We start from the raw sequence: 56,878 nt of genomic DNA, 5'->3' as shown, positions 1-56,878 counted from the left end.
CCGAGAGCCGCTCCCGGGGCACCCCCAGGTCGGTGCGTACCCACCGGCGCAGGCCGCGCACGCACGCCGCCTCACCGTGCAGGAAGACCTGGGGTGCGCCGGCCGGCAGGTCTCCCGCGGCGTGCGCCGCGCGCACGGTAGCGGCCAGGTCGCCCCCGTCCTGGCGGTGCACCCAGGTGACGAGCACGTCACCGTGCGTCGTGAGCTCCTGGCGCTCCGCGGCGTCGGCCACCTCGACGAACGCACGGGCCACCGCGCCGCCGGGGAGGGCCTCGAGCGCTGCGGCGACGGCGGGGAGCGCCGACTCGTCGCCCATGAGCAGGTGCCAGGGGGCGTCCGCCCCGGGGGCGTAGTCGCCGCCCGGGCCCAGGAAGGTGACCTCGTCGCCCGGCCGGGCACCAGCGGCCCACGGCCCGCCCACTCCCTCGAGCGCGCCGTCCGTGCCGTGCACCACCACGTCGACGTCCCACTCCACGGCCTCGCCGGTGCCGCGCACAGCGCGGACCGTGTACGTCCGCAGGAGCGGCCGCCCGTCCTCGAGCTCGCCGAGCACGAGCTTGACGTAGCGGTCGGTGAACGGGAGCGGATCGAGCACCGCCAGAGCAGGGCCGCCGAGCGTCACCCGGATCATGTGCGGCGTCACGTGACGTGCGCGCCGGACCGTGGCGGTGGTGGGTACGCCCTTGCGGCGCCGGGCCTCTCCTGCCGGGTTCTCTGTCATGGTGAGGTAAGCCTAACCGGCCGGATCACAGGCCGAGCGCCGCCCGGAGGTCGTCCTTGATGCGCGCCAGCTTGCGGCCGGCGTCCGCGCGGGCCTCGGCCAGGGCGTCCGTCGTCGCGTCGGACGGCACCGCGGTCACCACCTCGAGGTAGCACTTCACCTTGGGCTCGGTGCCGCTGGGGCGGACGATGACCCGGGTGTCGTCGGCGCCGAGCAGCATCACGCCGTCGGTGGGCGGGAGCCCGTCCGAGCCCGACGCGAGGTCAACGACCCGGGCGACGCCCACGCCCGCGAGCGTGCGGGGCGGGGTCGCGCGGAGGCGGGTCATGGTGCCCGTGATGTCGTCCAGGGAGTCGAAGCGCGCGGACAGCTGGTCCGTCACGTACAGGCCGCAGGCTCGCGCGATGTCGTCCAGGGCGTCGAGCAGCGTGCGGCCCTGGGACTTGAGGCGGTCGGCGAGGAGGGCGACGGTGACCGCAGCGGACAGGCCGTCCTTGTCACGCACGTGGGCGGGGTCGAGGCAGTAGCCCAGCGCCTCCTCGTAGCCGAACGCCAGCCCGGGCGTGCGGGAGATCCACTTGAAACCGGTCAGGGTGGTGGCGTGCCGCAGGCCGTGGTGCGCCGCGATCGTGCCGAGGAGGCGCGAGGAGACGACGGAGCTCGCGAGCACGCCGGCCTCGGTGCCCGGGCCACCGGCCCGGACCCGGGCCGCCTCGAACGTGGCTGTCTCCCAGCCGAGCAGCGCGCCCACCTCGTCGCCGTGCAGCATGCGCCAGCCCTGCGACCGCGCCGTCTCCGGGCCGCGGTACGCGCCCACGGCGGGGTCGAGGACCGCGACCGCGCACCGGTCCGCGTCGGGGTCGTTGGCGAGCACGACGTCGGCGGCGCAGTCCTGCGCCACGGCCAGCGCCATGTCGATCGCCCCCGGCTCCTCGGGGTTGGGGAACACGACGGTGGGGAAGCGTGGGTCCGGGTCGAGCTGCTCCTCCACCGGGACCACGTGGCGGAAGCCGGCGTCGGACAGCACGCGCCCCAGGAGGACGCCGCCCACGCCGTGCAGCGACGTGGTGACGATGCGCAGCGAGCGGGCCGAGCCCGTCGGGATCCCGTCGGACCGGGCCGTGAGCGCGGCGACGGACGCGAGGTACGCCTCCGCGACGTCCCGGCCCAGGACGGTCCAGCCGGACCCCGCCCGCGCCACGTCGGCGGCGGGCGGCGCGGCGGCGATCGCCGCGGCGATCCCCGCGTCGTACGGCGGGACGATCTGGGCGCCCTGCCCGGCGTCGGTCACGACGCGTCCGCCGAGGTAGACCTTGTAGCCGTTGTCGCCGGCCGGGTTGTGGCTCGCCGTGACCATCACGCCGGCGTCGGCGTCCAGGTGCCGCACCGCGAACGCGAGGACCGGGGTGGGCAGCGGGCGCGGCAGCAGGAGCACCTCGGCCCCGGCGGCGGTGAGGACGGCCGCGGTGTCCTCCGCGAACTGGGCGGAGCGGTGCCGGGCGTCGTAGCCCACGACGACGCGGGGCGCGTCGTCCTCGCCGTCGAGGGCGGAGGACAGGTAGGTGCCCAGACCCGCCGCGGCCCGGATCACCACGGCGCGGTTCATCCGGTTGGGCCCGGCCGCCATGGCGCCGCGCAGCCCTGCGGTGCCGAACTGCAGCGACCCCGCGAACCGGTCGCGCAGCTCGGCCAGCGCGACGGCGCGCACCCGGGCGGGCCGGGGGTCGCGCAGCGCCGGGTTCGCCGCGGCGTCGGCGTTGCGGACCGACGGCGGCGTGTGCGTCACCCGGTCCAGGAGCGCCCGCAGCTCCGCGCGGTCCACCTCGTCGACGTCGGACCGCGCCCACGCCTCCGCGCGGTCCAGCAGGTCCTGGACGTCGCTGCCCGGGTCGGAGCCGGGCTCGTCGGTGTCGAGCGGGATGATGGACGTCATACGGTCCGACCTCCTCGGCGAGGCGAGATCACAGCTGCTTGACGATGCGCGCGAGCAGGTCGCTGATCCGGGGACCGGCCGCCGCGCCGGCCTCCAGGACCTCCCCGTGCGAGAGCGGCGTGGGGCTGATGCCCGCCGCCAGGTTGGTGACGAGCGAGATGCCGAGCACGTCGAGGCCGCACTGCCGGGCCGCGACGGCCTCCAGGCCCGTCGACATGCCGACGAGGTCGGCGCCCAGGACGCCCGCCATGCGCACCTCGGCCGGCGTCTCGTACTGCGGCCCGCGGAACTGGGCGTACACGCCCTCCGGCAGGTCGGCGTCGATCGTCCGCGCGAGATCGCGCAGGCGGGGCGTGTAGACGTCCGTCATGTCCACGAACGTGGCGCCCTCGAGGGGGGACTGCCCCGTGAGGTTCAGGTGGTCCCGGATCAGCACGGGCTGGCCCGGCCGCCACGCCATGTGCAGCCCGCCGCACCCGTTGGTGAGGACGATCGTGGTGACCCCGGTGGCGGCGGCGGTGCGCACGCCGTGCACGACCCGGCGCAGGCCGTGCCCCTCGTAGAGGTGCGTGCGCGAGCCGAGGACCAGCGCGTAGCGGGTCGAGCCGTCAGCACGCTCCACGCGGATCGAGCGCGTCACGGGGAGGTGCCCGCTCACCGTCGGCTTGGTGAAGCCCGGGATCTCCGCCGTGGGGATCTCCGCCACCACGTCACCGAGCAGCTCCGCCGCGCCGCCCCAGCCCGAGCCCAGCACGAGCGCGACGTCGTGGCCGGGCACGCCCGTCTTCGCGGCGATGAACTCTGCGGCCTCGTGCGCCACGTCGAACGGGTCCGTCATGGGGTCGTCGAGGGAAGGTGCGGTGGTCATGCTCCGAGGTTATCCGCATCACGGCGGCGGCGCTGCCCTCCGGCGGCCTGACAGAATGGGGTCCGTGAGCGCCGAGAACACCGAGACCCCCACGCACGTCGTCGTCGTCGGAGGGGGGCCCGGCGGCTACGAGGCCGCGCTCGTGGCCCGCAGCCTCGGGGCTCGCGTCACGCTCGTGGAACGCCAGGGCATGGGCGGCGCCGCGGTCCTCACGGACGTGGTGCCCTCCAAGACGCTGATCGCCACCGCCGAGTGGATGACCATCGCCGACCGCGCCCCCGAGCTCGGCATCCGCGTGCCCGACCAGCTCGACCTCACCGGGGACGTCTCCGTGAGCCTCGCCACAGGCAACATCCCCGTGGTCAGCCCGTACCTGGCGGCGTCGCCCACGCCCGGGGCGGCGGGCACGCCCGAGGCGACCCGGCCGGCGTCGGACCTCAAGCACTTCGTGGACCTGCGCGCCGTCAACGCGCGCGTCCTGGCGCTCGCGGGGGCGCAGAGCGCCGACATCCGGGGGCGGCTCGAGCGCGAGGGCGTGGAGATCGTGACCGGCACCGGGCGGCTCGACGGCCCCGGCCGCGTGGTCGTGGACGTGCCCGGGGGTGGCACCCGGAGCCTGGAGGCCGACGCCGTCCTGCTCGCCCTGGGCGCGACCCCGCGGACCCTGCCCACCGCCGTGCCCGACGGCGACCGGATCCTCACCTGGACCCAGGTGTACAACCTCACGGAGCTGCCCGAGCGGCTGATCGTCGTGGGGTCGGGAGTGACGGGCGCCGAGTTCGCGGGCGCGTACAACGCGCTGGGGGCCGACGTCGTCCTGGTGTCGAGCCGCGACCGCGTCCTGCCCGGCGAGGACGAGGACGCCGCCGAGCTGCTCGAGGGCGTGTTCCGCTCCCGCGGGATGACCGTCATGTCGCGCTCCCGGGCCGAGTCGGCCGTGCGCACGGACGACGGCGTGGCGGTGACGCTCGCGGACGGCCGGGTCGTCCACGGCTCGCACGTCCTGATCGCCGTGGGTGCCGTGCCGTCCACCGAGGGGCTGGGCCTCGAGGAGGCGGGGGTGCGCCTGTCGGCGTCGGGCCACGTCGTGGTGGACAAGGTGTCCCGGACCTCCGTGCGCGGCGTCTACGCCGCCGGCGACTGCACCGGCGTGCTGCCGCTCGCCTCCGTGGCGGCCATGCAGGGGCGCATCGCGATGCACCACGCGCTGGGCGGGGGAGTGTCGCCGCTCGCACTCGGCACCGTGGCCGCCAACATCTTCACCGCGCCCGAGATCGCGACGGTCGGGTACAGCGAGGAGCGCCTCAAGGCGCAGGGCTCGCGCTACATCACGACGACGCTGCCCCTCGCGCGCAACCCGCGCGCCAAGATGCTGGGCATGCGGGACGGGTTCGTGAAGCTGTTCGCGCACCCCGAGGCGGGAGTGGTGCTGGGTGGCGTGGTGGTGGCTCCGCGGGCGTCCGAGCTGATCTTCCCCGTGACGCTCGCGGTGCAGCACCGCCTCACGGTCGACGACGTCGCGTCGGCGTTCACCATCTACCCGTCGCTGTCGGGGTCGATCGCCGAGGCGGCGCGCGTGCTGGACGCACGGGTCACGCCGCACTGAGCGACGTCGTCAGGAGACGGTGCCGTCCACCAGGATCTGCCCGTCCTGGACCCGCAGGGAGCTGACCGTGAGGCCTGGCATCCTGGCGTCGAGCAGGCGCTCCACGTCCACCGCGATGCGCGCGTCCGGCTGGACGTCCACGACGCCCGGCGGCAGGCCCTGCTGGGCCACCGCCTGCTCGATCGGAGCGGCCGCGAGGCTGAGCAGCTTGTGGGCGGGGAGGCCGGCCGCGTTGGCCTCGACGGCGAGGGTGGCGACGCCGCGGGCGAAGGACTCCACGCGCACGTCGGCACGCACGATGGGGGCGATCTTCACCGCGAGTCGCAGCGGCCCGGGCAGGGAGTCCAGGCGCCGGAGATCGAGGACGACCCGCAGCACGTCACCGTCCCCTGCGACCGAGCTGATCACGGGGGGCAGCGCCTGGCCGCTGAGCTTCGCGAGGCCCAGGGCCTCGACGGGAGTGAGCCGGATATGCACTGCTCGACCCTAACCCGCCGCGGACCCGGGTGGCTCGTCCCGCGCCGCGGCCGCGCCGTGGTCCAGCAGCGACAGGAGGCGCGGCAGCGCGTCCGCGAAGGCGGGCAGGAGCGGCAGCGTGGCGAGCTCGTCCAGGGAGACCCAGCGCACCTCGAGGCTCTCGGGGTCTGCGGGGGCCGGACGGACCGTCGCGCCCGGCGCCTCCTCCGCGACGACGGTCGTGTACCGCCACGCCGGGTGCTGCAGGGTGGACGTGCCGACGACCCGCACGTCGGCGGGGTGCACGGCGGCCTCCTCCAGGGCCTCGCGGAGCGCGCCGGCGAGCGGCTCCTCGCCCGGCGCCAGGGCGCCGCCCGGGATGCCCCAGGTGCCGCCGAGGTCCGACCAGAGAGCCCGGTGCTGGAGCACCACGTCGCGGACGTCGCCCGACGCGTCGCGCCGGGCGACGAGCAGGCCCGCCGCGCCGAACAGGCCCCAGTGCCGGTGGTCCTCGCACGCCACCCAGCCGTCCCCGGCGTGCCGGTGGAGGCCGGGGGGCGGGGTGGGCGGCGAGGCGTCGTCGGGCACGGGACGAGCCTACGGGTCAGGCCTCGATGATGACCTGGCCGCCTACTCGGAGACGATCTCGCAGATGGGAGCCCCGGCGGTGACGCCCGCCCCCGTCGCGGCGACCAGGGACCGGACGACCCCCGACCGGTGCGCCACCAGGGGCTGCTCCATCTTCATGGCCTCCAGGACGACGACGAGGTCGCCCTCGGTCACCTGCGCCCCCTCCTCGACCGCCACCTTGACGATGGTGCCCTGCATGGGCGACGTGAGGGTGGTGCCGCTCGCCGTGGCGGCCTTGGGCCCGCTGCGGCGCGCCGGACGGCGGGCTGCGTTGGCGGACCGCGCCCGGCCCGCGGCGACGCCCAGGCCGATCGGCAGGACGACCTCCAGCCGACGGCCGCCCACCTCGACGACGACACGCTCGGCCAGGACCTCGGGCTCGTCGTCGACGGCCGGGGCCTGGGCAGGGGCGAGACCCTTGACCGTGTCCGCGAACTCCGTCTCGATCCAGCGGGTGTGCACGCGGAAGGGGCCGCCGTCGGTCGGGACGAACGCGGGCGACTCCAGCACGGCCTTGTGGAACGGCACCACCGTGGGGATGCCCTGGACCTCGAGCTCGCGCAGGGCGCGGCGGGCGCGCTGCACCGCCTGCTCGCGTGTGGCACCCGTGACGATGAGCTTGGCGATCATCGAGTCGAACGCGCCCGAGACCGTGTCGCCCTCGACCACGCCGGTGTCAACGCGCACGCCCGGTCCGGAGGGGAAGCGCAGGGTGGTGATGCGGCCCGGCGCCGGGAGGAAGCCGGCGGCCGGGTCCTCGCCGTTGATGCGGAACTCCAGGGAGTGGCCGCGGACCGTGGTCGAGTGGTAGCCCAGCTTCTCGCCCGCGGCGATGCGGAGCTGCTCACGGACCAGGTCGATCCCCGTGACCTCCTCGGTGACGGGGTGCTCCACCTGGAGTCGCGTGTTCACCTCGAGGAACGAGATGGTGCCGTCCATGCCCACGAGGAACTCGCAGGTGCCCGCGCCCACGTAGCCGGCCTCCCGGAGGATCGCCTCCGACGCCGTGTACAGGGACTTCTCCTGCTCGGCCGTGAGGAACGGGGCCGGGGCCTCCTCCACGAGCTTCTGGTGCCGGCGCTGGAGCGAGCAGTCGCGGGTGGAGACGACGACGACGTTGCCGTGCTGGTCGGCGAGGCACTGCGTCTCGACGTGCCGCGGCTTGTCGAGGTAGCGCTCGACGAAGCACTCGCCCCGGCCGAACGCCGCCGTGGCCTCGCGCACCGCCGAGTCGAAGAGCTCGTCGATCTCGTCGAACGTCCGGGCGACCTTGAGGCCGCGCCCGCCGCCGCCGAAGGCCGCCTTGATCGCGATCGGCAGGCCGTGCTCCTCGGCGAACGCGCGCACCTCGGCGCCGTCGGCCACGGGGTTCGCGGTGCCGGGCACCAGAGGCGCGCCGGCACGCTGCGCGATGTGACGGGCGCTCACCTTGTCGCCCAGCGCGTCGATGGCGCTCGGCGGCGGGCCGATCCAGATCATCCCCGCGTCGATCACGGCCTGGGCGAACTGCGCGTTCTCGGAGAGGAAGCCGTACCCGGGGTGCACGGCGTCCGCGCCGGACCGCCGGGCGACATCGAGCAGCTTGCCCATGTCCAGGTACGTCTCGGCCGCGCGGGCCCCGCCGAGCGCGAACGCCTCGTCGGCGAGACGCACGTGGAGGGCTTCGCGGTCCTGGTCCGCGTAGACGGCGACCGACGCGATGCCGGCGTCGGCGCACGCACGCGCGACGCGGACGGCGATCTCCCCGCGGTTCGCGACGAGAACCTTGGTGATCCTTGAACTGAGCACGGCTCACGGTAACGCGTCTCGGTACGCCCGTCGGTCCTCCGGCGCAACCTCACCACGAAGATTGGAAAAGGGGCCAACCGCGTCTGGGGACGTTTGGAGGGTTCCACCATGGCCGGACCTGTCAGGACGGGTCCCGGCGCCGGGCGCCTGTCGGAACCCGACAGGCACCCGGCGCGGCTACGCAGCCCGCAGGGCGCGCCAGGGGATGCCGATCTCGGCGAGCAGCTCGCGCAGGAGCGGCAGGCTGAGGCCGACGACGCCGTGGTGGTCACCCTCGATCCGCTCCACGTAGGGCCCGCCGAGCCCGTCGATCGTGAACGCGCCCGCAACCTCGAGCGGCTCGCCCGTGGCGACGTACGCGTCGATCTCCTCGTCGTCGAGGTCCGCGAACCAGATGGTCGTCGAGCTGGTGGAGCCGATCGTGGCGCCCGTGCCGCCCGACTCGTCGTCCCGCAGGTCCACGATCCAGTGCCCCGTGTGCAGCACACCGCGGCCGCCGCGCATCGCCCGCCAGCGCTCGCGCGCCTCGTCGGGCCCGGCGGGCTTGCCGTAGATCTCGCCGTCGATCTCCAGCATGGAGTCGCAGCCGACGACGATCTCGTCGCCCTCCACAGCGAGCATCTCGTGCTCGCCCGACTCCAGCGTGGACGCGACGTCCTCCGCCTTGGCCTGGGCCAGGATCAGCACCGCGTCGACGGGGTCGAGGTCGCCGAACCGGGTGGCGGCGTCGGACAGGACGCGTTCCTCGTCGACGCCGGAGACCAGGACGTCCGGGCGGACGCCGGCGGCCTTCAGCGTCGCGAGGCGGGCGGGGGAGCGGGAGGCGAGGACCATACGGGGCACGCGCGCCAGAGTACTGACGATCGGACCCGAGGGGTCCTGGAATGCGTGATCCGTGGTGATCATCACGCGGTCCACCTGAGTCCGCTTCGAGAACGCCATCAGGTGCTCTTCCGGGGCGAGGAGCAGTACCTCATGACGTTCTCGAACCGGACCGCGGGCGCTGCCGGGCCTCGGGGAGGTCGATCTTCAGACCGCGCGTCACCTGTTGACCGGAAATCCAGCCCAGACGGGCCAGGTGCTGGGCCACGACGGCGCCGATCCCACCGGGTCGGGCGTTCTCGGCGGGCCGGAACCGGAGAAGGATGATCCGGTCGGTACCGAGCAGGCCGTTCTGCCGCAGGGAGTCCTTGACCAGGGCCTCCGGCCGCCCGTGCGGTCCGAGCCCGTCGATCTCCACGACGAGCCAGCGCCCGTCAGGCAGCAACCACGCCAGGTCGACACGAGCGAGGAAGCGGCCCCGCAGGGTGAACACCACCTGGGTGTCGTCCGGCGGGACGCCGTTGTCGATGCACGAGAGCCTGGCGGAGGACTCGGCCGGCGACTCGTCGCCGACCTCGGCGAGATCGAACCAGCCATGGACGGACTCTGCCCCACGGCACCCGCGGAGCAAGGTGTGGACCTGGCTGAGCTGGGCGGCGTCGAGCAGCGACCGGTTCAGCGTGCTGCTGAGGACTGCCACCCCCTGCTCACGAGACATCCCGGGTAGTGCCTGGGCCAGCGCGTGGTCGATCCTGGCCACCAGCCGCGGTCCGATCCGGCTGGTGGGAAAGGTGCGGTACTGGCGCACGAGGATGCCGTCGCGGCCCCGGCGGTGGGCCCCGCCCGGGAGCGCGACCTCAGGAACGAGGACCTGAGGCAGCCCCTGGACCCGGTGGAGGGCGAGGGAGCAGGCGCCGACGGCGATCGCCCCTGTGAACGCGAGCAGCCCGACCCACGCGGTTCGCCGACGGAGGTGGTCGTGGAAGTCGTCACGACGGCGCTGGTGCGGCAGGACGCCGTCGGTGTCGTAGACGCCCGACGTGGCCCGCCGCCACCTCCGCTGCTCGATCAGCCTGGCGACGCGCTGCCTGCTCAGCCCGGCGGCGTCACACTGCGCCTTCGAGACGAGCCCCTCCTGGTGGTGGGCGAGGGTGACGATGTCGGGCGGGATCGGAAGGAGCGGTCGCATGCACCCAGCGGACCAGTTCTCGCGGCCTGGCGGAGGAGCCTCTGCGCGGTTCTGTGCAGCGGCTCCCGGGAGGGACGTCTGTGGTCGGGCTCAGGGCCAGGCAGCACGGTCGTCATGGCTGGCTCGAGTCCGTTTCGAGAACGCCATCAGGTGAGGCGCGGAGGTGAGAAGCATGACCTGATGGCGTTCTCGAAGCGGACAGGGCCGACAGCCCCGGCACGGTCAGGCGATCGCGTCCTTCAGGACGTCGAGGCCCACGGAGCCCAGGCTCAGGGCGCGGGCGTGGAAGACCTTGGCGTCGAACGCCTCGCCCTTCGCCGCCGCCGCGGCCTTGGCCTCGTCGCGCGCCTGCTCCCAGAGGCGCTGGCCCACCTTGTACGACGGCGCCTGGCCCGGCCAGCCGAGGTACCGGTTGTACTCGAAGCGGACGAAGCCCTCCGCCATGTTGACGTTGGCCTTGAGGAACGGCCACGCCTTCTCGGCGTCCCACGTGCCGCCGCCCCACTCCTCGGGCGCGGGCAGGCCGAGGTGGACGCCGATGTCGAACACCACGCGCGCCGCACGCATGCGCTGCGCGTCGAGCATGCCGAGGCGGTCGCCCGGGTCGTCCATGTAGCCGAGGTCGGCCATGAGCCGCTCGGCGTACAGGGCCCAGCCCTCGCCGTGGCCGGACACCCAGCAGGCGAGCCGGCGCCACGTGTTCAGGGTCTCGCGCGCGAAGACGGCCTGGCCGCACTGCAGGTGGTGGCCGGGGACGCCCTCGTGGAAGACGGTGGTCTTCTCGCGCCACGTGCTGAACTCCGTGACCTCCGGAGGCACGGACCACCACATGCGTCCGGGACGGGTCCAGTCGTCGCTCGGCGGGGTGTAGTAGATGCCGCCGTTCTGCGTGGGCGCGATCATGCACTCGAGGGTCAGCACCGGTTCCGGGATGTCGAAGTGCGTCCCGTTCAGCGCCACGATCGCCGCGTCGGACGTCTCCTGCATCCACGCCTTGAGGGCGTCCGAGCCGATCAGCCTGCGCGAGGGGTCCTTGTCGAGCAGTCGCACCGCGTCCTCGACGGTGGCACCCGGCCCGGCGATCTGGCGGGCCACCTGCTCCTGCTCCGCAACGACCCGGGCCAGCTCCTCCAGGCCCCAGCGGTAGGTCTCGTCGAGGTCCACGGTGGCGCCGAGGAACGTGCGGGAGAACAGCGCGTACCGGTCCCGGCCCACGGCGTCCTGCTCCGGGGCCTGGGGTGCGAGCTCGTTCTCGAGGAAGTCGGCGAGCGTGCCGTAAGCCTCCCGCGCGGCGGTGACGCCGTGCTCGAGCTCCTTGCGGACCAGGCTGCACGCCGCCGAGTCGTCGAGCACCCGCGCGGCCGCCTCGCCGTCGACGAGGGAGCGGAAGATCGACTCCGGCCCAGCGAGCTCGCGGGCCTGGCTCACGACCTCGCGCACCTGGCGGATCGCCGCCACGTTGCCGCGCTCGGCCGCGGCCCGGAGCGACTCGGTGTAGCCGCCGAGGGCGCCCGGGAGCGCGCCGAGGCGCGCGGCGATGTTCTCCCACGCCTCGACGGTGCCCGTCGGCATCACGTCGAAGACGTCGCGCAGGAGCTGGACCGGGGAGGCGATGTTGTTGAGGCTGGCGAGCGGCTCGCCCGCCTCGTACAGCTCCAGGTCGAGTCCCACGCGCTCGCGCATCGCGGCGAGGGTCACGCGGTCGACGTCGTCCGCGGGCTCCAGGCCGTCCAGCTCGCGCAGCACCGCGCGGTTGGCCTCGGCCAGTGCCTCGTGCCCGGCGGGGGAGAGGTCGGTCATCAGGTGGTCGTAGCCCGCGAGGCCCATGGACGTGGCTGAGAGCGGGTCGATCGTGGCGGTCCGGGTCACGAACGCGTCGGCGACGGCGTCGATCGCCGTGGGGGTGCGGGTAGGCACAGGGCCATCAGGTGTGGTCACCCGCCGAGCCTACGACGGCTCCGCTCAGCCCCGGGAGCGGGCCGCCTCCGCCAGCGGGACCAGCCGCGCGGCGAAAGCGTGCTGCTCCGGCGTGGACCGCGGGGTCCACCACGCGTCGGGCACGGGCACGGTCTCCACGTCGACGCCCCGGTGCCCGAGGATGGTGGTGAGGACCACCGCCGTCGTCGACGGGAGCGACCTCACGCGCTGTCCGGGCTTCATGCCCGACAGGCGCAGCTCCAGCGCTGCCCCCGCGTCGGCCACGGTGACGCCCGGGGTGCGGGCGAGCACCCTCGCCACCGCCGGGTTCTCGCGCCGGAAGGGCAGGTACAGGAGCGGCCCCTCAGCGGCCATCGACAGGACCCACCCCAGGTAGTCGTCCTCGTCGACCAGACCGGTGGCGACCAGCTCGGAGCCCAGCACCACCGTCGGCTCCGGCGGGGTCTCGTCCATCGGCTGGGTGGAGAGCCACGTGAAGTCGTTCCGGACCACGTTCACGCCCACGGCGACGAGCCGCTCCGCGATGTCGGACGCCACGGGGAGCGCGGTGAAGACCGTGAGGCGGCCACGGTGGGCCAGGCCGCGCAGGCGTGCGGCGGCGAGCCGGCCGAGGATGCGGCGTCCGGCGCCGAGGCGGAGGCCGGGCCGGATCAGGGCGGCGTCCGACGACGCGAGGATGCGGGCCAGGTCGAGCGCGGCCAGCCCGTCGTCGACCAGCACGATCGAGCGCACCGGCCGGGTCAGGAGGGCCAGCTGGAAGAGGCCGGAGAACGCCTCGCCCACGATCCGGCCCGGTTCGAACGACGTCAGGGCCGCCCCGGGGCCGCGGACGTCCAGCGTCACGCCGTCGGGCAGCACGGACGCGGCGACGGTGTCGCGGACCTGTTCGAGGGAGGGCACGTCCGATCGGACGTGCACCCGCGTGGGCGTGCCGCCCAGCCCGGCGGCGTGCGCCTCGATGGTGCAGATCAGCTGCAAGGGGGACTCGACGAGCGCCCCGACGGCCCCGCGGGTCATGACCGGAGGCTCCAGCGCCACGCGTCCGCGTTGTGGCGGCCGGCCCGGCCGCCGAAGCTCCTCGCCGTGGCCCCCGCACCGTTGCCGCGCAGGCTGCGTGCGTGGTTGGTCCACTCGTCCACCGGCGCCACGTCGTCGGGCTCGACGGCGGCCGCTACGGCCGCCAGGCCGGCCACGAGCGCGGCGACCTCGAGGTCGTCGGGCTCGCCGCGGACCACGCGTACCTCGGAGGTCATCGTCCGTGCCCCTCCTCGTCACCGAGCGGGTCGTTGCCGAAGCCGGGGGCCTCGCCGCGCGACGCCGCCCACTCGACCACGTCGTACCCGCCCTCGTGGAGCTGCTCCGCGACGCCCTCGCCGGCGGCGTCGAGCAGGTCGATCACCCCGTCGATAGTCGCGTCGGCCCCGCTCGCCGTCACGAGGAAGCCCAGGTAGAACGCCTCGGCGTCGGTCGGGTGGGTGTGGTCGTCCAGGTCCACCGCCTCGCCGCCCTCCGGCTCCCACACCGACGACGTGAGGTCCGGGTGCATACCCAGCGCGTCGTGGAGCGTGTCGAACAGCGACGCGTTGAGCCGCCCGATGCGGTCCTCCAGCGCGAGGATGCGCGGGTCCTCGTCCGCCTCGGACGCGCCGAACTCCGCCCGCACGCCCACCGCGGCCTTGACGTACTCGTGCAGCGTCGAGGCCAGCGCGTCCACCGCGCGGTGCATCGGTTCGGGATCGACGGCGCCCATCGGTGCGGGACCGTGTGTGGCGTCCTCGTGACTCATGTGTGCCTCCGTGCAGTCGGTGCCCGACGTTCGGACGTCCCATTGTCGCGCGCCCGTCCGGTGCGGGCTGCTGGGCGGAGGTGACTCGCCCTTCGTCGCCTCAGAGCGGGATGTTGCCGTGCTTCTTGGGCGGCATGCTCGCACGCTTGGTGCGCAGCGCCCGCAGGGCGCGGACCACCTGGATCCGGGTCTCGGACGGGCGGATCACCGCGTCGACGTAGCCGCGCTCGGCCGCGTCCCACGGGTTGACGATCGCCTCCTCGTACTCCGCGGTCAGCCGCCGGCGCTCCGCCTCGACGTCCCCGCCCGCCTCGGCGACGGCCTTGAGCGCCCCGCGCTGCAGGATGTTCACGGCGCCGCCAGCCCCCATGACCGCGATCTGCGCCGTCGGCCACGCGAGGTTCACGTCCGCGCCGAGCTGCTTCGAGCCCATCACGATGTACGCGCCGCCGTAGGCCTTGCGCGTGATCACCGTGACCAGCGGGACCGTGGCCTCCGCGTACGCGTAGATCAGCTTGGCGCCGCGGCGGATGATGCCCTGGTGCTCCTGGCCCACGCCCGGCAGGAAGCCCGGCACGTCCACGAAGGTCAGCACCGGGATGTTGAACGCGTCGCAGGTGCGGACGAACCGGGCGGCCTTCTCTGCCGCGTCGATGTCCAGCGTGCCCGCCATGGACAGCGGCTGGTTCGCCACGATGCCGACCGACTGGCCCTCCACGTGCCCGAACCCGATCAGCACGTTCTGCGCGAACAGCGGCTGCACCTCGAGGAACGCCCCCTCGTCGAGGACCGCCTCGAAGACACCGCGCATGTCGTACGGCTGGGAGTCGCTGTCGGGGATCAGCGCGTCGAGCGCCTCGTCCTCGGCGGTGACCTCCAGCGGGAGGTCGTCCGGCGGGAAGGCCGGCGCGTCGCTGAGGTTGTTCTGCGGCAGGTAGGCGAGCAGGTGGCGCACGTAGTCGATCGCGTCGTCCTCGTCGGCGCCCATGTAGTGCGCCACGCCCGACGTCGCGTTGTGCGTGCGCGCGCCGCCGAGCGTCTCGAAGTCGACGTCCTCGCCCGTGACCGCCCGGATCACGTCGGGACCGGTGATGAACATGTTCGACGTGCCGTCGGCCATCACGATGAAGTCGGTCAGCGCGGGGGAGTACACCGCACCGCCCGCGCTCGGGCCCAGGATCAGGGAGATCTGCGGGATCACGCCCGACGCCGCGACGTTGCGCCGGAACATCTCCGCGAACTGCGTCAGCGCCGCCACACCCTCCTGGATGCGGGCGCCGCCGCCGTCGCTGATGCCGATCAGCGGCACGCCGGTGCGCAGCGCCAGGTCCTGCACCTTGGTGATCTTCTGGCCGTGGACCTCGCCCAGGCTCCCGCCGAACGCGGTGAAGTCCTGGCTGTACACGCAGACCTGCCGGCCGTCGACGGTGCCGTAGCCCGTCACGACGCCGTCGCCGGCGATCCGCTTCTTCTCCAGCCCGAAGTTGCGGCTGCGGTGCATCGCGAGGGCGTCCAGCTCGACGAAGCTGCCCGGGTCGAGCAGGGCCTCGACGCGCTCGCGGGCCGTCTTCTTCCCGCGCTTGTGCTGCTTCTCGCGGGCCGTCTCCTCCGGGGCGTCGATGGCCTCGGCGCGGCGGCGGTCCAGGTCGGCCAGCTTGGCCTGTGTCCCGGAGAGCGTGGTGGTGGCGTCGTTCACGAGGCCGAGCCTAGTTGGCGGCTGCCGCCAACTCGATGGGTGAGGTTCCAGTGGGTCTGCGTGTCCTGTTGTGGGAACCCTCCAAGCGGTCGGCGCCCGCGCGAGGGAAGATGGACACGTGACGCACCTCCTGGACCGCCCTCCGCTCGACACGGGCCGCCTCGCACCGCTCGCCGGACCGGCGGGGTTCCTCGCCCGCCTGGAGGTGGTGGACACCTCGTCCTCCACCAACGCCGAGCTGGCGCGCCTGGCGTCGTCGTGGCCCGCGCCGGCGGCGCTCGTCGCGGAGCACCAGACGGCGGGCCGCGGTCGCGCGGGCCGCACCTGGGAGACGCCGGCCCGCGCCGCGCTCACCGTGTCCGTCCTCCTGCGGCCCGACGTCCCGGCCGCCTCGCTCGGCTGGCTCCCGCTCCTGGCGGGGCTCGCCGTCGTGCGGGCGCTGGAGGGTGAGGGCGCGGGCGGCGCGCGCGTCAAGTGGCCCAACGACGTGCTCCTGCCGTCGGACCTTCCCGCGGCCGGGCTCGGCCTGTTCCGCAAGGTGTCGGGGATCCTCGCGGAGGTGGTGCCCGACGCGGGGGGCCCGACGGCGGTCGTGGTCGGCATCGGCCTCAACGTCACCCAGGGTGAGTCGGAGCTGCCCGTCGGGTCGGCGACGTCGCTCGCGCTCGCCGGGGCGACCGGGCCGGGCGGGACCGCGCCCGACCGGACCGGGCTCCTGGTGCGGCTGCTGGGAGAGGTGAGCTCCGTCGTCGGACGCTGGGAGGCCGCGGGTGGCGACGTCGCTGCGGCCGGGCTTGACGCGGAGTGCGCCGCGGTGTCGGCGACCCTGGGCACCCGCGTGCGGGCGGAGCTGGCCGGGGGCGGCGGCGTGGTCGAGGGCGAGGCCGTGCGGCTCGACGTCACAGGGGCGCTGGTGATCCGCACGCCCGAGGGGGAGGAGACGGTGTCGGCGGGCGACGTGCACCACCTGCGCTGAGCCTGCTGTGACGGGCTCCCAGGCGGGGCGCATAGGCTTGACGGGTGCTGCGAAACCCCCACGATGCGGAGCCCTACGAGCCGCAGGCTGACGAGCCGGAGCATCACGCCCTCGTCGGCAACGACACCGCGTCGCGGCTCGACGAGGCGATCCTCGGCGGGGAGCGGCGCTACACGCTGTCGGAGCTGATCGACCGCACCGGGCTCTCGCGCGAGTTCATCGAGTCCTACTGGCGGTGGATGGGCCTGCCGGTCACGCACCCCACGGAGCGCTGGTTCACCCAGGGCGACGAGACGGCGCTGCGGGAGATCGCCGCGCTGTTCGAGAGCGAGCAGATGGACCGCCGCGCCCAGATGACGTTCGTCCGGTCGCTGGGCCACACCACGGAGCGGCTCGCGCTGTGGCAGGTCGAGGCCCTGGTGGAGCACCTCGCCCGGCGGCACGAGCTCGACGAGACGAGCGCGCGGCTGCTCGCCCTCGACCGGCTCCCGTCGGTCGCGGAGACGCTGGGCCGCCAGCTCGAGCACGCCTGGCGGCGCCAGCTCGCGGCGCTCACGGGCCGCACGGCGATCGAGTTCGCGGGCGCCCGGGCCGGAGCGCCGACCGACTCGCACCAGCTGCCCCTGCCCCGGGCCGTCGGCTTCGCGGACATCGTGTCGTTCACGAAGCGGACGGCGGGGCTCGGGTCGGCGGAGCTGGCGGAGTTCGTGCAGCGCTTCGAGGCCGGCGCGCGCGATGTCATCACGACCGCCGGCGGGCGCGTGGTCAAGACCATCGGCGACGCGGTGCTCTTCGTGGCCGACGACGTCACGACCGGCGCCGAGGTGGCGCTCGGCCTGGCGGAGTCGACCGGGCGGGCGCTCGGGACCGCCGGGCCGGACGAGCCGGAGATCCCCGTGCGCGTCGGGTTCGTGTGGGGCCGGGTGCTGTCGCGGTTCGGCGACGTGTTCGGGCCGTCCGTGAACCTCGCGTCCCGGCTGACGGAGCTCGCCGAGCCCTCGACGGTGCTTGTCGACACCGCGACGGCCGACTCGCTCGCCGCGAGCTCGAGCTACGCCCTGACGGCGCAGCCGGAGCGGGACGTGCCGGGGATCGGGCTGCTGGTCCCGGTGCGGCTCCAGCGGGCGTACACGGGCTGAGCCCCGGGCCGGACGCTTATCTCGGCGACCGCTTCAGGTTCTGCATCGCTCCCGGTAGGAGCAGGGACTGCTCCCGGCGCTCGGCGCGGAACGTGCGGCGCGGCCCCGCCGACCAGGTCTGGTCGAACAGGCGCTTCGCCGCGGCGACGGCCGCCGGGCGGTGCTCGGCGATGCGGGCGGCGAGCGCGCGGGCGTCGTCGAGCGGGGTGTCGCTCAGGGTGCCGGCCACACCGAGGGCGACGGCCTGCTCCCCGGAGAACTCGTCGGCGGTGAACGTGAGCCGCTTCGCGGTCTCGATGCCGACCAGCTGCGCGAGCGCGTGCACGCCTGACATGTCGGGGACGAGCCCTCGGCCGATCTCCGCCACGCACCAGCGGGCGTCCGGGGCGGTGACCCGCAGGTCCGCGCCGAGGGCCAGCTGGAGCCCCGCACCGAAGACCGGGCCGTGCAGCGCGGCGACCACCGGGACGGGCAGCCGGCGCCAGGCCCAGACCGCCTCCTGGAACACGTTGGTGCCGCGCAGCGTGGGGACGAACCCACGGACGACAGCGAACGGGTCGCGTGCCGCGGAGCCCAGGTCCATGCCGGCGCAGAACGCCCGGCCGTTGCCCGAGAGCACGACGGCCCGCAGGCCGCGCTCTCGCCGGAGCCGGTGCCCTGTCGCGGCAAGCTCGCGCACCATCGCGAGCGAGAGGGCGTTGAGCTTGTCCGGGCGGTCGAGGCGGACGTCGGCGATGCCGTCTGCGACGGTGCAGGTGACGCTCATGGCGTCACTCTAGGCGCGGAGGCGGCGGGGTCGGCTCAGCGGTCTTGTCGCGCGGCGTCCGCTTCGAGAACGCCATGAGGTGGCGCTCGTCGCCTCCGAACGGCACCAGATGGCGTTCTCAAGGCGGACCTTCACGGTCTGCGGGGCCGGGGCCGGGGCCGGGGCCGGACGTCACGGCGCCGCCCCGGCCGGACGTCAGAGCCGCACCACCTCGGGGTCGCGCGGTTCCGGGTCCGGCTCGACGAGCTCCGGCCCGTTGTTCTGCACCGAGCCCACGGCGTCACGCACCGGCGTGGCCTCGAGCCGCACGCCCGTGGCGCGGAGGAGTCCGGCGGCCTCGTCGGCGCCCACGTCCGGCGACAGCCAGGCGTCCCACACCCCGGCCGGCAGCACCAGCGGCGTCCGGTCGTGGAGGAGCTCCATCGTGCCCGACGACGCCGTGGTCACCACCGTCGCCGACACGACCCACCGCGCGGGGTCGTCCGGGTCCTTGGACGGGTCCTTCCAGAACTCGTAGAGCCCGGCGAGCGCGGCCACGCCGGACGCGGGCGGGTGGATCCAGTACGCCTGCTTGGGCACCCGCGAAGCCCGTCCGGTGCCGGAACCCGCCGTGACGTCGCCCCCACCCCGCGGATCGGGCAGCTTTCTCCACTCGAAGTAGCCGTCGGCGGGGACGAGGCAGCGCCGGACGGCGAACGGCTTCGCGAACGCCGGCTTGCCGGCCAGGGACTCCGCCCGGGCGTTGAACATGCGCGAGCCCACGGACGGGTCCTTCGCCCACGACGGGACCAGCCCCCACCGCGCGACGCGCATCGAGCGCACCACCTCGTCAGAGTCCTTGGCGGCGCGCTCCACGACGATCCGGACCGGGTCGGTCGGGGCGACGTTCCAGGACGGGGGCAGCAGCCGGGCGTCGTCGGCGACGTCGGCGAGGGCGAACTCGTCGGCGAGGTCCTGGGCGTCCCGGAAGGAGGCGAAGCGTCCGCACATGGCTCCAGCATGCCCCGGCCCACCGACACTCCCCCGCCGGGCGGGGATCACCACGCCGGGAGGCCTCAGGCCCTCCCGCTCCTCGTATCGATTCGATAGGCTCTCCGGGTGTCGACAACCATGCCCCCGCGCTCCCGTTCCGTCCTGCGCTGGGTCCTGATGCTCGGCTCGCTCTGCGCGTTGCCCGCGTTCACCGTGGACATGTACCTGCCGGCCCTCCCGCAGGTCGCCGAGGACCTGGCGTCGACCGACGCGATGGCCCAGGTGACGGTGTCGTGCATGCTGATCGGCGGCGCCGTCGGGCAGATCGTCATCGGCCCGCTGTCCGACCGGTTCGGGCGGCGGAGGCCGCTCCTCGTCGGGCTGGCGCTGCATGTCGTGACGTCGCTGCTGTGCGCCCTGGTGACCGACATGCCCATGCTCATCGCGCTGCGCCTGCTGCAGGGGTTCTTCAACTCGGCCGCCGCCGTCGCCGCCGTGGCGATCGTCCGCGACCGCTTCGTGGGCGCCGAGGCGGCCCGCATCCTGTCCCGGCTCATGCTGGTCATCGGCGTGGCGCCCATGTTCGCGCCCACGGTCGGCACGCTCGTCCTGGCAGTCGCCAGCTGGCGCTGGGTGTTCGTCGCCCTCGCGCTCATCGGGGCGGTCCTGGCCGTCGTCGTGCTGAAGGTGATGCCCGAGACCCACGCGCCGGAGTCCCGGACCACCGGCGGCGTCGGGGCCGCCGCCCTGCGCGGCTACACGACGCTCCTGCGCGACCGGCACTTCATCGCGCTCGCGGTGGTGCCCGGCCTCGGCTTCGGCGTCCTGATGGCGTATGTGGTCAGCTCGCCCGTCGTGTTCCAGGAGGGCTACGGGCTCACCCAGGGCCAGTACGCGCTGCTCTTCGGCGTGAACGGGCTGGGCCTCGTCCTGTCGGCCCAGCTCAACGCGGCCCTGGTGCGCCGCGTCGCCCCGATCCGCCTGCTCCGGCTCGGCATCGTGGCGCAGGCGATCATCTCGGTGGTGCTGCTCGGTGTCGCCATCACGGGGTTCGGCGGGCTCGCCGGGCTGCTGGTGGTGCTCTGGCTCGTCCTCGCCTTCCAGGGGCTCATCCCGTCGAACGCCTCCGCCCTCGCACTGTCCCGGCACGGCGAGATCGCCGGGACCGCCGCGGCGATGATCGGCGCGATCCAGTCGCTCGTCGCGGGCGTCGTCAGCCCGCTCGCCGGGTTCCTCGGGAGCACCGCGACCTCGATGGCGGCGGTCATGGTCGTCGCGCTGGCCCTGGCGATCGTGGTGCTCGCCGTGGCCACCCCGGCGTTCCGCAAGGGCGGGTGGCACCTGCCGGTCTGACCGGCACGGTCGGCCGACACTCAGCGTTCACCCGGCCGACCACCGCGGTACACGCCGATGTCGGACGGCTCCGTTTGGCTCGCGCCCATGAGGACGACACCACGCTCCACCCTGCGCGCCGCCGCGCTCGTCGCCGCCGCCTCGCTGCTCCTGCCCGCCCTGGTCCCGACGGTCGCCGCTGCCGGCGAGCCCGGTGGCCACGGGTCCGGCAGCCACGAGCCCGCCGGTCACGCCAACGGCTCGCCGTTCCGCACTCAGCCCACGCTCGTCGCCCGCGCCACCCTCTCGGCGGACTTCCTCGCCGAGGGACCGGAGTCGGGCGCTGCGGTCACTCCCGCGAACGGGCGGAGCGGCCCGTTCGCCGGGCAGGTGATCCCCGGCTTCTCCGCCATGGTCGACAACGGCGACGGGACCTTCTGGGCCCAGCCCGACAACGGGTTCGGCGCCAAGGGCAACTCCGCCGACTTCCTGCTGCGCAGCTACCTGGTGCGGCCGCACTGGGAGACCGCCGGCGGCGGCTCCGGCGAGATCGAGGTCGAGCGCTTCATCTCCTACAACGACGCGAACGGGGTCCTCGACTTCCCGATCGTCCACGACGGGACGGTCGAGCGCCTGCTCACCGGCGCGGACTTCGACATCGAGTCCGTGGTGCGGGCCAAGGACGGCACGCTGTGGGTGGGCGAGGAGTTCGGCCCGTTCCTGCTGCACTTCTCGGCCGACGGCACCCTCCTCGAGGCGCCGGTGCCCTTCCCCGACGGCAAGTCGCCCGCCAACCCGTACCTGGCACCGGGGGAGACCCCGCTCGTCCCCTCGAGCCGCGGCTTCGAGGCCATGTCGGCCAGCAAGGACGGCCGCTTTCTCTATCCGGTGGTCGAGGGCGCGCTCGCGAACGACGCCGACCCCCGTCGCCGCTGGATCTACGAGTTCGACACCCGCCGCGGCGAGTACACCGGTCAGCGCTGGGCCTACCAGACCGACATGCCGGCCGACGTCATCGGTGACGCCTTCACCGTGGGCCGCCACGAGCTGCTGCTCATCGAGCGTGACGACTTCCAGGGCGCGGCGTCCGTCATCAAGCGCGTCTACCGCGTGAACCTCGACCGCACCGACAGCGACGGGTTCGTCCAGAAGGAGCTTGTCCTGGACGCGCTGCGGGTCGAGAACCCGCACGGGATCGACGCGGGCGAGGGCTACGGCCTCGGCGAGACGTTCGCCCTGCCCGTGCAGTCCTTCGAGACGGTGCTACAGCTCAAGGACGGCCGCCTGCTCATCGGCAACGACAACAACTACCCCGGCAACGCCGCGCGCGTACCCGGCACGCCCGACGACACCGAGATGGCGATCATCGACCTGCGCCGGGTGCGCGCCACGGACGACGGCGTCACCGTCGTCGGCCACCGCGGCGCGTCGGGCTACCGCCCGGAGCACACGCTGGCCGCGTACGAGACAGCGATCCTGCAGTGCGCCGACTACATCGAGCCCGACCTCGTCGCCACCAAGGACGGCGTCCTGGTGGCCCGGCACGAGAACGAGATCGGCGGCACCACGAACGTCGCGTCGAAGCCCGAGTTCGCGTCGCGCCGCACCACCAAGACGATCGACGGCGCCGGCATCACCGGCTGGTTCACCGAGGACTTCACGCTCGCCGAGCTCCGGACGCTCCGGGCGAAGGAGCGCATCCCCGGCACCCGCCCGCAGAACACCGCCTTCGACGGGCTCTACCAGGTGCCCACCCTCGACGAGGTGATCGACCTGGCGCGCAACAGCCGCACCTGCGACGGCGCGCCGGTGGGCGTCTACCCCGAGACCAAGCACCCGTCGTACTTCGACTCGATCGGCCTCTCGCTCGAGGAGCCGCTCGTCGCGACGCTCCGGGCCAACGGCCTCGACCGCGCCGGTGCCCCCGTGATCGTGCAGTCCTTCGAGGTGGGCAACCTCGTGGAGCTGAACGAGCTCACGGACGTGCCGCTGGCCCAGCTGATCAGCAACAGCGGGGCGCCGTACGACCTCGCCGCCGCAGGCGACCCCCGCACCTACCGCGACCTCGCGACGCCGGCCGGCCTGGCCGAGATCGCCACCTACGCCGACGGGATCGGTACCGAGAAGAGCGTGCTGATCCCGCGCCGGGCAGACGGGACGCTCGGCACGCCGACCCCCGTCATCGCCGACGCCCACGCCGCGGGGCTCGAGGTGCACGGCTGGACCTTCCGCCGGGAGAACCAGTTCATGCCGGTGGACTACCGCTCGTCGACCGACCCCAACGCGACCGGTGACCTGGTGCGTGAGATCCAGACCTACCTGGACGCGGGGATGGACGGGTTCTTCACCGACAACCCCGACCTGGGCGACGCGGCGGTCTCGTCGCGCTGACGCTCGTCCGACACCGCGTCCGGTCGTCTCCCGCGGGAGGCGACCGGACGCTGCCGGGTTCACCCTCGTAGCGGTCGTGAAGATCACGAAAAGATCACGGCAGCCCGATTCGGCTCGTACACTCCGAAATGTGCAGCGATTCGACTCCTCCGCCACTGACGGCTCGCCCCGGCACGTGCGGAGCTGGCGCCGGCAGCGGGCGGCACGCGTCGTCGGGATGACGCTGGTGGGCGCCCTCGCCCTCGGGACGGCCTCTGCTGCGACGCTCTACCAGGACCTGCTGTCGAAGTTCAACGCCATGGACGTCACGGGGCTCGTCATCGGGGGGCAGCCGTCGCCGCCGGCCGATCCCTCGGACCCGTTCAAGGACCGAGCCGTGAACCTCCTGGTCATGGGCACGGACCTCCGCGACGAGGCGAACGCCGCCATCGCGGGTGAGGGCGAGGGCATGCGCTCGGACACCACGATGCTGGTGCACATCTCCGCGGACCGGCGCTGGATCGAGGTCGTGTCGATCCCGCGGGACTCGACGGTCCGTATCCCCGCCTGCAACGTTCCGGACGGGGGCCTCTCGCGTCCGCAGACAGGGAGGTTCAACTCCGCGTTCAGCATCGGCGGCGGGACCCAGGAAGACCTGGCGCACGCGGCCGCCTGCACCATCACGGCAGTCCAGGACCTCACCGGGGTCACCGTGACGAACCACGCCGTCGTGAAGATGAACGGCATCGTCGACGTGGTGAACGCCATCGGCGGGGTGCGGATGTGCTTGCCGGAGCCGATGGTCCAGACCGAGGGCGGGAACCTGAGGCTGGACGCCGGCGACCAGGTGCTGCACGGCGAGCTGGCCATCGCCTACCTCCGGGCCCGCAAGGGGCACGGCATGGGCCTCGAGCTGGGCAGCGACCTGGCACGCATCGAGCGCCAGCAGGCGTTCATCAGCGCGACCATGCGCCAGATCCTGTCGGCGGAGACCCTCGCGGACCCAGGCAAGATGTACGGCCTGGTCAGCGCCGCCCTGAGCGCGCTGAGCGCGGACCCGCAGCTTGCGGACCCGCAGGCGCTGGTGGGGCTGGGCTGGAGCCTGCGCGGGCTGGGGTCCGCGGACGTCGTGATGACCCAGCTCCCTGTGGTTCCCGACCCGGGCGACCCGGAGAACCGCGTGGTGTGGGGCGACGGTGCCGACGAGATCTGGCAACGGCTCGCCGACGACACGCCCCCGCCCGGCCACGAGGCTGCGGTGACGGTCCCCGCCGGGGGCGGCGAGCAGCCCCCGGGCACGACGACGGAGCCCGGGTCGGGCGGACAGGACACCTCGGGCGGGGTGGGCCAGGGCGGCGCCGGCCAGGGGACCACGGAGCCTGCCGCGCCGGCCCCGGAGCCGTCGCCCAGCCGCGAGGTGCTGCTTGACGGCGTATGTGCCTGAGTCTTCGCGAAATCTCCTCAAAAGGGTCGGTTCGACCCGGTGGAGCGCGTTCAGGAGCGTCACGACCCGGCACTACTCTCTGACCATGCCCGTGACGATCCCACCGCAGCATGTCTCCGGCCCCCAGCCGGCGATGCCCAAGAATCCGGAGGCGCCGGCGGCCCGGCACGCCTCCGGACGCGGGTGGTCCCCGGTCCCTCGCGTCGTGGCGATGGTCGTGGTGGGCCTCTTCACGCTGGGTGGCTCGAGCGTCGCGGCTGTGGTCAACGACCTTCGGTCGCAGATCGACATCTCCGGCGCCGGGGACCTCGTCGTGGGTGCCGAGCCGGAGAAGCCCAAGGACCCCGACGACCCGTTCAAGGGCGTGCCGGTCGACATCCTCATCATCGGCACGGACTACCGCGACGCCGAGAACGCCGCCCTCGCGGGCGAGGACAGCGGCATGCGGTCCGACACGATGCTGTGGGCCCACATCTCTGCCGACCGCACGTGGATGCAGGTGGTCTCGATCCCGCGCGACTCCATGGTCAGGGGCGTCCCCTGCAAGATGCCCGAGGACCGGATGACGGGCGACCCCGGGGTGACGCAGATCAACGGCTCCTTCTCCGCGTGGACGAGGCTGTCCGGGGAGGACCCGTCCGAGCTCGACTACGGTGCGGCGTGCACCATCTCGACGATCATCGCCAACACGGGCATGCCGGTGCCGCACCACGTCATCGTCAAGATGAACGGCGTCATCGGCATCGTGGAAGCGCTCGGTGGCGTGGACGTCTGTCTCGCCGAGCCGATGGACCAGGGCAAGTGGGGGCCCCTGCGGCTCCCCGCCGGGCTGAACCACCTCAACGGCTCTCAGGCGATGCACTACGTCCGGGCGCGGCACGGCGAGTCCGGCGTGGGCGACCAGTCCGACATCAGCCGGATGAGCCGCCAGCAGGGCTTCATCAACAACGTCCTGGGGAAGATCCTCTCCGGAGACACGCTCACCGACGTGCCCAAGATGATCAACCTGACCAGCGCGGTGCTGGGGTCGATCAGCCCGCACCCGGACCTCGCCAACCCCCAGAACGTCGCGGGCCTCGCCCTGAGCATCAAGGACATCGACCGGTCGCGGATCGTCTTCACGACGACGCCGTGGGAGGCGTACCCGTCCAACCCGGCCAAGATCCAGTGGTCCGACGAGGCCGACGTCCTCTGGGATCGCCTCGCCGCGGACCAGCCGCCGCCGGACCTGCCGCCCCTCCCGACAGCCCCCGTGGCCCCGGCCGACGGTGCCCCGGCCGACGGTGCGACCGATCCCGGTACGACGGCGCCCGACGCGGGCGCGGGCGTGCCCGACCCCGGCACGGCCGCACCGGGCACCACGGATCCCGGGACCGCGGCCCCCGCCGCCCCGCCCCCGCCCCCGGCGCCGGTCTCCACGGAGCCGCCGCCGGACGGTTCCTGCTGAGAGCAACCTTCTGACGTCCCGGTGCGTCTGAAGGGATGTGGACTCCTCCAGGAACAGAACAGCACATACCGGGGCGTCGTCGGCGGCCGTGCGGCACGTCGCACGACGCCACCGGCCGAGGACCCTGGCTGTGGTCGCGGCAGCCCTCCTGGGGGCGCTCGTGCTCGGCGGATCGACGGTCGCGGCGCTCGTGCACAGGCTGACCACCGACGTCGAGGTCTCCGACGTGGAGGGCATCGTCGTCGGCGCGAGCACGGCGCCCGAGCCCGAGGACCCGGACGACCCGTTCTCGGGTGTGCCGGTGAACATCCTCGTCATGGGCACGGACGTCCGCGACGCCGCCAACGCGGCGCTCGCGGGCGAGGAGGACGGGATGCGCTCGGACACCACGATCCTGGTGCACGTCTCCGCAGACCGCACGTGGGTGCAGGTGGTCTCCCTCCCGCGCGACTCGATGGTCGAGATCCCGGCGTGCCACCTGCCGGACGGGCGCATGTCCGAGGACTACGCCCTGGGGCAGCTCAACGGCTCGTTCCAGGCGGCGGGCTCCCTGTCGGGCAAGGACCCGGAGGACCTGACGTACGGAGCCGCGTGCACCATCTCCACGGTGATGCTCAACACCGGCCTGCCTCAGCCGAACCACATGATCGTCAAGATGGACGGCGTGATCGACGTGGTGAACGCGATCGGCGGCGTGGAGGTCTGCCTGCCGGAGCCGATCGTCGAGGACCCCGACTACGGCGGCCTCAACCTGCCGGCCGGGCAGCAGCGGCTCACCGGGCAGCAGGCCATCGGCTACCTGCGCGTGCGCCACGGGGACGGCATCCAGGAGAACCGTGGCGACCTGGGCCGCATCGAGCGACAGCAGGGCTTCGTCAGCAACCTGATCGGCCAGACCCTGTCCGCCGGCACGCTCACCAACGTCCCCGTGATGCTCGGCCTCACGCAGGCCGTGGTGAGCTCGATCAGCCCGGACCCCGCCCTCGCCGACCCCGGCACGCTCACCGGCCTGGCGTTCAGCCTGCGGGACCTGGAACGCTCGCGCATCGTCTTCACCACCGTCCCGAACGAGCCCTGGTCCCAGAACCGCAACCGCGTGGTCTGGACCGACGCGGCCGACGAGCTGTGGGCGCGTCTCGCGGCGGACCAGCCGCCGCCGGGGCTGCCTCCGCTCCCCGGCCAGGACGGGCCGACGGCGAGCCCGGGTTCCGTCCCGGACGGCGACCCGGCGCCGGACCCATCGGCCCCGGCGACCACCGGGCCGGTGACGCCGTCCTCCGAGGTGACCGCTCCGCCGTCGGGCGCAGAGACCGAGCCGCTCCCGGTACCGTCCGGCACCTGCTGAGGGCCCTCTCGCAGGCGTCCTACGCGGGGCGCGGGGCGCGCTCCGGCAGGAGGCGGTCCACGGCCTCGGCGCGCAGCGCCGCGGACACCGCGTCCAGCACCGCCGACCGCAGCCGCCACTGCTGGAGGTGCAGCGCCACGCGCAGGACGGCGGCGGGGTCGAAGACCTCGAGGTCGGCCGACGCGACGAGCGGGCCGGACTGCAGCTCCGGGAGCATGCCCCAGCCGAGGCCGAGCCGGACCGCCTCGACGTACTCGACCGAGCTGGGGACGTGGTGCCGGGGCGCACCCGCCGCGCCGCGGCCCCGCAGGTAGCGGTCCTGCAGGTCGTCGGACCGGTCGAAGACCACGACGGGCGCGGCGGACAGCGCGGCCGACGTGGGGCCCTCCGGGAGCCACCGTTCCCGGAAGGCGGGCGTGGCCACGGGCCGGTACGCCATGACACCCAGCGGCACCGACGAGCAGCCCTGCACGGGCTCGGCCTGCGACGTCACGGCCATCATGACCAGGCCGCGGGTGAGGAGCTCGGCGGTGTGGTCCTGGTCGGCGCGGTGCAGGTCGAAGCAGACCCCGTCCACGCGGGCGAGCGCGGGCAGGATCCAGGTCGCCAGCGAGTCCGCGTTCACCGCGAGAGGGATCGTGGACCAGGTGGGCGCCCCGGGCTCGTCGCCCGCGTCGGCTGTGCCGCCTGTGCCGCCCAGGTCGGCGGCCGCCTCCGCGCCGAGCAGCTCGACCTGGCGGGCGAGGCGCAGCAGCACCTCCCCGGTGGCTGTCGCCTGGACCGGGCGGGACCGCTTGACCAGGACGCTCCCCGCGGCGTTCTCGAGCGCGCGGATGCGCTGGCTCACCGCCGACGGCGTGACGTGCAGCGAGCGCGCCGCCCCCTCGAACGTGCCCTCGGCGACGACGGCGGCCAGCGCCTCGAGCTGTGCGGAGTCCCAGCGCATTCCTGTAGTAGAACATGAAGCAGCCCTTCATCGGGTTCAGAAACATGAGCTGGTCTTCATAGCGCGCTGTTCCGTACGGTGGCTCCATGCTCGCTACCACCCCCGCGCTCGGCGCCGCGCTCGCCGGCCTCGGGTTCTGCATGTCGCTCATCGTCGCCATCGGCGCGCAGAACGCCTTCGTGCTCCGGCAGGGGCTCCAGCGCTCGCACGTCGCGCTCGTCGTCGCGCTGTGCGCGGGGTCGGACACGCTGCTCGTCGCCGCGGGCGTGGGCGGGCTCGGGTCCGTGCTCCAGGGCGCACCCGCAGTGGTCGAGGCGGTCCGCTGGCTCGGCGCCGCGGTGGTGCTCGCCTACGGCGCGCTCGCCGCCCGCCGTGCGTGGCTGGGGACGAGCGAGCTTGCGCTGCCCGACGGCGGGCCGGGGTCACCGGAGGCGGTCGCCGCCGCCACCCCCGCCGCCACCCCCGCCGAGATAGGGGTTGGTCCGCGAGACGGGGGCCGGGAACGCCTGTCTCGCGCTCCTGAGGCCTCCGTGGGACAAGGGCCTAGCTCGGCGAGGCCTCGCTCGGCGGAGCCGGTCCCGGGAGCGAGGCCGGGCCGGGCGCGGGTCGGTGCCGTCGTCGGCACCACCCTCGCGCTCACCTGGCTCAACCCCCACGTCTACCTGGACACGGTGGTGCTGATGGGCGGCGTCGGCTCCACCTACGGCGACCTGCGCTGGTGGTTCGCGGGGGGTGCGGCCGTGGCGAGCTGGGCCTGGTTCCTCGGGCTCGGGTACGGCGCGCGGCTGCTGGCGCCGGTGCTCCGGCGGCCCGGCGCATGGCGCGTGGTCGACGGCGTCATCGCCGTGATCATGCTCGCGGTCGCCGTGTCGCTGGTGCTCGGCTGACTAGCTCGGCGAGAGCCGGGCGAGGCGGGTCGCCGCCTCACGCAGGACCTCCTCCCGCTTGACGAACGTGAAGCGGATCCGGGAGCGGAACGCGTCCGCGGTGGGGGAGCCGGCCGCGCAGAACGCGGACACCGGCACCGCGACCACCCCCGCCAGCTCCGGGAGGCGGCGGCACAGGTCGGCACCGTCCGCGAAGCCGAGCGGGCCGCCGTCGGCCACCACGAAGTACGTGCCCGCCGGGACGCTCACGCCGAACCCGGCCGTCTCGAGGCCCTCGAGGAGGAGGTCCCGTCGCGAGGCGAGGGACGAGGCCAGGGCGCGGGGCGTGTCGTCGTCGGCCAGGGCCTGGGCGATGGCCGGCTGGAACGGCGCGCCCGACGTGTAGGTGAGGAACTGCTTGACGGTGCGGACCGCCGTGATCAGGTGGGCCGGGCCGTGGACCCAGCCGATCTTCCAGCCGGTGAAGGAGAACGTCTTGCCCGACGACGACACGGTGAGCGTGCGCTCCGCCATGCCGGGCAGGGTGGCGACGGGGACGTGGGCGACGCCGTCGAAGACGAGGTGCTCGTAGACCTCGTCGGTCAGGACGACCGCGTCGCGCTCGCGGGCCACCTGGGCGACCGCCTCCAGCTCCGCCCGGGTGAGGACCGTGCCCGTGGGGTTGTGCGGGCTGTTGACCAGGATCATCCGGGTGCGGGGCGAGGCGGCGGCGCGCAGGGCGTCCAGGTCGAGCCGGAACGTGCTGCCGTCCGGGACGAGCGGGACGCGGACGTGCGTGGCCCCGGCCATCGCGATGCCGGCCGCGTGCGAGTCGTAGAAGGGCTCGAGCGTGATGACCTCGTCGCCGGGGCCGACGAGCGCCAGGAGGCTGGCCGCGATCGCCTCGGTCGCCCCCGTCGTGACGAGGACCTCGGCGTCGGGGTCCACGGCGAGGCCGTAGTGGCGGGCCTGGTGGTCGGCGATCGCGCGCCGGAGCTCCGGGATGCCGTCGCCCGGCGGGTACTGGTTGCGCCCTTCGCGGATGGCGGTGATCGCCGCGGCCTTGACGTAGTCGGGACCGTCCACGTCCGGGAAGCCCTGACCCAGGTTGATCGCGCCCGTGCGGGCGGCGAGGGCCGACATCTCGGCGAAGATCGTGGCGGCGACCCGGCCGTCGGGGGCGAGGAGGCCGGTAGCGCGGGCGGCGTCCTGCCAGCGGGGCGAGCTCATGGAGCGACCCTATGCGAGCCGGGCCCGGGCCTCAGTGCGCGGTCGCCTCGCGGACGGCGGGCGCGATCTCCGCGGCCCATCGGCCCAGCGACACGGGGTCGGGCGCACCGCCGCCGTGCGCGAACGATATAGTTCGTGATACGAACGGACAAGTCAGTCCCGGCCGGGCGGGGCGTCGCCGGGATCCATGAAGACCTCCGGCACCTCGTTGTCGATGACGACCCGGTCGAGCAGGCGCGCCAGCGCGGCGGTGTCCGGCGCGTCGAGGCCTGCCGTGAGCTCGCCGACCCGGCGGCAGGTGTCGCGGTAGAACTCGTCGGCGAGCCGCCGGCCCGCCTCCGTGAGGGAGACCCGGACCGCTCGGGTGTCGTACGGGTCAGGGGCGCGGCGGACGTACCCGTTGCGCTCGCTGCGGTCCACGAGCCCCGTGAGGCTCGACTTGGCCAGGCCCAGCATGGCGACCAGGTCGCTCATGCCGTGCGCCTGCGGCAGGAGCACGCACAGGAGCTGGCCCTGCTGCGGCGTGAGGCCGTGGTCGCGGGCCGACGCCGCGTACACCGCGTCCACGAGGAACGCCGCGCGCACCAGCCCCGTCACCACGCTCGTCCGGTCCTCCTGCTTCGCCATCCGGGCACGGTAACACCGGGGGCTGTCGAGGAGACAAGCAGTACGACGCCGCGAACCGGACGTTATCCACAGGCATCCCAGATCGTGGCGCGCGGATCCCGGTGGACCTTCATACAGTCGGTCACGGCGCCGGCCAGCAGGAGGGCGTCCAGGGGATCCGAGTACGCCGCTCAGGGGGAGGGCCATGTCCGCTTCGGTGGAGCCCACAGGACTACGCCGGCCGGTCCGGGTCGACGGGAACGGGCGCGCGGCCGTCTCGACGGGGGATGCGTCACGAGCCCGCGGCATCGCGCTGCTCGAGAGCGAGGTACGCGAGCTCGTGCGCCGCCGAGGGCTGGACCCTGCGCGCGACAGCGCGGGCTTTCGCAGCCTGGTGCACGAGGCGCTCGGCGACTACGCCGAGCGGGTGGCGCTCGGCGCGGTGCCGCCGCTCGACGACCCGGCTGCGGCCGCACGGGCGGTCGGCGACGCGGTAGGCGGCCTGGGCCCGCTCCAGCAGTACCTCGACGACCCGGAGATCGAGGAGATCTGGATCAATTCACCGGCTCAGGTCTTCGTCGCCCGGGCCGGCGTCTCCGAGCTCACGACGACGATCCTGACCAGCGAGCAGGTGCGCGACCTGGTGGAGCGGATGCTCAAGGCGTCGGGGCGGCGGCTCGACCTGTCGAGCCCGTTCGTGGACGCGTGCCTGCCCGGCGGGGAGCGGCTGCACGCGGTCATCCCCGACATCACCCGGCGTCACCTGGCGGTCAACATCCGCAAGCACGTGGTCCGCGCGAACCGCCTGGACGACCTGGTCCGCCTGGGCTCGCTCACCCCGCACGCCGCCGCGTTCCTCGACGCGGCCGTGCGCGCGGGCCTCAACCTGCTCGTCGCCGGGGCGACCCAAGCCGGCAAGACCACCATGCTCAACGCGCTCGCGGGCTCCGTCCCGGCGTCCGAGCGGGTCGTGTCGTGCGAGGAGGTCTTCGAGCTCCGGCTGCCTGTCCGGGACCACGTCGCGATGCAGTGCCGGCCGCCCAGCCTCGAGGGGGTGGGCGAGATCCCGCTCCGCCGCCTCGTGAAGGAGGCGCTGCGGATGCGGCCCGACCGGATCGTCATCGGCGAGGTACGGGAGGCCGAGGCGTTCGACCTGCTGGTGGCGCTCAACGCGGGGATCCCCGGCATGTGCACCCTGCACGCCAACTCTGCCCGGGAAGCCGTGGCCAAGATGGCCACGCTGCCCCTCCTTGCCGGCGAGAACGTGACCGACCGGTTCGTGGTGCCGACCGTCGCGTCGGCGATCGACGTCGTGGTGCACCTCGGGGTCGACCGGGGCGGGCGTCGCCGGGTCGGCGAGATCGTCGCGGTGACCGGTCGCGTGGAGGAGGGCCGGATCGAGACGGCCACGCTGTTCGTCCGCGACGCGGGTGGTGCGCTCCGGCGCGGTGACGGGTTCCCGCCCGGCGCCGACCGGTTCGAGCGGGCGGGGATCGACCTGCTGGCGCTGCTCGCCGAGCCTGAGGGGGCGTCGCGCTGATGGGCGTGGTGGTCGGTCTCCTCCTCGGCGCGGGAGCGTTCTGCGTGTGGTGGTCCTTCTGGGAGCCCCCGGCGCGCAGCACGGTCCAGGGTGTCCGGCTCACCAGGGTCCAGGACCTTCTGGTGCAGGCAGGCGCACCCTCGATCACCCCGGCGATGCTCTACGGGGCCAGCGCCGGGGCGGGTGCCCTGGTCCTGCTCGTGGCCCTCGCCCTCACCCGGTCGCCCGCCATCGCCGCGTGCTTCGCCGTCCTGGCCGCGCTCGGTCCCGGCGCGCTCGTCCGCGCCCGGGCCCGTCGGCGCCGCCGCGACCTGCGAGAGGTCTGGCCGGAGGTCGTCGACCATCTCGCGTCCGGCGTGCGTGCCGGCCTCTCCCTGCCCGAGGCCGTGGCGCAGCTCGGCGACCGGGGCCCGGTCGAGCTCCGCGAGCCGTTCCAGCGGTTCGCGAGCGACTACCGCGCCACGGGCCGGTTCGGCGACTGCCTCGACGCGCTCAAGGCCCGGCTCGCCGACCCCGTCGCCGACCGGATCGCGGAGGCGCTACGGCTGACGCGCGACGTCGGCGGGTCCGACCTGGGCAGGCTCCTGCGCACCCTGTCGGGCTTCCTCCGGGACGACCTGAGGACGCGAGGCGAGCTCGAGGCACGTCAGAGCTGGACGGTGAACGGCGCCCGGGTCGCGGTCGCCGGACCCTGGGTGGTGCTCGGGTTCCTCGCCACCCGTCCGGAGACCGCCCGGGCCTACGACTCGGCGGCGGGCGTGACCGTGCTGATCGCGGGTGCCGCCTGCTCGGTAGCCGCCTACCGGCTCATGCTGCGCCTGGGGCGGCTGCCCGAGGAGCGGCGGGTGCTCCGATGAGCGGCGCCTGGGGAGGGCTGGCCGGCCTCGGCCTCGCCGCCGGGCTGCTCCTCGTCCTCGCAGGGCTCGACGCCCGGCGCCCGCGCCTGGACGCCCGGCTCGCCCCGTACCTCCGGCCTCGCGACGCCACCTCCGCGCTCCTCCGCGCCGACGTGCGGGTCGCCTCGTGGTCCGGCCCCGTCACGGCCGCCGTCCTGCGCACCCTGGAACGGTTCGGCTCGCCGCGCGACCAGGTCCGGCGTCGGCTCGACCGTGCCGGGTCGCGGGAGAGCGTCGACCAGTTCCGGGCCCGCCAGCTGGTCTGGTCGGTGCTCGGCGTGGCCGCCGGTCTCGGCCTCGCGCTGCTGCTCGCCGCCACGCGAGGGTCGGCGGTGGTCCCGCTCGTCGCCCTCGTGCTGCTCTGCGGTGCGGCGGGCTTCGTCGCCTGCGACCAGGTGCTGGCGCAGCGGGTCCGGCGGCGGGAGGAACGGATGCTCGCCGAGTTCCCCACGGTCGCCGACCTTCTGGCGCTCGCCGTCGCCGCTGGGGAAGGCCCGGTCGCTGCGATCGAGCGGGTGGCCACCACCGCGCGCGGCGATCTCGCGGACGAGCTGGGACGGGCGCTCGCCGCCGTCCGTGCCGGGGCCTCGGTGTCCGCGGCGCTGACGGCGATGGCGGAGCAGACGGGCCTCGCTCCGCTCACCCGGTTCGCCGAGGGTGTGGTGGTGGCCGTCGAACGCGGCACCCCGCTGGCCGAGGTGCTGCGCGCCCAGGCGCAGGACGTCCGGGAGGCGGGTCGCCGCGCGCTGCTCGAGGCCGGTGGGCGCAAGGAGGTCCTCATGATGGTTCCAGTTGTGTTCCTTCTGTTGCCGATTACCATTTGTTTTGCTGTTTTCCCCAGCTTGGCCACGCTCCATCTCGGTTTCTGAGTCCTCGATGAACAGGATGACCATGCCCCAGCAGCACCGGCAGGTGGCCGCACCGCGAGTCCCCGGCGACGACCCCGAGCGGGGCGACGTTCCCGGCTGGGTCCTGGTGACCCTCATGACAGCAGGACTTGTCGTCGCGCTCTGGGCAATCGCCGGGCCGCTCCTCGAGGGGGCCTTCCGGCAGGCCATCGCCTCGGTCACCGGGTGAGGACCACACCCGTCGAGGACGCCGGGTCCGCGATCGCGGAGTTCGTCATGGTCTCCGCCCTGGTCCTGGCCCTCCTGCTGGGCGTGGTCCAGGTCGCGCTGGCGGTTCACGTCCGCTCTCTCACCACCGACGCCGCGGCCGAGGGCGCACGCCTCGCCGGACGTGCGGACCGGGATCTCGACGACGGCGTCGCGCGCACCCGCGCCCTGATCGCCGCCGCCCTGTCCGGCGACTTCGCCGAAGAGGTGACGGCCCGCTCCGTCACGCGCGACGGGCTGCCCGTCGTGGAGGTGACGGTGGTGGCGCCGCTCCCGGTCGTCGGGCTCCTGGGGCCGAGCGGCTCGTTGACGGTCCGGGGTCACGCCCTCGACGAGGCGCCGTGAACGGCCGGCCCGCCATGGGCGGCCGGCCCGGTATGAACGGCCCGCTCGGTGTGAACGGCCCGCTCGCCGACCGCGGCAACGCGTCGGTCGAGTTCCTCGGCGTCGCGCTCGTCCTGCTCGTTCCTCTCGTCTACCTGGTGCTCACGGCCGGACGCGTCCAGGCGGCAGCCTTCGCCGTCGAGGGCGCCGCCCGCGAGGCCGTTCGCGCGATGGTCACGGCGGAGACCAGCGCCGAGGGCGCGGCACGGGCGGAGGCCGCGGTGGCCCTCGCCCTCACCGACCAGGGCTTCCCCGTGCCCGACGCCGGAGCGCACCTCACGCTCCAGTGCTCGGCTCCCACGTGCCTCACCCCGGGCGGCGACGTGGCGGCGCTCGTCCGGCTGGAGGTACCGCTGCCGCTCGTGCCGCCCGCCGTCCGGGCCTGGGTGCCGCTGAGCGTGCCCGTGGAGTCGGCGCACGTGGGCGTCGTGGACCGCTACGCGGCGGCGCGGCCATGAGCCACGAGCCACCCGGCCCCGAGTCCGGCCGGATCCTCCTGCTGACCGCGGCCTTCACCGCGTTCGCCCTGGCGCTCGCGGCCGTGGTCGTCTCGGCGACCGCCGTGCACCTCGACCGCAAGCGTCTCTACGATCTCGCCGACCTCCTGGCCGCCGACGCGGCGCAGGCCATGCCCTCGGAGACGTTCTACGCGGGCGGGACCGCGACGCCGCAGGACGGTGCGGTCCTCACCCTGTCGGACGCAGACGTGCGCGCTGCTGTCCGGGCGGCCCTCGCCGAGCGGCCGCCGTCGGCCCCGGACGGGCTTGTCGTGGTCGAGGCGTCGTCGCCGGACGGGCGCTCTGCCCGGGTCACGCTCGCCGCGGTGGCGCGCCCGCCGCTCCTCCGCTGGTTCACCGGCCTGTACGGGGGCGGCATCCCGCTGAGCGCGACGTCGACTGCCCGCGCCTGGTGAGACGTACCCGAGGCCACCTCGCCCCGACCGGGCGGGTAACCTAGAACCTTGTGGCAACCATCGACTTCTCCGCCGAGATCAAGGCGCTCCGCTCCACCCTCGAGTCCATCGAGTCGGTGAGCGACCCGGGGGTGCTGCGCGCCAAGGTCGCCCAGCTCACGGAGCAGGCGTCGGTCCCCGACCTGTGGGACGACCCGGAGGCCGCGCAGAAGATCACCTCGGCGCTCTCCGTCACGCAGGCGGAGCTGGACCGCGTCGCCAAGCTGGGCGCCCGCATCGACGACCTCGAGACGCTCGTCGAGATGGCGGTCGAGATGGACGACGCCGACACGCTGGCCGAGGCCGAGGGCGAGCTCGTCGGCATCCGCAAGGACCTCGACGCGCTGGAGATCCGCACCCTCCTCAACGGGGAGTACGACGCCCGTGAGGCCGTCGTGACGATCCGCTCCGGTGCGGGCGGTGTCGACGCCGCGGACTTCGCCGAGATGCTCATGCGCATGTACCTGCGCTGGGCCGAGCGGCACGGGTACCCCACGACCGTGCTCGACACGTCGTACGCCGAGGAGGCGGGCCTCAAGTCCGCCACCTTCGAGGTGAAGGCGCCCTACGCGTTCGGGAACCTGTCCGTCGAGGCGGGCACCCACCGGCTGGTGCGTATCTCGCCGTTCGACAACCAGGGTCGCCGGCAGACGTCGTTCGCCGCGGTCGAGGTGATCCCGCTCATCGAGCAGACCGACTCCGTCGAGATCCCGGAGTCGGAGATCAAGGTGGACGTGTTCCGCTCGTCCGGGCCAGGCGGCCAGTCCGTCAACACGACGGACTCCGCGGTGCGCATGACGCACATCCCGACCGGAATCGTCGTGTCGATGCAGAACGAGAAGTCGCAGATCCAGAACCGCGCGGCCGCGCTGCGCGTGCTCCAGTCCCGCCTGCTGCTGGTCCGCCAGCAGGAGGAGGCGGCGAAGAAGAAGGAGCTCGCGGGCGACATCAAGGCGAGCTGGGGCGACCAGATGCGTTCCTACGTGCTGCAGCCGTACCAGATGGTCAAGGACCTGCGCACGGAGCACGAGTCGGGCAACCCGAGCGCGGTGTTCGACGGCGCCATCGACGACTTCATCGAGGCCGGCATCCGCTGGCGCCGGTCGGCCCCGGTCGAGTAGGACAAGCCCCACCAAGGGCCTCATCCTGCCGATTTCCGACAACGTGGTTTTCCGGCGTGTCTGCGCGCCCGGAGAACTTCACCCGTGCCTACTCTCGGGACGCCAGTTCGTCCCAGGGAGTGCTCGTGATCCGGTTCGAGAACGTGTCGATGGTCTATACGCGCGGTGCGCGTCCGGCCCTCGACGACGTGTCCGTCGACGTCGAACGGGGAGAGTTCGTCTTTCTCGTGGGTGCCTCGGGCTCGGGGAAGTCGACCTTCCTCAAGCTCGTCCTCCGGGAGGCGCGCCCCACCCGGGGCCACGTGTACGTGGCCGGCCGGGACGTCGCCGCGCTGTCGAGCTGGCGGGTGCCGACGCTCCGTCGCCAGCTGGGCGTCGTCTTCCAGGACTTCCGGCTCCTGCAGAACAAGACGGTCTACGAGAACGTGGCGTTCGCGCTCCAGGTCATCGGCAAGCCGCGCCACGTCATCCGGGACACCGTCCCGGAGGTCCTGGACATGGTGGGCCTGGGCGGCAAGGAGAAGCGCATGCCCACCGAGCTCTCCGGGGGTGAGCAGCAGCGCGCCGCGATCGCGCGGGCCATCGTGAACCGGCCCCAGATCCTCCTGGCCGACGAGCCCACCGGGAACCTCGACCCGACCACCTCCCTCGGCATCATGCGCCTGCTCGACCGCATCAACCGCACGGGCACCACCGTGGTCATGGCGACGCACGACGACGAGATCGTGAACGAGATGCGCAAGCGTGTCGTCGAGCTGTCGACCGGCGTCGTGGTGCGCGACGAGGCGCGCGGCGTCTACGGCGAGCGGGAGGCGATCCTGCCGGACGTGGGCCGCTCGCCCGTCCTGGACGCGCCCGGAGCGGGCACCCGCGTGCTCCGGCCCGTCGGGAGCGCCGAGGTCCGGGCGGCGGCGCACGTCGAGCCGCGACCTGCCTTCGGGGAGGCCTGAGCGTGCGTTTCCAGCTTGTCCTGAGCGAGGTCCTCCACGGCCTGCGGCGCAACACCACCATGGTGATCGCCGTCATCCTGGTGACGTTCGTGTCCTTGACGTTCGTCGGTTCGGCGGCGCTGCTGCAGGCGCAGATCGGCAAGCTCAAGGACGACTGGTACGACCTCGTGGAGGTCTCGGTCTTCCTCTGCCCCACGGGCTCGATGGCGCCCACCTGCGCCGCGGGGGAGGCCACGCAGGACCAGATCGACGCGGTGCGCCACGTGATCGACACCGAGCTGTCCGACGAGGTGCAGCAGGTCTTCTTCGAGTCCAAGGACGACGCGTTCGCCGAGTTCCAGGAGCGCTACCCGGACGGGTACCAGGGCACGCAGCTCACCGTCGACGACATGCAGGCGTCGCTGCGTCTCAACCTCACGGACGCCGAGCAGTACGGCGTGGTGAGCGACGTCCTCTCCGGCCGGGACGGCGTGGAGATGGTCAACGACCAGCGTGCCGTCTTCGAGCCCCTGTTCCGCACGCTCAACGTGGCGACGCTGCTGGCCGCGGGCCTCGCCGTGGTCATGCTCCTCGCCGCCGTGCTGCTCATCACCACCACCATCCGGTTGTCGGCGATCTCCCGCCGCAAGGAGACGGAGATCATGCGCTTCGTGGGCGCCTCCAACCTCCTGGTCCAGCTGCCGTTCCTCCTGGAGGGCGCCCTGGCGGCGGTGGCGGGCTCCGTGCTGGCGGTGGTGGGCCTCTGGCTGGCGGTGCGCTTCCTGGTGTCCGACTGGCTGGAACAGTCGGTGAACTGGGTGGCGTACGTCTCCGAGCTGGACGTCCTGGCGATCGCGCCGCTCCTGGTCGCCATGGCCGCGGCCCTGGCGGTGGTGTCGTCCTTCTTCACGCAGAACCGCTACACGAGAGTCTGATGCCGACGATGCGTACTCACCCCGCCCGCTCGCTGCCCGGTCGCCTGTCGGCGACGCTCCTGTCGGTCGTCCTCGTCCTCGGCGGGGCCACGTCGGCCGGCGCGGACGACATCGACGACCGCCGGGCCGCGGCCGAGGCCCAGCAGCGCGCGAAGCAGGCGGAGCGCGAGACCCTCGAGTCGGAGCTCGAGCACACCGACGCCGAGCTGGCGCAGGCGGTGCTGGACCTCAACACCGTCGAGGGCAGGCTGCCCGTCGCGGAGGCCGAGCTGGCCGCCGCCGAGGCGGAGCTGGAGCGCGCCGAGCGCGAGGCGGCGGTGCTCGCGCAGCGGCTGGCCGACGCCCAGCTCGAGGAGGCGGCAGTCACCCGGCAGATCGAGGACGGGGCGGGCAAGGTCGAGGAGGCGCGGGCCGACATCGCGCAGATGGCCCGCGAGGAGTTCCGCGGGAGCGGGGACGCCAACGCGCTCGGCCTCGTCACGGGAGCGCAGTCCACCGAGGAGTTCGTGGACGGGTACGCCGTGACGTCGTCGGCGGCGCGGAGCCAGGCCCGCACCCTCGCCGAGCTCCAGGACGCGGAGGCCATCGCCCGCAACCTCCAGGCCCGGCTCGTCGCGGTCCGCGAGACCATCACCGAGCTCAAGCGCCTGGCCGACGAGAACGTGCTGGCCAAGCAGGCGGCGACCGACGCGGCCGCGGCTCGCAAGGCCGAGATCGAGCGGCTGATCGCCGAGCAGAAGCAGCTCAAGGCGACGATCGAGGCCCGCAAGCAGGCGGCCATCGAGGAGATCGACGCGAACGCCGCCGAGGTGGCGGCCATAGAGGCGGACCTGAAGCGGATCATCGCCGAGCAGTCGGAACGCGACCGCCGGCTCGAGGAGGAGCGCCGTCGGGCCGCCGAGGCGGCCGCCGCGGAGGCCACGCGCCAGCGGGCCGCGGCCGCCGCCCAAGGGGGAGGGGCCCCGGCCCCGGCCGCCCCCGCCCCGAGCAGCGCCTTCCTCCGCTACCCGACGGCGAACCCCGTCGTCACCTCGTCCTACGGGATGCGGTTCCACCCGGTGCTGGGCTACTGGCGCCTGCACGCAGGAACGGACTTCCGTGCCTACTGCGGTACGCCGATCCTGGCCGCGCAGAGCGGCACGGTGGTGTACTCGCGCACCCTGGCCGGGCTCGGCAACCAGGTGCTGATCAACCACGGCTGGACCGGCGGGCACAACGTGATGTCGAGCTACAACCACCTGTCGGCGTTCGCGGTGTCGTCGGGGCAGCAGGTCTCCGCCGGCCAGGTGGTGGGCTACTCGGGCACCACGGGGACCTCCACCGCGTGCCACCTCCACTTCGAGGTGTACGTCGACGGCAGCACCACCGACCCCATGCGTTACCTGCCATAACGAACAGGTCACCGAGCCACCTGAATCATTTAGCAGGCTTCCGGGCGTGTCGCCCGGCGTGGCTATCGTCCGCGGTATGCACAGGACCGACGGGCCATGAGCGCCGCCACGATGACCCCCAGGGTCGACCTCGGGAAGGCGTCCGCCCCCGTGCGGGGCCGCCGCCCGGCGTCGGCCGTCGCGCTCCGGATCCTCGTCCTCGCGGGAGGCGCCGCCGTGGCGCTCTTCTGGTACGAGGGATCCCCGGCGGGCACAGGCCCCGGCCCGGTGCTCGCCGGCGGGGGCAGGCTGGCCGGCCTTCTGGCCTCCTACCTCGTCTGCGTGCTGCTCCTGCTCGTCTCCCGGGCGCCCTGGTTCGAACGCGCGGTCGGCCTGGACCGCCTCGTGGCCTGGCACCGCCGCCTCGGGACGACGGTGGTGCTGCTCGTGGTCGCCCATGCGCTGCTCGCGATCGTCGGGGGCGCGATCGTCGACCGGGTCTCGGTGTGGGCGGAGGTACCCCTCCAGCTGGCGACGCAGCCCGAGCTGGTCGAGGCGTGGGCCGGGACCGCCTTGTTCGTCGCCGCCGGGCTGGCGAGCGCGCGCCTGATCCGCAGGCTCCTGTCCTACGAGGTCTGGCTCGCCGTGCACCTCACGCTCTACGTGGGCATCTTCCTCACCTTCGGCCATCAGCTCCCGCACGGCAGCCACTTCGCCTCGTCGCCCGCGGCGCGTGCCCTGTGGATCGGCCTGTACTGCGCGACGGCGGCCGCGCTCGTCACCTGGCGCGTCGTCCTGCCGCTCTGGCGGCTCCGGACCCACGTGTTCCGGGTGGAGGCGGTCGTGCCGGAGTCGCCCACGGCGACGAGCGTCTGGGTACGCGGGCGGGACCTCGACGACCTCGGCGCGCGCGGAGGTCAGTTCTTCCTGGTGCGGTTCCTCGCGCGCGGGCACCTCGTCTCCGCTCATCCCTACTCGGTGTCGGCCCTGGCTGGTGACGGCTTGCTGCGGTTCACGGTGGGCGCGCTCGGCGACCACTCCACCGCCGTACGGGCTCTCCGCCCGGGGACCCGGGTGCTCCTGGAGGGTCCCTTCGGCCGGTTCACGTCGGCCCGCGCACGCTCGCCGCGGGTGCTGCTCATCGCGGGTGGGGCCGGTGTGGGGCCGATCCGTGCCCTGGCAGAGGACTTCGTCCGGGAGGGCCGCGACGTCGTCGTGCTGCACCGGGCGCGCACCGACGACGACCTGGCGCTCGCCGGGGAGCTGAGGCCCGTGCCAGAGCTGCGGTACGTGCCGCTGGTCGGGCGGCGCTCGGCCCTCGGGCACGACCCGCTGGCGCCCCGATGGTTGCGGTTCCTGGTCCCGGACGTGGCCACCCGCGAGGTGTTCGTGTGCGGCCCGCCAGGCCTCGTCCGTACCGTCCTGGAGTCCTGCCACACTCTCCGGCTGAGCCGGGACGCGGTGCACCACGAGGAGCTGAGCCTGTCATGAGCACGCGCTGGCGGGGGACCGTCGTCTATGTGTGCAGCCTGGTCGTGATCGGCGCGGCGGCCTTCGCCCGGTACGGTGGCACGCCCGTGGAGGAGGTGGCACCGAGCGTGGTGTCACCGGTCGTCGGCCCGACGGCGGCCGCGTCGCCCTCGGGCGCGCCCCCGGGGTGACGGCGCGCTCCAGGGGTGACGCCCACGGCGAATTCCCTGGCCTCGTGCGGAGGCGCGCGTATGCTGGGAGGTCGCGTCCGCCGTCGGGCGACGCGAGGACCCGGAGGGAGACCATGGCCAAGAAGGACGATCCTCGCAAGATCGTGGCGAACAACAAGAAGGCGCGTCATGACTACGTGATCGAGGACGTGTTCGAGGCCGGGATCGTCCTGTCGGGCACGGAGGTCAAGGCCCTGCGCATGGGGCGCGCGTCCCTGATCGACGGGTACGCGTCCATCGACCGGGGCGAGGCGTGGCTCGAGAACGTGCACATCCCCGAGTACTTCCAGGGGACCTGGAACAACCACGCACCGCGGCGCCGGCGCAAGCTGCTGCTGCACCGCGAGGAGATCCAGCGCCTGGAGCACAAGGCCCGGGAGAAGGGGCACACCCTGATCCCGCTGTCGCTGTACTTCCTCGACGGCCACGCCAAGGTGGAGATCGCGCTCGCGCGAGGCAAGAAGGAGTACGACAAGCGGCAGACCCTCCGCGAGCAGCAGGACATGCGCGAGGCGCAGCGGGCGATCCGCTCCAAGGAGCTGCGTTGACCGTGTGACGGAAATATCGTGGCGGTCGAGCCTGTTGACCTACTACGATGGACACGTCGGGACGTTCGCGGACCGGCGTTGACAACAACACAGGGGCTGATCGGTTTCGACGGTGGTCGTGCTTCGAGGAGAAGCGGGCCGAGGATGCAGACTTATCTCGCAAACGATGTCTGTAAACCAATAGTTGCCGATAACACGCGCAACGACTTCGCACTCGCCGCCTGAGCGAGGCTTCGAAGTCCGTCGGCCCAGGGATGCTCTCGCCCTGGTAGCCGGCGTCATTTAGAGAGCCACTGCTCGCAGTCCTCGTCATCGGGGCTGCGGGGACTCTAAGGTGACTGGGCCCGACCGCGAAGTGTCTGCGCGAGCGCGGGGGCCGAGAAATCTCCTAGCAGACTGCGCCCGGAGAAGTCCTGGAAAAGCGCCACCGGACCGGGGTTCGATTCCCCGCAGCTCCACCCCTGTGAGAAGGCCCCGCCCGGGAGACCGGGCGGGGCCTTCTGCGTGCCGGGGGCCGATCACACGGGGCTGAACCCGCCCTCACAACCTCGGGTCCACCGGCTCCGACTCCAGCGCCAGGACCGCGAAGACGCACTCGTGGACGCGCCACAGCGGCTCGCCACGGGCGACCCGGTCCAGCGCCTCGAGCCCGAGGGCGTACTCGCGCAGAGCCATCGAGCGCTTGTGCCCCAGCCCGCGCTTGCGCAGCCGCTCCAGGTTGGCCGGCTCGGTGTAGTCAGGGCCGTAGATGATCCGGAGGTACTCCCGCCCGCGCACCTTGAGCCCGGGCTGGACGAGCCCGCGCCTGCCCCGCACGAGGTTGACAGCCGGCTTGACCACCATGCCCTCTCCGCCTGCCGCGGTCAGCTCCTCCCACCACGCCACGCCCGCGGCCACGGAGGTCGGATCCGTGGTGTCGACGGCGAGTCGGCGAGTGGGTGCGAACGTGCCGGGGTCGGCCTCGACGAGCCGGTCGGCCAGGCCGAGGTGCCAGTCGTGGGGACGCGTGTGGTGGGCGCTGCCCTCGGACGCGAGCACCTGGAACGGCGCGAGGCGCACGCCGTCCAGACCGTCGGTCTCCCAGCAGTAGCGGCGGTACGCCTCGCTGAAGGCGTCGGCGTTCGCAGACCGCGCCCGGGTCCGGGCGAGCAGCGCCGAGACGTCGAGCCCAGAGGCCTCCGCCCTTTCGAGCGCCTCGACCGCGACGGGCAGCGACGCGCGGGCGGCAGCGCCGACGGCGGCGTACTGGTCCCGGAGCAGCTGTTCGGCCTTCGCCGACCAGGGGAGCAGCTCGGCGTCGAGGAGGAGCCAGGACGACCCCAGCTCGTCGAACAGTCCGGACTTCTCGGCAGCGTCGCGCACGCGCTCGACCAGCGCCGCGGTGAGTGGCGCATCGAAGAACGGCCGACCGGTGCGGGTCCACACGGCGCCGAGGGCCTCGCCCGGCGCGCCGAACCGCGCACGGGCGGCGTCCAGGTCGCGGCACACGAGCACCACCGCGCGCGACCCCATGTGCTTCTCCTCGCAGACCACTCGGTCCACGCCGTCGGCCCGGTAGGACTCGAAGGCCTGCTCCGGGTGCTCCAGGACGTCCGGGCGAGCCGACGTGGCCACGGGCGCCATCGTCGGCGGCAGGTACATGAGCCACCGAGGGTCTGTCGCGAAGCGGCTCATCACCTCGAGGGCCGCCGCTGCGTTCTCCTCGCGCACGCTGATGCGCCGCTGGTAGGCGGTCTCGACCACCCGCGTGCCGAGCACGTCCGTGAGATCGAGGACCTCCGGGTCACGGCGCGCGGGACCGCTGCCGATGGTGCCCGCCACGCCGTGGCCGCGCACGCCGTCGTCAGGCTGCGCCACGGGGAAAGGCCGGGCGGGCTCGTAGTACACCCGCTCAGCCGGGACCTGGACGAGCTCCTTCTCCGGGTACCGCAGGGCGGTGAGGCTCCCGCCGAAGACGCACCCTGTGTCGAGGCACATCGTGTTGTTGATCCACTCAGGCTCGGGCGTCGGCGTGTGCCCGTACAGGACCATCGCCGATCCGCGGTACTCCTCCGCCCACGGGTAGCGCACGGGCAGGCCGTACTCGTCCGTCTCGCCGGTGGTCTGCCCGTAGAGGCAGAAGTCGCGGACGCGAGCCGACGCGCGGCCCTGGTACTTCTCGACGACGCCGGCGTGGGAGACGACGAGGCGCCCGCCGTCGAGCACGTAGTGGCTCACGAGGCCGTCGAGGAACGGTACGAGCTGCTCGCGCAGCTCGAGCTCGTCGGCGAGCTGGGCGAGGGACTCCGCCAGCCCGTGCGTCACCTGGACGTTGCGGCCGCGCAGGGCCCGCAGCAGCTTGTTCTCGTGGTTGCCCGGGACGCAGAGGGCGTCGCCGTCGGCCACCATGCCCATGGCGAGCCGCAGCACGCCCGGTGTGTCCGGCCCGCGGTCGACGAGGTCGCCGAGCAGCACCGCACGTCGCCCGTCCGGGTGGTGGGCACCGACGGCTCGGCCCAGCTCGTCGCGCCGCAGCTCGTAGCCGAGGCGGGCGAGCAGCGTCTCGAGCTCGGCGCGGCAGCCGTGGACGTCGCCGATCACGTCGAACGGGCCGGTCTCGTCGCGGAGGTCGTTGAAGAGCCGCGTGCGGGTGATCGTCGCCGCCGCCACGTCCTCCTCGCCACGCAGCACGTGCACGGTGCGGAAGCCCTCGCGCTGGAGGTTGCGCAGGCCGCGCCGCATCTGGTCACGCTGGCGCCGGACCACGTGCGCGCCGAAGTCGCGATCGGGCCGTGTGGCGTTCCGTGCCACGCACACGGCCTCGGGGACGTCGAGCACGATGGCGACGGGCAGCACGTCGTGCTGCTTGGCGAGCTCGACGAGCGCCTTGCGCGAACCGGGCTGCACGTTCGTGGCGTCGACGACGGTGAGCCGGCCGGCAGCGAGCCGCTTCCCGGCGACGTAGTGCAGCACGTCGAAGGCGTCGCCCGACGCCGCCTGGTCGTTCTCGTCGTCCGCCACGAGGCCGCGGAAGTAGTCGGACGAGAGAACCTCGGTGGACCGGAAGTGCGTGCGGGCGAACGTGGACTTGCCCGACCCGCTCACCCCCACGAGCACCACGAGGCTCAGTGCGGGAACCGTGAGCTCGCGCGACGTCATGCCGTCACCACCTTGTCGAAGATCGCCATCTGGGTCGGCGGGCCCACCTCGGGGTCGTCCGTGCCGACGGGGAGGAACCGGACCGTGTACCCGTAGAGCGCGGCCGCGGCCGTGGCCCAGGCCTGGAACTCGGCCCGCGTCCATTCGAAGCGGTGGTCGCGGTGCCGGCGCGTCCCCTCCGGGAGAGTTTCGAACCGCACGTTGTGCTCCACGTTCGGCGTGGTCACGACCACGGTCCCCGGCGCCGCGTGCCCGAGCACGGCACGCTCGACGGCCGGCAGCCGCGGAGGGTCGATGTGCTCGATCACCTCCATGAGCACGGCCGCGTCGAGACCCGCGAGCCGGTCGTCCCGGTACGTCACAGACGACTGGAAGACCTGCAGCCGGGCGCGCTGATGCTCCGGCATGCGGTCGAGGCGCAGCTTGCGGGCGAGGTACTGCAGGGCTCGCGCGGAAACGTCGGTGGCGACCACCGACTCGAACTGCCGGTCGGCGAGCAGGTCGCGTACGAGGACGCCCTCTCCGCAGCCCAGGTCGGCCACCGTGCGGGCGCCGGAGGCGCGGAGCGCGGCGAGCACCGCCCCCCGACGGAGCTCATGGAGCGGGATGGGACGGTCGGGCATCTCGGGCGCCGTCGCCTCGACCTCGATGGCGCCTGGCTCGAGCGCGTTGTCGAGGGCCTCGGGCACCGCGTCGTCCACCTCGGCGAGGCGCGCGAGCGCGCTCCGCGTCAGCTCGCGCTGGTGCGCGAGATAGCGCCGGGCGATGAAGGCCTTCTCCGGGTGCGTCCCGAGCCAGCCCTCGCCCGCGCGGACGAGCTTGTCCACCTCGTCGGTGCTGACCCAGTAGTGCTTGGACCCGTCAAGAACCGGGAGGAGCACGTACAGGTGGTTGAGCGCGTCCGCGAGGCGCAGCTCGCCGGTGAGCGTGACGTCGAGGTAGCGGGAGTCGCCCCAGGCGGGCACGGTCGGGTCGAGCGGGACGGACTCTGTGGAGACGGACCAGCCGAGGGGTTCGAACAGCATCCGCACGACGGCGTCGCCCTGCGCTGGGAGCGCAGGCACCCGCACCTCCAGCGGGATCGCCGTCGCAGCGAGCTCGGGGCGAGCGGTGCAGGTCCCGGCGAGTGCCGTGCGAAACACGTCCTTCATCGCGACGCCGAGCATGCTCGAGGCGGCGTACGGGCGGTCGTTCACGTACTGGCCCAGGGCGAAGCCCTCCCCGGAGGGTCCCTTGCGGTCGCGCACGAGCGCGACCGGGTCGACCTCCAGGAGCAGCGCGGCGGTGGTGCGCTGGTCGGTGGCCTCCGGGTAGAAGACGTGGGCGGTTCCCACCGAGACGTCGAACGACTGAACCCGGCCGGGGTGCTTGTGCAGCAGGTACCCCAGGTCGGTCGCCGTCGGCATCGTGGTGGTGATCGTGAGCATCACGGAGCGAATCCTGCCCTATGGAGTGGCCGCGCCGCCGCGCCATTCTCGCGGGAGACGTCAGAGGAGGCGGCTCGCACCTGCCGGCCCGGCGCCGGGGGGCGGAACGTAAGGAGCCTGTACCAACCTGTCCCACCGCGTTAGGGTGCACCTCGTGTCGTCCCGCCCCGGCCTCGTCCCCGCCCCGACATCGCTGGCCTGGGGTGACGACCACGTCGTGCTCCCCGACGGCGCCCGCGTCGTCACTGATCCTGCCCTCCGGCCCGCCGCCCGCTGGTGGCGCCGCGTCACCGAGGAGGCCTTCGGCCTCGACCTGAGCCTCGACCCGCTGCCTGACGCCGCCTCGCCCGGCCCGCGCGCCCACGTCACCTTTGCCCTCGCGCAGCCAGGCGCTCTGCCCGACGGCGGCTACCGCCTCATCGTGAGCCGTGCGCCGGAAGACCCCGCCCACGTGATCGGTAGTTCGTCGCATGATCGGCAGTTCGAACTGCCGATCATGCGACGAACTACCGATCACACGCCCGAGCGCGCCGTCGTCATCGAGGCCGCCGACCTCGCCGGCGCCCACGCCGCCGCACAGACGCTGCGCCAGCTCGCCGGGCCGGCCGCGTTCCGCCGCGCAGCGACCGCCACCCACCTCACCCTCCCCGCCGTGGCCATCGAGGACCATCCCCGCTTCACCTGGCGCGGCGTCCTCCTCGACGTGGCCCGCCACTTCCTCCCGAAGGCCGACGTGCTCCGCTTCGTCGACCTCGCCGCCGCCCACCGCCTGAACGTCCTCCAGCTCCACCTCACCGACGACCAGGGCTGGCGCTTCCAGTCCGTCCGCCACCCCCGGCTGACCGAGGTGGGCGGCTGGCGCACGCAGTCCACCGTGGGCACCTGGCGCGCGGGAAGCCCGGACGGTCGCCCGCACGGAGGCTTCTACACGCAGGACGACCTCCGCGAGGTCGTGGCCTACGCCCGCGACCGGGGGATCACCGTGGTGCCCGAGATCGACGTCCCCGGCCACGTCGAGGCGGCCATCGCCGCCTACCCGTTCCTCGGCACCCGCAAGGAGCCGCGCCCGGTACGCACCACCTGGGGCATCAGCGAGGACGTGCTCGACCCGTCCGAGGAGTCGCTGGCCTTCTTCCGCGAGGTGCTCGACGAGGTCGCCGACGTGTTCGACTCCCCGTTCGTCGCCCTCGGCGGCGACGAGGTCCCGACGACGCGCTGGAGCGCCGACCCGCGCGTCCGTGCCCACGCCGGTGCCCTCGGCCTCACCAGCCCGGACGGCGAGCCCGACGTGGCCCAGCTCCACGGCTGGTTCGTCGCCCGCCTCGCCGAGCACCTCACGAGCCTGGGCCGCCGCGCGGTGGTCTGGGACGAGGCCTTCGGCCCGCAGCTCCCGCGCGACGTGGTCGTCACGTCCTGGCGCGGCTGGGCGCAGGGCGCGGCGGCGCTCGCGGCGGGGCACGACGTCGTCATGGCCCCCGAGCAGGTGACCTACCTCGACCACCGTGCGGGCGAGCACCCGGACGAGCCGATCCCCGTCGGCTTCGTCCGCACCGTCGAGGACGTGTACGCGTTCGACCCTCTGCCGCCCGCTCTCGCTGTGGGTGCGCGCATGGCCGCCTCAGACGGCCAGGAGGCGACCATGCGTGTACCCACAGCGCAGGGGCAGGAGCGGGAGGGGCGGCTGCTCGGGGCGCAGGCGCAGGTCTGGACCGAGCACCTCGACAGCGCCCGCCGCGTCGACTACGCGACCTTCCCCCGCCTGGCCGCGTTCGCGGAGGCTGTCTGGTCGCCGACGGCGGACCGGTCGCCCGGGTCCGCGACGTCCCGCGAGTTCCTGGCGCGCCTCGAGCAGCACCACCTCCCGCGCCTCGACGCCTACGGCGTGGAGTACCGCCCTCTTGCGGGCCCGCACCCCTGGCAGACCCGGCCCGGCGTGGCCGGGTACCCCCGCGACCTCGCCGCCGAGACCGCCCAGGGCGGCTGGGCGGGCCTGGGCGGCTGGCGCCCCGAGGGCGGCGCGGAGAACGATGCGCCCACGTCCCGGCCCGCCGCGGCGGTGTCCGACGGCGACCCCGCGCCCGACCCGACCCCCGCCGCGGAGCGCCGATGAGCGCCGTCCTCGTCCGCGGCGTCCGCCTGCCGCAGCCCGACGGCAGCCTCTCGGGCCTGGTCGACCTCCATGTGGTGGGCGGCAGGGTCGCCCTGGTGACCCGCGCCGGCGGCGCCTCGCCCCGGGAAGGCGAGCGGGCGGCGTCGGGCGGCGTCCTCGACGCCGGGGGGCGCCTCGCCCTGCCGGGCTTCGTGGACGCCCACACGCACGCCGAGGCGGCGGTCTTCGACCCGGAGGTGCAGCTCGCCCTGCTCCGCCAGGGCGTCACGACGGTGGTGACGGGGCAGGACGGGGTGTCGTTCGCGCCGTCGGACGCGAGCACGTACGCGTGGGCCGCGGGCTACTTCGCGGCGATCGACGGCGAGCACCCCACCTTCCGCGGCGGGAGCGCCCGGGACCTCCTCGCCACGTACGACGGCGCCACGCCGGTCAACGTGGCCTACCTCGCGCCCCACGGCACCCTGCGCCACCAGGTCCTCGGGACGGCGCAGCGCCCGGCCACGGACCACGAGTTGACCCGCCTGGTCGCGCTCCTGGAGCGTGCCCTCGACGACGGCGCCTGCGGCCTGTCGACCGGCCTCGAGTACGTCCCGGCCGCGTACGCGGACGAGCGGGAGCTGGTGGCGCTCGCGCGGGTCGCCGCGGCCCGTGGCCTGCCGCACGTGAGCCACATGCGGGGCTACGAGGAGAAGGCGGGGCCGGCGTTCGCGGAGCTGGTCCGCGTCGCCCGGGCCTCAGGCGTCGCCACCCACGTGAGCCACTTCCACGGGCCCGCAACCGAGCTGGCGGGCTACGTCGACGACGCGCGCGCCGACGGCCTGGACGTCACCTTCGACTCCTACCCCTACCTGCGCGGCTGCTCGATCCTGTCGATGGTGTCGCTCCCCACGTGGCTCCCCGTCGCCGACCGCGCGGCCACGGTCGCCGCCCTCCGCGACCCCGCCGTCCGCGACCGGCTCGGCCCCCACTTCGAAGGCCTCGCGGCCCTCTGGCCCCGCGTCACCTTCGCCTCCGTCCCGGGTCCCCTCGCCTGGGCGGAGGGCCGCACGCTGCCCGACGTCGCCACGCGCCTCGGGCTGTCGGCCCCCGACACGGTGGTCGAGGTCCTGGTGTCGACGGAGCTGCGGGCGAGCTGCGTCTTCGAGCAGCCGCCGACGAACTCTGCGGAGTCCGTCCGGGCGCTCGCGAACCACCCGGCCCACCTGGCGGGCTCGGACGCGATCTACCTCGGCGGGAGGCCCCATCCCCGCGGCTGGGGCGCGTTCCCGCGGTTCCTCACGACGCACGTGGCCTCCGGAGACTGGACGTGGTGGGACGCCGTCGAGCACCTGTCCGGGCGGGCGGCCCGCCGGTTCGGGCTGGCGGGGCGGGGGAGCCTGGTGCCCGGCTCGGTCGCGGACCTCGTGCTCGTCGACCCCGGCGCGGTGCGGGACCTCGCGACGTACGAGGCGCCGCGGGTCCCGGCGTCGGGCATCGAGGACGTCCTGGTGGCGGGCGTGCCGGTGCTGACCGGCGGCGCGCTCACCGGTGCGACGCCGGGCGGCGGGCTCCGGCCGGCCTGACCGGCAGCCCGTCGGATGATCGGCAGCCCGGGTTGCCGATCACCCGACGAACTGCCGATCGCGCGGAGGTCTGCTCGCGGGTCCCGGACGTACGATGCGGGCATGGCGGACGACGTCTGTACCCACCTGGACCGGGTCGATGCCGCGGCCGAGCCGTCGGCCGAGGGCTGCGAGGACTGCCTGCGCGACGGGGGGACCTGGGTCCACCTGCGCATGTGCCGCACCTGCGGCCACGTGGGCTGCTGCGACAGCTCGCCGGCCACGCACGCGACCGCGCACTTCCACACGACCGAGCACCCCCTGGTCTCCTCGTTCGAGCCGGGTGAGCACTGGTGGTGGTGCTACGTCGACGAGGTGACGTTCCGCAACCGGGACGTTCCGGAGTACGCGCACCCGTGACGTGACGCCCGGCGCACCGCGCGGGCACAATAGGCGGCATGCTTAACAAACGCGGCGCCGCCGGGCGCATCGACGGCCCCGGGTTCTCCTGGCCGCTGCTGGCCCTCGACCGGTCCGCGCTGGACCACAACGTGGCGACCGTCGCGCACACCTTCGCGAGCCGGGGTGTCGAGCACGCGCCCCACGTGAAGACCCACATGGCGCGGGGCGTCTTCGAGCGGCAGCTCGCCGCGGGTGCCTGGGGCGGCACCGTCGCCACGCCGGCCCAGCTGCGCACCCTCGTCGGCTGGGGCCTCCCCGGCGGCGGGCGACGTGCGTTCCTCGCCAACGAGCTCGTCGACCCGCGCGAGGTCGCGTGGCTCCGCGGGGTGCTGGAGCGCCAGGAGGCCGACGAGGTCTGGGTCTACGTGGACTCCGCGCGCGGAGTCGGCCTTCTGACGACGGGCTTCGCGGGGTCGACGGCGGTCGCGCGGCTCGGCGTGCTCGTCGAGCTCGGTGTGCCGGGGGGCCGCACGGGCGTGCGCTCGGTCGCGGAGGCGGTGACCCTCGGTCGCGCGGTGCACGACGCCGGCCTCCGGCTCGTCGGCGTCGCAGGCTACGAGGGGCCGGTGGCGGGCGGGACGTCCGAGGTGGAGCTGGCCGCCGTCGCGGACTGGTGCGAAAAAGTGTGCCAGGCGGGCGCCGGTGTCGCGGACCTGGTCCAGGGTCCCGTGGTGCTGAGCGCCGGGGGCAGCGCCTTCGCGGACGTCGTGGTCCGCGAGCTGACGCGGCCGCTCGAGGGGGCCGGGGGCGCCGTCGTGCCGCACCGGGTGGTGCTGCGCTCGGGCGCCTACGTGACGCACGACCACGGCCACTACCGCCGTACCGACCCGTGGACCCGACTCGGTGCACCCGCGCTGCGGCCGGCGATCACCGTGTGGGCGTCCGTGCTGTCCGTGCCCGAGCCTGGCCTGGTGGTGTGCGGGATAGGGCGTCGTGACGTGTCGTTCGACATCGACCTGCCGACGCCGCTGGTCGTGCGGCCGGCGGACGAGACCGGGCGGCTCGGCGCACCGCGACGGCTCGGCGCACCGCACGGCCCGGCCGCGCGCGTCACCGCGCTCAACGACCAGCACGCCTACGTCGCCGTCGAGCCGGGGGAGGGCCACGGCATCGCACCCGGCGACGTGATCGGGTTCGGCGTCTCGCACCCGTGCACCACCCTCGACAAGCACCGCCGCGCCGTCGTCGTCGACGGGGACGAGGTCGTCGAGCAGCTGACCCTCGAGTTCTGACCACCACGATCAAGGAGCACCGGATGACCACGCCCAAGACCGCGATCTCGACCACGGACGCACCCGCCCCCGCGCACACGTTCCACCAGGGGGTGCGCAAGGGGCCGTTCGTCCAGGTGTCGGGCCAGGGCCCGGTGGACCCGGCGACGGGGGAGTACCTGTACCCGGGCGACGTGGCGGCGCAGACCACGCGGACGCTCGAGAACGTGCGGGCGATCGTCGAGGCGGGCGGCGCCACCTTCGACGACGTCGTGATGCTGCGCGTCTACCTCACCAGGCGCGAGGACTTCCCGGTGATGAACGAGGCCTACGGCGAGTTCGTGACGAAGCACTGCCCGGGCGGGGTGCTCCCCGGCCGGACCACCGTGTTCACGGGCCTGCCGCGCGAGGAGATGCTCGTCGAGATCGACGGGCTGGCGATCACCGGCTGACGCCGGGCCGGCCAGCGGTGTGTGAACTACCGATCACGTGAGGAAGCTAACCGACGGGAGCAGGAGCCGGGCGGGTCTCCGCCTCGTCCGGGTCCGCCTCCGCGCCGCCGTCGTCGTGGGAGGGCGGCCCCTGCGGGCCGGCCGGGCCCTCGGCCGTGGGGCCGCCGGACCCGCCCGACCGGGCCTGACGCGTCCGCCGCGCCCGCCGCACGACCGTGACCACGAGATAGACGAGAGCGGCGACCGCGAGCCACGGCAGCAGCACGCCGAGGACCAGGAGCAGGGCGCGGAAGGTGCTCACCAGCGCCTCCCAGCCCGCGGCGAGGCCGCCGAGGAAGCCGCTGCGGTTGGCCACCATGACGTCCTCCTCGTCGGCGAAGATGTCGACGCGGAGGGTGGACATCGCGACCTCGTCGGACAGCCGGTCGCGCTCGGCGCGCAGGGAGTCCAGGTCCGCCTGCCGGGCGGAGAGCTCGCGCTCGACCTCGAGCAGCTCGTCCGTCGAGGCTGCCTCGGTCATGAGCTTGCGGAGCCGGTCGGTGGAGGTGGTGAGCGCGACGATGCGGGCGTCGAGGTCCTGTGCCGTCCCGGTCACGTCGACCGTCTCGATGGACACCTGGCTGACCTCGCCGAGGGAGTCGAGCGCCTCGAGCGTGGGCGTGACCCGGTCGGCCGGGACGCGCAACGTCATGGACGCGCTGCCGCGCTCGCCGTCGGAACCGGCCGTCTCGGAGCGCTGCTCCACCCGGCCGCCGGCCTGCTCGACGATCCGTGCGAGGTCCTGGGCGGTGCGGGCGGGGTCGGCCGCCACGATCGAGGCGGACCCCGTGGTGACGAGCTCCCGGGCGACGGTGCCCTCGGCAGAGGCGGCGGCGCCCCCGAGGTCGGAGGGCGCGTAGGCCGCGGCGGAGTCGGCTGCCGGTTCCGCTCCCTCCGAGCTGCCCCCGCCGTCGCCTCCCCCGGAGCACGCGGCGAGACCGAGCACGAGCGCCGTGCCGGCGAGGAGGGCCGCGAGGCGCGTCGCCAGACGGCCGGTGCGTGACGAGGGGGCGGGACGAGTCATGGTCCGAGCGTAGGAGCGGGTGAATCGGCACAACGGCTCAGGACGCGAATTGTGATCCCTTTGTGAGGTTGGGCCGGGAAGGGCGGCCGCGATCCGCCGGGCATCTCGGGCATGGTTCGGTCGCGGCACGGCCGCGGATTCGTAACGGTTCCATCACGAGGGCGGACCGGTGATGGACACCACACTGTTAAGGAGGTCTACTAACAAACGGCATCGATGCCGCGATCACACCGGGGTGCTCGCGGGACCGAGCGGTGGCTCGAAGATGGCTGACCGAAACCGGAAGGAATGACCGTGAAGAAGATTCGTGTGGGCGGCGCTGTGGCGTCGGTTGCTGTGGTGGCGTTGGGGTTGTCGGCGTGTGGTGGTTCTGCGGAGCCGGCGTCCGAGGGTCCGGTGACGGGTGATGTGCGGGTGTGGGTCGTGGGTGGTGACACTCCGGAGGAGGCTCGTGCGTTCCTGAAGTCGACGTTCGAGGAGCAGAACCCGGGTTCGACGCTGACGATCGAGGAGCAGGCGTGGGACGGTCTGGTCGACAAGTACACGACGGCGTTGTCGGGTTCGGACGCGCCGGACGTGGTGGAGATCGGTAACACGCAGGCTGCGGCGTTCACGTCGGCGGGCTACTTCGCGGAGATCACGGGCGAGCAGTTCGAGGAGCTGGGCGGGGACGACCTGCTGCCGGGGTTCGTCGAGGCTGGTGACTGGGAGGGCGTGCACTACGCGCTGCCGTACTACTCGGGTTCGCGTGTGGTGTTCTACTCCGAGCAGGTGCTGGGTGGCACGGAGGTGCCCTCGACGCTGGACGAGTACGTGGCGACGGCGTCGTCGCTGAAGACGGCTGACCGGTCGGGGATCTACTGGCCGGGTCAGGACTGGTACAACGCTCTGCCGTTCATCTGGGAGAACGGTGGTTTCATCGCCGAGCCCAAGGATGACGGGACGTGGGAGGCCGGGTTCTCGTCCGAGGGTGGTCTGGCGGGTCTGGAGCAGATCCAGGAGGCGTTCAACACCTCGAACGCGCCGAAGGACGGTCAGGAGACCGATCTGCAGGTGCCGTTCTGTGAGGGCAAGGTCGCGTTCCTGTCGGCTCCGTCGTGGATCCAGTGGGGGATCAAGGCCGAGGAGGACGCTGAGGTCCCGGGCTGCCTGGCGACCTATGGGTCGGACCTGAAGGCGTTCCCGCTGCCGGGCAAGGACGGTGGCGCTGCTCAGGTGTTCGCCGGTGGGTCCAACATCGCGGTGGCGAAGAACTCGCCGAACCCGGAGCTGGCTTACAAGGCTCTGCAGATCATGCTGTCGGACGAGTACCAGACGATGATCGCCGCGACGGGTCTGATCCCGGCGAAGGTGTCGCTGGCCGGTCAGGTTCCCCAGGACGACCCGATCGCTGCTGCTGGGGTCGAGGCGGCCAAGACCGCGCGTCTGACCCCGGCCTCGCCGAAGTGGGCCGACGTGGAGGCCGCGGGCATCCTGCAGGCCGCGTTCACCAAGATCGCCGCGGGCCAGGACGTCGAGACCATCGCCAAGGACCTCGACACCGAGATCGAGAAGATCCTCAACAGCTGACACCGAGCTGAGATCGACGGGTCCGCCCGGGCCGGCGTCTGCCGGTCCGGGCGGACCCGTTCGTGTACGCGCGCGTACGCTCGGCGCGACGCTGCGCCAGTGGTGAGGCAGGCTCGGGTTCGTCCACCCTCCGCGCAATTCACCGTGCGCCCGCTCTGCGGGCAGGGAGGACGGGGCTCGTGACGCACCGGATAACGGTTAGGTCACGAGATCTTCCGGGTGATAGACACCACTCTGTTAAGGAGGTCTACTAACAAACATGACGACGGCGACAGGACGTACCGGCACCGAGCAGAGCCTCGGCAACCGTCTCCGCGCGACGTCGAAGGTGCTTCCCGAGCATGCTCGGGCGCACAATCGCTCGCTCGTTCTTCAACACCTCTTCCACCAGGGCCCCACCTCGCGGGCAGACCTCGCGCGCGCGACGGCGCTCACGCGGGTCACCATCTCGGACCTTGTGTCGGTGCTCATCGGCGAGGGCCTCGTGGAGGAGCTCGGCACCCGTCCCGGACAGCGTGTGGGCAAGCCGGCGATCCTCGTGGGGATGCGCACGGACTCGTACCAGATCGTGGCCGTGGACCTCACCGACGACGCGCAGATGCGCGGCGCGGTGCTCAGCCTGACCGGCCAGGTCGTGGTCCGGCGCTCGCTCGCGATCGACGGGCGCACCGGCGAGGAGCTCGTCGATCTCCTGACCCGTTTCGTGCGCCGTCTCGTCGCGGCCGCGAGCCAGCCGGTCATCGGGGTGGGCATCGGCTCGCCCGGCGTGATCGACATGGCCGGCCGCGTGGTCGAGGCCCCGAACCGTCGCTGGTTCGACGTGCCGCTCGCGGCGCTGCTCAGCGAGCGGCTCGGTCTTCCCGTGCACGTCGCGAACGACGCCAACACCGCCGCGCTGGGCGAGTTCACCTACGGGGGAGCGTCCTCGGGCCTGATCGTCATCACCATCGGCGAGGGCGTCGGCGCAGGCATCGTGGCGGACGGGGTGCGCGTGCACGGGCACGGCGACGCGGCCGGCGAGCTCGGCCACGTCACCGTCGTCGACGACGGTGAGCTGTGCGCCTGTGGCCGCAGCGGCTGCCTCGAGACGGTCCTGTCCGTGCCGGCGCTCCGGCGCGCGGTCGCGGACAAGGACCCTGACGCCGCCGACGCCGCCCTGGCGTCGGTCGGCAGGCTGCTGGGGGTCACCCTGGCTCCTGTCGTGAGCGCCCTCAACCTCTCCGAGGTGCTCCTGAGCGGTCCGCGCGACCTGCTCGACGGCACCTTGCGGGAGACGGCGCTGCAGACCCTCCGCGAGCGGACCATGCCGGCGATCAACGCCGGGCTGCACCTGCGGATGGCGACCTTGGACGAGGACGTGGTGCTCGCGGGTGCCGCGGTCCTGGTCCTGTCCGCTCAGCTCGGCGTGTCCTGAGCAGAGCAAGACCCTCGGAAGGAATGACCGTGAAGAAGATTCGTGTGGGCGGCGCTGTGGCGTCGGTTGCTGTGGTGGCGTTGGGGTTGTCGGCGTGTGGTGGTTCTGCGGAGCCGGCGTCCGAGGGTC

At 73.4% G+C, this 56,878-nt stretch carries 52 protein-coding genes and 1 other RNA gene (2 of these 53 only partly in view); 32 read left to right on the top strand and 21 right to left on the bottom strand.

Annotated elements, in window-relative coordinates; translation table 11 throughout:
- The 3 genes in view from D1350_RS04075 to D1350_RS04065 are tightly spaced (at most 28 nt apart) and all read right to left on the bottom strand, a layout consistent with a single transcriptional unit that may run on beyond the window.
- Window positions 1-721 carry the 5' portion of a siderophore-interacting protein gene (locus tag D1350_RS04075; protein ID WP_125774176.1) on the bottom strand. 110 nt of this gene lie to the left of the window's left edge, so only the first 721 of its 831 coding nucleotides appear in the window; the start codon lies at window positions 719-721; its stop codon lies beyond the left edge, outside the window.
- 25 nt (window positions 722-746) lie between these two features.
- The gene (locus D1350_RS04070; protein WP_125774174.1) at window positions 747-2,654 is read right to left on the bottom strand and encodes a phospho-sugar mutase; all 1,908 of its coding nucleotides are present in this window, start codon (window positions 2,652-2,654) and stop codon (window positions 747-749) included.
- A gap of 28 nt (window positions 2,655-2,682) precedes the next feature.
- A complete protein-coding gene (locus D1350_RS04065) occupies window positions 2,683-3,522 on the bottom strand; it encodes a purine-nucleoside phosphorylase (protein WP_125774172.1) in 840 nt (279 codons plus the stop codon).
- 64 nt (window positions 3,523-3,586) lie between these two features.
- On the opposite strand from D1350_RS04065, the gene D1350_RS04060 reads away from it, so the two are divergent.
- Window positions 3,587-5,128, top strand: a complete 1,542-nt coding sequence (locus D1350_RS04060; RefSeq protein ID WP_240643871.1) for an NAD(P)H-quinone dehydrogenase — start codon at window positions 3,587-3,589, stop codon at window positions 5,126-5,128.
- 9 nt (window positions 5,129-5,137) lie between these two features.
- Here the strand turns inward: D1350_RS04060 and D1350_RS04055 are convergent, their stop codons facing one another.
- The 10 genes from D1350_RS04055 to D1350_RS04005 form a co-directional block, all read right to left on the bottom strand.
- Complete coding sequence (locus D1350_RS04055; RefSeq protein ID WP_164545019.1) at window positions 5,138-5,605, bottom strand: hypothetical protein; 468 nt, start codon at window positions 5,603-5,605, stop codon at window positions 5,138-5,140.
- Between the two features lie 9 nt (window positions 5,606-5,614).
- Window positions 5,615-6,172, bottom strand: a complete 558-nt coding sequence (locus D1350_RS04050) for an NUDIX domain-containing protein (protein ID WP_125774168.1) — start codon at window positions 6,170-6,172, stop codon at window positions 5,615-5,617.
- Window positions 6,173-6,214: 42 nt separating this feature from the next.
- A complete protein-coding gene (locus tag D1350_RS04045) occupies window positions 6,215-8,002 on the bottom strand; it encodes an acetyl/propionyl/methylcrotonyl-CoA carboxylase subunit alpha (protein ID WP_240643870.1) in 1,788 nt (595 codons plus the stop codon).
- A 177-nt stretch (window positions 8,003-8,179) separates the two neighbouring features.
- The gene (locus D1350_RS04040; RefSeq protein ID WP_240643902.1) at window positions 8,180-8,836 is read right to left on the bottom strand and encodes a Maf family protein; all 657 of its coding nucleotides are present in this window, start codon (window positions 8,834-8,836) and stop codon (window positions 8,180-8,182) included.
- Between the two features lie 139 nt (window positions 8,837-8,975).
- The gene (locus D1350_RS23565) at window positions 8,976-10,013 is read right to left on the bottom strand and encodes a type IV toxin-antitoxin system AbiEi family antitoxin domain-containing protein (protein WP_164545018.1); all 1,038 of its coding nucleotides are present in this window, start codon (window positions 10,011-10,013) and stop codon (window positions 8,976-8,978) included.
- A gap of 222 nt (window positions 10,014-10,235) precedes the next feature.
- Complete coding sequence (locus tag D1350_RS04025) at window positions 10,236-11,951, bottom strand: DUF885 domain-containing protein (protein WP_240643869.1); 1,716 nt, start codon at window positions 11,949-11,951, stop codon at window positions 10,236-10,238.
- 24 nt (window positions 11,952-11,975) lie between these two features.
- On the bottom strand, window positions 11,976-12,968 hold the full coding sequence (locus tag D1350_RS04020; RefSeq protein WP_125774162.1) for a hypothetical protein: 993 nt from the start codon (window positions 12,966-12,968) through the stop codon (window positions 11,976-11,978).
- Window positions 12,965-13,204, bottom strand: coding sequence for an acyl-CoA carboxylase epsilon subunit (locus D1350_RS04015; protein WP_125774160.1), 240 nt, complete (start codon window positions 13,202-13,204; stop codon window positions 12,965-12,967). Before D1350_RS04015 ends, D1350_RS04020 begins: the two co-directional genes overlap by 4 nt.
- The gene (locus D1350_RS04010) at window positions 13,201-13,737 is read right to left on the bottom strand and encodes a hypothetical protein (RefSeq protein WP_125774158.1); all 537 of its coding nucleotides are present in this window, start codon (window positions 13,735-13,737) and stop codon (window positions 13,201-13,203) included. The genes D1350_RS04015 and D1350_RS04010 overlap by 4 nt, the downstream gene beginning before the upstream one ends.
- A 100-nt stretch (window positions 13,738-13,837) precedes the next feature.
- Window positions 13,838-15,433, bottom strand: a complete 1,596-nt coding sequence (locus tag D1350_RS04005) for an acyl-CoA carboxylase subunit beta (RefSeq protein WP_125774156.1) — start codon at window positions 15,431-15,433, stop codon at window positions 13,838-13,840.
- Between the two features lie 118 nt (window positions 15,434-15,551).
- On the opposite strand from D1350_RS04005, the gene D1350_RS04000 reads away from it, so the two are divergent.
- Together D1350_RS04000 and D1350_RS03995 are read left to right on the top strand one after the other, a co-directional pair.
- Entirely contained in the window at window positions 15,552-16,409 is an 858-nt protein-coding gene (locus tag D1350_RS04000) for a biotin--[acetyl-CoA-carboxylase] ligase (RefSeq protein WP_240643868.1), read from the top strand.
- Window positions 16,410-16,453: 44 nt separating this feature from the next.
- Complete coding sequence (locus D1350_RS03995) at window positions 16,454-17,548, top strand: adenylate/guanylate cyclase domain-containing protein (protein WP_240643867.1); 1,095 nt, start codon at window positions 16,454-16,456, stop codon at window positions 17,546-17,548.
- Between the two features lie 16 nt (window positions 17,549-17,564).
- On the opposite strand, the gene D1350_RS03990 is transcribed toward D1350_RS03995, so the two are convergent.
- Window positions 17,565-18,314 carry a crotonase/enoyl-CoA hydratase family protein gene (locus tag D1350_RS03990; RefSeq protein WP_125774154.1) on the bottom strand — a complete coding sequence of 250 codons (750 nt, stop codon included), beginning with the start codon at window positions 18,312-18,314 and terminating at the stop codon, window positions 17,565-17,567.
- Between the two features lie 195 nt (window positions 18,315-18,509).
- On the bottom strand, window positions 18,510-19,304 hold the full coding sequence (locus D1350_RS03985) for an SOS response-associated peptidase (protein ID WP_125774152.1): 795 nt from the start codon (window positions 19,302-19,304) through the stop codon (window positions 18,510-18,512).
- Window positions 19,305-19,412: 108 nt separating this feature from the next.
- Between D1350_RS03985 and D1350_RS03980 the strand changes: the two genes are divergently transcribed.
- The 5 genes from D1350_RS03980 (at window position 19,413) to D1350_RS03960 (ending at window position 27,224) form a co-directional block, all read left to right on the top strand.
- Entirely contained in the window at window positions 19,413-20,639 is a 1,227-nt protein-coding gene (locus tag D1350_RS03980) for a multidrug effflux MFS transporter (protein ID WP_338068132.1), read from the top strand.
- An 87-nt stretch (window positions 20,640-20,726) separates the two neighbouring features.
- Window positions 20,727-23,009, top strand: a complete 2,283-nt coding sequence (locus tag D1350_RS03975) for an esterase-like activity of phytase family protein (RefSeq protein ID WP_125774150.1) — start codon at window positions 20,727-20,729, stop codon at window positions 23,007-23,009.
- A gap of 130 nt (window positions 23,010-23,139) precedes the next feature.
- A complete protein-coding gene (locus D1350_RS03970; protein ID WP_240643866.1) occupies window positions 23,140-24,432 on the top strand; it encodes an LCP family protein in 1,293 nt (430 codons plus the stop codon).
- Between the two features lie 85 nt (window positions 24,433-24,517).
- The gene (locus D1350_RS03965; protein ID WP_125774148.1) at window positions 24,518-25,879 is read left to right on the top strand and encodes an LCP family protein; all 1,362 of its coding nucleotides are present in this window, start codon (window positions 24,518-24,520) and stop codon (window positions 25,877-25,879) included.
- 130 nt (window positions 25,880-26,009) lie between these two features.
- Entirely contained in the window at window positions 26,010-27,224 is a 1,215-nt protein-coding gene (locus tag D1350_RS03960) for an LCP family protein (protein WP_240643865.1), read from the top strand.
- Between the two features lie 19 nt (window positions 27,225-27,243).
- Here the strand turns inward: D1350_RS03960 and D1350_RS03955 are convergent, their stop codons facing one another.
- The gene (locus D1350_RS03955) at window positions 27,244-28,170 is read right to left on the bottom strand and encodes a LysR family transcriptional regulator ArgP (protein WP_125774144.1); all 927 of its coding nucleotides are present in this window, start codon (window positions 28,168-28,170) and stop codon (window positions 27,244-27,246) included.
- An 86-nt stretch (window positions 28,171-28,256) separates the two neighbouring features.
- Between D1350_RS03955 and D1350_RS03950 the strand changes: the two genes are divergently transcribed.
- Window positions 28,257-29,057 carry a LysE/ArgO family amino acid transporter gene (locus tag D1350_RS03950; RefSeq protein WP_164545017.1) on the top strand — a complete coding sequence of 267 codons (801 nt, stop codon included), beginning with the start codon at window positions 28,257-28,259 and terminating at the stop codon, window positions 29,055-29,057.
- On the opposite strand, the gene D1350_RS03945 is transcribed toward D1350_RS03950, so the two are convergent.
- Both D1350_RS03945 and D1350_RS03940 read right to left on the bottom strand, forming a co-directional pair.
- Window positions 29,058-30,266 (bottom strand): pyridoxal phosphate-dependent aminotransferase, encoded by a 1,209-nt coding sequence (locus tag D1350_RS03945; protein WP_125774142.1) that lies wholly within the window; start codon window positions 30,264-30,266, stop codon window positions 29,058-29,060.
- A gap of 153 nt (window positions 30,267-30,419) precedes the next feature.
- A complete protein-coding gene (locus D1350_RS03940; RefSeq protein ID WP_125774140.1) occupies window positions 30,420-30,893 on the bottom strand; it encodes a MarR family winged helix-turn-helix transcriptional regulator in 474 nt (157 codons plus the stop codon).
- Window positions 30,894-31,077: 184 nt separating this feature from the next.
- Here D1350_RS03940 and D1350_RS03935 point away from each other — a divergent pair, with 184 nt between their 5' ends.
- From D1350_RS03935 to ssrA, 15 genes are all read left to right on the top strand, one after another.
- Entirely contained in the window at window positions 31,078-32,412 is a 1,335-nt protein-coding gene (locus D1350_RS03935; protein WP_125774138.1) for a TadA family conjugal transfer-associated ATPase, read from the top strand.
- Window positions 32,412-33,269 carry a type II secretion system F family protein gene (locus D1350_RS03930; protein WP_125774136.1) on the top strand — a complete coding sequence of 286 codons (858 nt, stop codon included), beginning with the start codon at window positions 32,412-32,414 and terminating at the stop codon, window positions 33,267-33,269. The genes D1350_RS03935 and D1350_RS03930 overlap by 1 nt, the downstream gene beginning before the upstream one ends.
- Window positions 33,266-34,177, top strand: coding sequence for a type II secretion system F family protein (locus tag D1350_RS03925; RefSeq protein WP_125774134.1), 912 nt, complete (start codon window positions 33,266-33,268; stop codon window positions 34,175-34,177). The genes D1350_RS03930 and D1350_RS03925 overlap by 4 nt, the downstream gene beginning before the upstream one ends.
- A 22-nt stretch (window positions 34,178-34,199) precedes the next feature.
- The gene (locus D1350_RS03920; RefSeq protein ID WP_206074415.1) at window positions 34,200-34,385 is read left to right on the top strand and encodes a hypothetical protein; all 186 of its coding nucleotides are present in this window, start codon (window positions 34,200-34,202) and stop codon (window positions 34,383-34,385) included.
- Window positions 34,382-34,768, top strand: coding sequence for a TadE/TadG family type IV pilus assembly protein (locus D1350_RS03915; protein WP_276313704.1), 387 nt, complete (start codon window positions 34,382-34,384; stop codon window positions 34,766-34,768). The genes D1350_RS03920 and D1350_RS03915 overlap by 4 nt, the downstream gene beginning before the upstream one ends.
- Entirely contained in the window at window positions 34,765-35,265 is a 501-nt protein-coding gene (locus tag D1350_RS03910) for a pilus assembly protein (RefSeq protein ID WP_338068131.1), read from the top strand. The genes D1350_RS03915 and D1350_RS03910 overlap by 4 nt, the downstream gene beginning before the upstream one ends.
- Entirely contained in the window at window positions 35,262-35,720 is a 459-nt protein-coding gene (locus D1350_RS03905) for a hypothetical protein (protein WP_125774130.1), read from the top strand. The genes D1350_RS03910 and D1350_RS03905 overlap by 4 nt, the downstream gene beginning before the upstream one ends.
- 50 nt (window positions 35,721-35,770) lie before the next feature.
- On the top strand, window positions 35,771-36,880 hold the full coding sequence (gene prfB, locus D1350_RS03900) for a peptide chain release factor 2 (RefSeq protein WP_125774128.1): 1,110 nt from the start codon (window positions 35,771-35,773) through the stop codon (window positions 36,878-36,880).
- Window positions 36,881-37,005: 125 nt separating this feature from the next.
- A complete protein-coding gene (gene ftsE, locus D1350_RS03895; RefSeq protein WP_125774126.1) occupies window positions 37,006-37,830 on the top strand; it encodes a cell division ATP-binding protein FtsE in 825 nt (274 codons plus the stop codon).
- 2 nt (window positions 37,831-37,832) lie between these two features.
- Window positions 37,833-38,744 (top strand): permease-like cell division protein FtsX, encoded by a 912-nt coding sequence (ftsX, locus tag D1350_RS03890; protein ID WP_125774124.1) that lies wholly within the window; start codon window positions 37,833-37,835, stop codon window positions 38,742-38,744.
- 8 nt (window positions 38,745-38,752) lie between these two features.
- Window positions 38,753-40,135, top strand: a complete 1,383-nt coding sequence (locus D1350_RS24705) for a peptidoglycan DD-metalloendopeptidase family protein (protein ID WP_276313703.1) — start codon at window positions 38,753-38,755, stop codon at window positions 40,133-40,135.
- A gap of 96 nt (window positions 40,136-40,231) precedes the next feature.
- Window positions 40,232-41,605, top strand: coding sequence for a ferredoxin reductase family protein (locus D1350_RS03880; RefSeq protein WP_125774120.1), 1,374 nt, complete (start codon window positions 40,232-40,234; stop codon window positions 41,603-41,605).
- Window positions 41,602-41,775: a hypothetical protein gene (locus D1350_RS23560; RefSeq protein ID WP_164545016.1), complete on the top strand. Its 174-nt coding sequence runs from the start codon at window positions 41,602-41,604 to the stop codon at window positions 41,773-41,775. Before D1350_RS03880 ends, D1350_RS23560 begins: the two co-directional genes overlap by 4 nt.
- A 113-nt stretch (window positions 41,776-41,888) precedes the next feature.
- Window positions 41,889-42,362 carry an SsrA-binding protein SmpB gene (gene smpB, locus D1350_RS03875; protein ID WP_125774118.1) on the top strand — a complete coding sequence of 158 codons (474 nt, stop codon included), beginning with the start codon at window positions 41,889-41,891 and terminating at the stop codon, window positions 42,360-42,362.
- Window positions 42,363-42,454: 92 nt separating this feature from the next.
- Window positions 42,455-42,823: a transfer-messenger RNA gene (ssrA, locus tag D1350_RS03870) on the top strand.
- A 79-nt stretch (window positions 42,824-42,902) separates the two neighbouring features.
- On the opposite strand, the gene D1350_RS03865 is transcribed toward ssrA, so the two are convergent.
- Entirely contained in the window at window positions 42,903-45,500 is a 2,598-nt protein-coding gene (locus tag D1350_RS03865) for a polynucleotide kinase-phosphatase (protein WP_125774116.1), read from the bottom strand.
- Complete coding sequence (locus tag D1350_RS03860) at window positions 45,497-46,927, bottom strand: 3' terminal RNA ribose 2'-O-methyltransferase Hen1 (RefSeq protein WP_240643900.1); 1,431 nt, start codon at window positions 46,925-46,927, stop codon at window positions 45,497-45,499. The genes D1350_RS03865 and D1350_RS03860 overlap by 4 nt, the downstream gene beginning before the upstream one ends.
- A 154-nt stretch (window positions 46,928-47,081) precedes the next feature.
- Here D1350_RS03860 and D1350_RS03855 point away from each other — a divergent pair, with 154 nt between their 5' ends.
- From D1350_RS03855 to D1350_RS03835, 5 genes are all read left to right on the top strand, one after another.
- Window positions 47,082-49,037, top strand: a complete 1,956-nt coding sequence (locus D1350_RS03855; protein WP_240643864.1) for a beta-N-acetylhexosaminidase — start codon at window positions 47,082-47,084, stop codon at window positions 49,035-49,037.
- Window positions 49,034-50,599: an N-acyl-D-amino-acid deacylase family protein gene (locus tag D1350_RS03850; RefSeq protein ID WP_125774112.1), complete on the top strand. Its 1,566-nt coding sequence runs from the start codon at window positions 49,034-49,036 to the stop codon at window positions 50,597-50,599. Before D1350_RS03855 ends, D1350_RS03850 begins: the two co-directional genes overlap by 4 nt.
- Before the next feature lie 102 nt (window positions 50,600-50,701).
- Complete coding sequence (locus D1350_RS03845; RefSeq protein WP_125774110.1) at window positions 50,702-50,998, top strand: UBP-type zinc finger domain-containing protein; 297 nt, start codon at window positions 50,702-50,704, stop codon at window positions 50,996-50,998.
- A gap of 38 nt (window positions 50,999-51,036) precedes the next feature.
- Complete coding sequence (locus D1350_RS03840; RefSeq protein ID WP_125774108.1) at window positions 51,037-52,272, top strand: type III PLP-dependent enzyme domain-containing protein; 1,236 nt, start codon at window positions 51,037-51,039, stop codon at window positions 52,270-52,272.
- A gap of 23 nt (window positions 52,273-52,295) precedes the next feature.
- Window positions 52,296-52,703 carry a RidA family protein gene (locus D1350_RS03835; RefSeq protein ID WP_125774106.1) on the top strand — a complete coding sequence of 136 codons (408 nt, stop codon included), beginning with the start codon at window positions 52,296-52,298 and terminating at the stop codon, window positions 52,701-52,703.
- A 46-nt stretch (window positions 52,704-52,749) separates the two neighbouring features.
- Here D1350_RS03835 and D1350_RS03830 read toward each other — a convergent pair whose 3' ends face one another.
- On the bottom strand, window positions 52,750-53,766 hold the full coding sequence (locus D1350_RS03830; protein ID WP_125774104.1) for a DUF4349 domain-containing protein: 1,017 nt from the start codon (window positions 53,764-53,766) through the stop codon (window positions 52,750-52,752).
- A 294-nt stretch (window positions 53,767-54,060) separates the two neighbouring features.
- Here D1350_RS03830 and D1350_RS03825 point away from each other — a divergent pair, with 294 nt between their 5' ends.
- The 3 genes from D1350_RS03825 to D1350_RS03815 all read left to right on the top strand — a co-directional run.
- Entirely contained in the window at window positions 54,061-55,335 is a 1,275-nt protein-coding gene (locus tag D1350_RS03825; RefSeq protein ID WP_240643863.1) for an extracellular solute-binding protein, read from the top strand.
- 259 nt (window positions 55,336-55,594) lie between these two features.
- Window positions 55,595-56,749 carry an ROK family transcriptional regulator gene (locus tag D1350_RS03820; RefSeq protein ID WP_125774102.1) on the top strand — a complete coding sequence of 385 codons (1,155 nt, stop codon included), beginning with the start codon at window positions 55,595-55,597 and terminating at the stop codon, window positions 56,747-56,749.
- A 29-nt stretch (window positions 56,750-56,778) separates the two neighbouring features.
- On the top strand, window positions 56,779-56,878 hold the 5' end (the start) of the coding sequence (locus D1350_RS03815; protein ID WP_240643863.1) for an extracellular solute-binding protein. The gene runs 1,175 nt beyond the window's last position; only the first 100 of its 1,275 coding nucleotides appear in the window; it begins with the start codon at window positions 56,779-56,781; the stop codon falls past the right edge of the window.

Source organism: Antribacter gilvus, from assembly GCF_003946865.1.
Taxonomy (GTDB): domain Bacteria; phylum Actinomycetota; class Actinomycetes; order Actinomycetales; family Cellulomonadaceae; genus Antribacter; species Antribacter gilvus.
The sequence above is the reverse complement of the archived record's forward strand: the minus strand, read 5'-3'. Positions and strand labels throughout refer to the sequence as shown.

What these genes read in the sequence shown, in the direction of transcription:
- D1350_RS04070 (WP_125774174.1), bottom strand. Translation starts at nt 2,654, where the DNA reads ATGACGTCCATCATCCCGCTCGACACCGACGAGCCCGGCTCCGACCCG.
- D1350_RS04065 (WP_125774172.1), bottom strand. Translation starts at nt 3,522, where the DNA reads ATGACCACCGCACCTTCCCTCGACGACCCCATGACGGACCCGTTCGAC.
- D1350_RS04040 (WP_240643902.1), bottom strand. Translation starts at nt 8,836, where the DNA reads ATGGTCCTCGCCTCCCGCTCCCCCGCCCGCCTCGCGACGCTGAAGGCC.
- D1350_RS23565 (WP_164545018.1), bottom strand. Translation starts at nt 10,013, where the DNA reads ATGCGACCGCTCCTTCCGATCCCGCCCGACATCGTCACCCTCGCCCAC.
- D1350_RS04020 (WP_125774162.1), bottom strand. Translation starts at nt 12,968, where the DNA reads ATGACCCGCGGGGCCGTCGGGGCGCTCGTCGAGTCCCCCTTGCAGCTG.
- D1350_RS04015 (WP_125774160.1), bottom strand. Translation starts at nt 13,204, where the DNA reads ATGACCTCCGAGGTACGCGTGGTCCGCGGCGAGCCCGACGACCTCGAG.
- D1350_RS04010 (WP_125774158.1), bottom strand. Translation starts at nt 13,737, where the DNA reads ATGAGTCACGAGGACGCCACACACGGTCCCGCACCGATGGGCGCCGTC.
- D1350_RS03990 (WP_125774154.1), bottom strand. Translation starts at nt 18,314, where the DNA reads ATGAGCGTCACCTGCACCGTCGCAGACGGCATCGCCGACGTCCGCCTC.
- D1350_RS03985 (WP_125774152.1), bottom strand. Translation starts at nt 19,304, where the DNA reads ATGTGCGGACGCTTCGCCTCCTTCCGGGACGCCCAGGACCTCGCCGAC.
- D1350_RS03975 (WP_125774150.1), top strand. Translation starts at nt 20,727, where the DNA reads ATGAGGACGACACCACGCTCCACCCTGCGCGCCGCCGCGCTCGTCGCC.
- D1350_RS03965 (WP_125774148.1), top strand. Translation starts at nt 24,518, where the DNA reads ATGCCCGTGACGATCCCACCGCAGCATGTCTCCGGCCCCCAGCCGGCG.
- D1350_RS03955 (WP_125774144.1), bottom strand. Translation starts at nt 28,170, where the DNA reads ATGCGCTGGGACTCCGCACAGCTCGAGGCGCTGGCCGCCGTCGTCGCC.
- D1350_RS03950 (WP_164545017.1), top strand. Translation starts at nt 28,257, where the DNA reads ATGCTCGCTACCACCCCCGCGCTCGGCGCCGCGCTCGCCGGCCTCGGG.
- D1350_RS03945 (WP_125774142.1), bottom strand. Translation starts at nt 30,266, where the DNA reads ATGAGCTCGCCCCGCTGGCAGGACGCCGCCCGCGCTACCGGCCTCCTC.
- D1350_RS03940 (WP_125774140.1), bottom strand. Translation starts at nt 30,893, where the DNA reads ATGGCGAAGCAGGAGGACCGGACGAGCGTGGTGACGGGGCTGGTGCGC.
- D1350_RS03935 (WP_125774138.1), top strand. Translation starts at nt 31,078, where the DNA reads ATGTCCGCTTCGGTGGAGCCCACAGGACTACGCCGGCCGGTCCGGGTC.
- D1350_RS03930 (WP_125774136.1), top strand. Translation starts at nt 32,412, where the DNA reads ATGGGCGTGGTGGTCGGTCTCCTCCTCGGCGCGGGAGCGTTCTGCGTG.
- D1350_RS03925 (WP_125774134.1), top strand. Translation starts at nt 33,266, where the DNA reads ATGAGCGGCGCCTGGGGAGGGCTGGCCGGCCTCGGCCTCGCCGCCGGG.
- D1350_RS03920 (WP_206074415.1), top strand. Translation starts at nt 34,200, where the DNA reads ATGCCCCAGCAGCACCGGCAGGTGGCCGCACCGCGAGTCCCCGGCGAC.
- D1350_RS03905 (WP_125774130.1), top strand. Translation starts at nt 35,262, where the DNA reads ATGAGCCACGAGCCACCCGGCCCCGAGTCCGGCCGGATCCTCCTGCTG.
- D1350_RS24705 (WP_276313703.1), top strand. Translation starts at nt 38,753, where the DNA reads ATGCGTACTCACCCCGCCCGCTCGCTGCCCGGTCGCCTGTCGGCGACG.
- D1350_RS03880 (WP_125774120.1), top strand. Translation starts at nt 40,232, where the DNA reads ATGAGCGCCGCCACGATGACCCCCAGGGTCGACCTCGGGAAGGCGTCC.
- D1350_RS23560 (WP_164545016.1), top strand. Translation starts at nt 41,602, where the DNA reads ATGAGCACGCGCTGGCGGGGGACCGTCGTCTATGTGTGCAGCCTGGTC.
- smpB (WP_125774118.1), top strand. Translation starts at nt 41,889, where the DNA reads ATGGCCAAGAAGGACGATCCTCGCAAGATCGTGGCGAACAACAAGAAG.
- D1350_RS03865 (WP_125774116.1), bottom strand. Translation starts at nt 45,500, where the DNA reads ATGACGTCGCGCGAGCTCACGGTTCCCGCACTGAGCCTCGTGGTGCTC.
- D1350_RS03860 (WP_240643900.1), bottom strand. Translation starts at nt 46,927, where the DNA reads ATGCTCACGATCACCACCACGATGCCGACGGCGACCGACCTGGGGTAC.
- D1350_RS03850 (WP_125774112.1), top strand. Translation starts at nt 49,034, where the DNA reads ATGAGCGCCGTCCTCGTCCGCGGCGTCCGCCTGCCGCAGCCCGACGGC.
- D1350_RS03845 (WP_125774110.1), top strand. Translation starts at nt 50,702, where the DNA reads ATGGCGGACGACGTCTGTACCCACCTGGACCGGGTCGATGCCGCGGCC.
- D1350_RS03840 (WP_125774108.1), top strand. Translation starts at nt 51,037, where the DNA reads ATGCTTAACAAACGCGGCGCCGCCGGGCGCATCGACGGCCCCGGGTTC.
- D1350_RS03835 (WP_125774106.1), top strand. Translation starts at nt 52,296, where the DNA reads ATGACCACGCCCAAGACCGCGATCTCGACCACGGACGCACCCGCCCCC.
- D1350_RS03830 (WP_125774104.1), bottom strand. Translation starts at nt 53,766, where the DNA reads ATGACTCGTCCCGCCCCCTCGTCACGCACCGGCCGTCTGGCGACGCGC.
- D1350_RS03820 (WP_125774102.1), top strand. Translation starts at nt 55,595, where the DNA reads ATGACGACGGCGACAGGACGTACCGGCACCGAGCAGAGCCTCGGCAAC.